General features: G+C 52.5%; 53 protein-coding genes and 4 pseudogenes. 38 read left to right on the plus strand and 19 right to left on the minus strand.

The features are described 5' to 3' along the window. Positions 1 to 516: 516 nt before the first annotated feature. From E308F_RS16950 to E308F_RS16295, 3 genes and pseudogenes are all read left to right on the plus strand, one after another. Positions 517 to 1371, plus strand: a pseudogene (locus E308F_RS16950) (amidohydrolase family protein); the annotation flags it as partial. Between the two features lie 86 nt (positions 1372 to 1457). Further along, entirely contained in the window at positions 1458 to 1724 is a 267-nt protein-coding gene (locus tag E308F_RS12655; RefSeq protein WP_253260475.1) for an AbrB/MazE/SpoVT family DNA-binding domain-containing protein, read from the plus strand. Further along, positions 1699 to 1860: a hypothetical protein gene (locus E308F_RS16295; protein WP_216363828.1), complete on the plus strand. Its 162-nt coding sequence runs from the start codon at positions 1699 to 1701 to the stop codon at positions 1858 to 1860. The genes E308F_RS12655 and E308F_RS16295 overlap by 26 nt, the downstream gene beginning before the upstream one ends. An 870-nt stretch (positions 1861 to 2730) precedes the next feature. Here the strand turns inward: E308F_RS16295 and E308F_RS12665 are convergent. Beyond that, positions 2731 to 5241 (minus strand): PAS domain S-box protein, encoded by a 2511-nt coding sequence (locus E308F_RS12665; protein WP_141265311.1) that lies wholly within the window; start codon positions 5239 to 5241, stop codon positions 2731 to 2733. A 3-nt stretch (positions 5242 to 5244) separates the two neighbouring features. Continuing rightward, positions 5245 to 6393, minus strand: coding sequence for an FIST signal transduction protein (locus E308F_RS12670; protein WP_141265312.1), 1149 nt, complete (start codon positions 6391 to 6393; stop codon positions 5245 to 5247). Between the two features lie 941 nt (positions 6394 to 7334). Between E308F_RS12670 and E308F_RS12680 the strand changes: the two genes are divergently transcribed. From E308F_RS12680 to E308F_RS12700, 5 genes are all read left to right on the plus strand, one after another. Beyond that, complete coding sequence (locus E308F_RS12680) at positions 7335 to 8945, plus strand: sensor domain-containing diguanylate cyclase/phosphohydrolase (RefSeq protein ID WP_141265314.1); 1611 nt, start codon at positions 7335 to 7337, stop codon at positions 8943 to 8945. 164 nt (positions 8946 to 9109) lie between these two features. Next, positions 9110 to 9400, plus strand: a complete 291-nt coding sequence (locus E308F_RS15935) for a hypothetical protein (protein ID WP_172613425.1) — start codon at positions 9110 to 9112, stop codon at positions 9398 to 9400. Positions 9401 to 9799: 399 nt separating this feature from the next. Continuing rightward, a complete protein-coding gene (locus E308F_RS12690; protein WP_141265315.1) occupies positions 9800 to 11050 on the plus strand; it encodes an adenosylhomocysteinase in 1251 nt (416 codons plus the stop codon). A 164-nt stretch (positions 11051 to 11214) separates the two neighbouring features. Further along, positions 11215 to 12690 carry a long-chain-fatty-acid--CoA ligase gene (locus E308F_RS12695; protein ID WP_141265316.1) on the plus strand — a complete coding sequence of 492 codons (1476 nt, stop codon included), beginning with the start codon at positions 11215 to 11217 and terminating at the stop codon, positions 12688 to 12690. A 67-nt stretch (positions 12691 to 12757) separates the two neighbouring features. Further along, positions 12758 to 13339: an HD-GYP domain-containing protein gene (locus tag E308F_RS12700; protein WP_172613424.1), complete on the plus strand. Its 582-nt coding sequence runs from the start codon at positions 12758 to 12760 to the stop codon at positions 13337 to 13339. A gap of 54 nt (positions 13340 to 13393) precedes the next feature. Here E308F_RS12700 and E308F_RS12705 read toward each other — a convergent pair whose 3' ends face one another. Together E308F_RS12705 and E308F_RS12710 are read right to left on the minus strand one after the other, a co-directional pair. After that, a complete protein-coding gene (locus E308F_RS12705; RefSeq protein ID WP_172613423.1) occupies positions 13394 to 13840 on the minus strand; it encodes a hypothetical protein in 447 nt (148 codons plus the stop codon). Positions 13841 to 13855: 15 nt separating this feature from the next. Further along, positions 13856 to 14566 (minus strand): nitrite reductase, encoded by a 711-nt coding sequence (locus E308F_RS12710; protein WP_141265318.1) that lies wholly within the window; start codon positions 14564 to 14566, stop codon positions 13856 to 13858. A gap of 119 nt (positions 14567 to 14685) precedes the next feature. Here E308F_RS12710 and E308F_RS12715 point away from each other — a divergent pair, with 119 nt between their 5' ends. Then, a complete protein-coding gene (locus E308F_RS12715; protein ID WP_141265319.1) occupies positions 14686 to 14841 on the plus strand; it encodes a hydrogenase maturation nickel metallochaperone HypA in 156 nt (51 codons plus the stop codon). A 34-nt stretch (positions 14842 to 14875) separates the two neighbouring features. Then, positions 14876 to 15973 carry a tRNA epoxyqueuosine(34) reductase QueG gene (queG, locus tag E308F_RS12720; protein WP_141265320.1) on the plus strand — a complete coding sequence of 366 codons (1098 nt, stop codon included), beginning with the start codon at positions 14876 to 14878 and terminating at the stop codon, positions 15971 to 15973. 122 nt (positions 15974 to 16095) lie between these two features. On the opposite strand, the gene E308F_RS12725 is transcribed toward queG, so the two are convergent. Together E308F_RS12725 and E308F_RS12730 are read right to left on the minus strand one after the other, a co-directional pair. Then, positions 16096 to 16830: a glucose-6-phosphate isomerase family protein gene (locus tag E308F_RS12725; RefSeq protein ID WP_141265321.1), complete on the minus strand. Its 735-nt coding sequence runs from the start codon at positions 16828 to 16830 to the stop codon at positions 16096 to 16098. A gap of 94 nt (positions 16831 to 16924) precedes the next feature. Beyond that, complete coding sequence (locus E308F_RS12730; RefSeq protein ID WP_216363827.1) at positions 16925 to 17326, minus strand: hypothetical protein; 402 nt, start codon at positions 17324 to 17326, stop codon at positions 16925 to 16927. A gap of 148 nt (positions 17327 to 17474) precedes the next feature. Here E308F_RS12730 and E308F_RS12735 point away from each other — a divergent pair. After that, positions 17475 to 18248 (plus strand): annotated as a pseudogene (locus E308F_RS12735) (protein prkA); the annotation flags it as partial. A gap of 190 nt (positions 18249 to 18438) precedes the next feature. On the opposite strand, the gene E308F_RS12740 reads toward E308F_RS12735, so the two are convergent. The 10 genes and pseudogenes from E308F_RS12740 to E308F_RS12780 all read right to left on the minus strand — a co-directional run bounded on the left by E308F_RS12740 (position 18439) and on the right by E308F_RS12780 (position 24251). Next, a complete protein-coding gene (locus E308F_RS12740; RefSeq protein WP_141265322.1) occupies positions 18439 to 19404 on the minus strand; it encodes an IS3 family transposase in 966 nt (321 codons plus the stop codon). Continuing rightward, positions 19368 to 19709, minus strand: a complete 342-nt coding sequence (locus E308F_RS12745; RefSeq protein WP_011391837.1) for a transposase — start codon at positions 19707 to 19709, stop codon at positions 19368 to 19370. The genes E308F_RS12740 and E308F_RS12745 overlap by 37 nt, the downstream gene beginning before the upstream one ends. A 144-nt stretch (positions 19710 to 19853) precedes the next feature. Further along, a complete protein-coding gene (locus E308F_RS15940; RefSeq protein ID WP_172613942.1) occupies positions 19854 to 19997 on the minus strand; it encodes a hypothetical protein in 144 nt (47 codons plus the stop codon). A 52-nt stretch (positions 19998 to 20049) separates the two neighbouring features. Further along, positions 20050 to 20154: pseudogene (locus tag E308F_RS17005) on the minus strand (4-fold beta flower protein); the annotation flags it as partial. Between the two features lie 168 nt (positions 20155 to 20322). Further along, the gene (locus E308F_RS12755; protein WP_141265324.1) at positions 20323 to 20946 is read right to left on the minus strand and encodes a hypothetical protein; all 624 of its coding nucleotides are present in this window, start codon (positions 20944 to 20946) and stop codon (positions 20323 to 20325) included. A gap of 295 nt (positions 20947 to 21241) precedes the next feature. Next, on the minus strand, positions 21242 to 21520 hold the full coding sequence (locus tag E308F_RS12760; RefSeq protein ID WP_172613943.1) for an ImmA/IrrE family metallo-endopeptidase: 279 nt from the start codon (positions 21518 to 21520) through the stop codon (positions 21242 to 21244). A 154-nt stretch (positions 21521 to 21674) separates the two neighbouring features. Then, positions 21675 to 21989 carry a type II toxin-antitoxin system RelE family toxin gene (locus E308F_RS16955; RefSeq protein ID WP_373995962.1) on the minus strand — a complete coding sequence of 105 codons (315 nt, stop codon included), beginning with the start codon at positions 21987 to 21989 and terminating at the stop codon, positions 21675 to 21677. Next, entirely contained in the window at positions 21928 to 22302 is a 375-nt protein-coding gene (locus tag E308F_RS12770; RefSeq protein ID WP_141265326.1) for a hypothetical protein, read from the minus strand. The genes E308F_RS16955 and E308F_RS12770 overlap by 62 nt, the downstream gene beginning before the upstream one ends. Before the next feature lie 108 nt (positions 22303 to 22410). Continuing rightward, positions 22411 to 23406: a DUF4236 domain-containing protein gene (locus tag E308F_RS12775; protein WP_141265327.1), complete on the minus strand. Its 996-nt coding sequence runs from the start codon at positions 23404 to 23406 to the stop codon at positions 22411 to 22413. A 77-nt stretch (positions 23407 to 23483) separates the two neighbouring features. Beyond that, positions 23484 to 24251 carry a LexA family protein gene (locus E308F_RS12780; protein ID WP_141265328.1) on the minus strand — a complete coding sequence of 256 codons (768 nt, stop codon included), beginning with the start codon at positions 24249 to 24251 and terminating at the stop codon, positions 23484 to 23486. 95 nt (positions 24252 to 24346) lie between these two features. Between E308F_RS12780 and E308F_RS16300 the strand changes: the two genes are divergently transcribed. From E308F_RS16300 to E308F_RS12805, 5 genes and pseudogenes are all read left to right on the plus strand, one after another. Continuing rightward, on the plus strand, positions 24347 to 24505 hold the full coding sequence (locus E308F_RS16300; protein WP_216364552.1) for a hypothetical protein: 159 nt from the start codon (positions 24347 to 24349) through the stop codon (positions 24503 to 24505). Positions 24506 to 25251: 746 nt separating this feature from the next. Next, positions 25252 to 25788: an HTH domain-containing protein gene (locus E308F_RS12785; RefSeq protein ID WP_141265329.1), complete on the plus strand. Its 537-nt coding sequence runs from the start codon at positions 25252 to 25254 to the stop codon at positions 25786 to 25788. 455 nt (positions 25789 to 26243) lie between these two features. Then, positions 26244 to 26495 (plus strand): pyrimidine dimer DNA glycosylase/endonuclease V, encoded by a 252-nt coding sequence (locus tag E308F_RS16960; protein ID WP_216364553.1) that lies wholly within the window; start codon positions 26244 to 26246, stop codon positions 26493 to 26495. Between the two features lie 581 nt (positions 26496 to 27076). Next, a complete protein-coding gene (locus E308F_RS16595) occupies positions 27077 to 28645 on the plus strand; it encodes a recombinase family protein (RefSeq protein ID WP_253260476.1) in 1569 nt (522 codons plus the stop codon). Next, positions 28633 to 28737, plus strand: a pseudogene (locus tag E308F_RS12805) (hypothetical protein); the annotation flags it as partial. The gene E308F_RS16595 and the pseudogene E308F_RS12805, both read left to right, overlap by 13 nt. Positions 28738 to 28781: 44 nt before the next feature. Here E308F_RS12805 and E308F_RS12810 read toward each other — a convergent pair. Further along, on the minus strand, positions 28782 to 30344 hold the full coding sequence (locus E308F_RS12810) for a recombinase family protein (protein WP_141265330.1): 1563 nt from the start codon (positions 30342 to 30344) through the stop codon (positions 28782 to 28784). 95 nt (positions 30345 to 30439) lie between these two features. Here E308F_RS12810 and E308F_RS12815 point away from each other — a divergent pair, with 95 nt between their 5' ends. The 9 genes from E308F_RS12815 (at position 30440) to E308F_RS12855 (ending at position 36855) form a co-directional block, all read left to right on the plus strand. Continuing rightward, complete coding sequence (locus tag E308F_RS12815) at positions 30440 to 30691, plus strand: hypothetical protein (protein ID WP_141265331.1); 252 nt, start codon at positions 30440 to 30442, stop codon at positions 30689 to 30691. Continuing rightward, the gene (gene cpaB, locus E308F_RS12820) at positions 30684 to 31274 is read left to right on the plus strand and encodes a Flp pilus assembly protein CpaB (RefSeq protein ID WP_172613944.1); all 591 of its coding nucleotides are present in this window, start codon (positions 30684 to 30686) and stop codon (positions 31272 to 31274) included. The genes E308F_RS12815 and cpaB overlap by 8 nt, the downstream gene beginning before the upstream one ends. A gap of 33 nt (positions 31275 to 31307) precedes the next feature. Continuing rightward, on the plus strand, positions 31308 to 32564 hold the full coding sequence (locus E308F_RS12825) for an AAA family ATPase (RefSeq protein WP_141265333.1): 1257 nt from the start codon (positions 31308 to 31310) through the stop codon (positions 32562 to 32564). After that, positions 32564 to 33817 (plus strand): CpaF family protein, encoded by a 1254-nt coding sequence (locus tag E308F_RS12830; RefSeq protein WP_141265334.1) that lies wholly within the window; start codon positions 32564 to 32566, stop codon positions 33815 to 33817. Before E308F_RS12825 ends, E308F_RS12830 begins: the two co-directional genes overlap by 1 nt. Then, positions 33804 to 34676 carry a type II secretion system F family protein gene (locus tag E308F_RS12835; protein ID WP_141265335.1) on the plus strand — a complete coding sequence of 291 codons (873 nt, stop codon included), beginning with the start codon at positions 33804 to 33806 and terminating at the stop codon, positions 34674 to 34676. The genes E308F_RS12830 and E308F_RS12835 overlap by 14 nt, the downstream gene beginning before the upstream one ends. A gap of 19 nt (positions 34677 to 34695) precedes the next feature. Beyond that, the gene (locus tag E308F_RS12840) at positions 34696 to 35577 is read left to right on the plus strand and encodes a type II secretion system F family protein (RefSeq protein ID WP_141265336.1); all 882 of its coding nucleotides are present in this window, start codon (positions 34696 to 34698) and stop codon (positions 35575 to 35577) included. A 57-nt stretch (positions 35578 to 35634) separates the two neighbouring features. Continuing rightward, positions 35635 to 35853 (plus strand): hypothetical protein, encoded by a 219-nt coding sequence (locus E308F_RS12845; RefSeq protein WP_141265337.1) that lies wholly within the window; start codon positions 35635 to 35637, stop codon positions 35851 to 35853. Positions 35854 to 35923: 70 nt separating this feature from the next. Further along, the gene (locus E308F_RS12850) at positions 35924 to 36397 is read left to right on the plus strand and encodes a prepilin peptidase (RefSeq protein ID WP_216364554.1); all 474 of its coding nucleotides are present in this window, start codon (positions 35924 to 35926) and stop codon (positions 36395 to 36397) included. Continuing rightward, on the plus strand, positions 36385 to 36855 hold the full coding sequence (locus E308F_RS12855) for a TadE/TadG family type IV pilus assembly protein (protein WP_172613945.1): 471 nt from the start codon (positions 36385 to 36387) through the stop codon (positions 36853 to 36855). The genes E308F_RS12850 and E308F_RS12855 overlap by 13 nt, the downstream gene beginning before the upstream one ends. Here E308F_RS12855 and E308F_RS12860 read toward each other — a convergent pair. Continuing rightward, positions 36836 to 37627 carry a hypothetical protein gene (locus E308F_RS12860; protein WP_141265340.1) on the minus strand — a complete coding sequence of 264 codons (792 nt, stop codon included), beginning with the start codon at positions 37625 to 37627 and terminating at the stop codon, positions 36836 to 36838. The two genes, E308F_RS12855 and E308F_RS12860, sit on opposite strands and share 20 nt — an antisense overlap. A 269-nt stretch (positions 37628 to 37896) precedes the next feature. Between E308F_RS12860 and E308F_RS12865 the strand changes: the two genes are divergently transcribed. The 9 genes from E308F_RS12865 to E308F_RS12905 all read left to right on the plus strand — a co-directional run bounded on the left by E308F_RS12865 (position 37897) and on the right by E308F_RS12905 (position 45958). Continuing rightward, positions 37897 to 38436, plus strand: coding sequence for a pilus assembly protein TadG-related protein (locus E308F_RS12865; RefSeq protein ID WP_141265341.1), 540 nt, complete (start codon positions 37897 to 37899; stop codon positions 38434 to 38436). A 26-nt stretch (positions 38437 to 38462) separates the two neighbouring features. After that, positions 38463 to 38945 carry a hypothetical protein gene (locus E308F_RS12870; RefSeq protein WP_141265342.1) on the plus strand — a complete coding sequence of 161 codons (483 nt, stop codon included), beginning with the start codon at positions 38463 to 38465 and terminating at the stop codon, positions 38943 to 38945. Positions 38946 to 39006: 61 nt separating this feature from the next. Then, positions 39007 to 39387, plus strand: a complete 381-nt coding sequence (locus E308F_RS15945) for a hypothetical protein (RefSeq protein ID WP_172613946.1) — start codon at positions 39007 to 39009, stop codon at positions 39385 to 39387. A gap of 422 nt (positions 39388 to 39809) precedes the next feature. Then, the gene (locus E308F_RS12880) at positions 39810 to 40169 is read left to right on the plus strand and encodes a nucleotidyltransferase domain-containing protein (protein ID WP_253260491.1); all 360 of its coding nucleotides are present in this window, start codon (positions 39810 to 39812) and stop codon (positions 40167 to 40169) included. Then, complete coding sequence (locus E308F_RS12885) at positions 40156 to 40554, plus strand: HEPN domain-containing protein (protein WP_141265343.1); 399 nt, start codon at positions 40156 to 40158, stop codon at positions 40552 to 40554. Before E308F_RS12880 ends, E308F_RS12885 begins: the two co-directional genes overlap by 14 nt. A 47-nt stretch (positions 40555 to 40601) precedes the next feature. Beyond that, positions 40602 to 41147: a copper amine oxidase N-terminal domain-containing protein gene (locus E308F_RS12890; RefSeq protein WP_141265344.1), complete on the plus strand. Its 546-nt coding sequence runs from the start codon at positions 40602 to 40604 to the stop codon at positions 41145 to 41147. A gap of 53 nt (positions 41148 to 41200) precedes the next feature. Further along, the gene (locus E308F_RS15950; RefSeq protein ID WP_172613947.1) at positions 41201 to 43120 is read left to right on the plus strand and encodes a hypothetical protein; all 1920 of its coding nucleotides are present in this window, start codon (positions 41201 to 41203) and stop codon (positions 43118 to 43120) included. A 17-nt stretch (positions 43121 to 43137) separates the two neighbouring features. Beyond that, entirely contained in the window at positions 43138 to 44796 is a 1659-nt protein-coding gene (locus E308F_RS12900) for a hypothetical protein (protein WP_141265345.1), read from the plus strand. Between the two features lie 136 nt (positions 44797 to 44932). Beyond that, positions 44933 to 45958, plus strand: a complete 1026-nt coding sequence (locus tag E308F_RS12905; RefSeq protein ID WP_141265346.1) for a sce7726 family protein — start codon at positions 44933 to 44935, stop codon at positions 45956 to 45958. Here the strand turns inward: E308F_RS12905 and E308F_RS12910 are convergent. Further along, positions 45903 to 47036, minus strand: a complete 1134-nt coding sequence (locus tag E308F_RS12910) for a beta family protein (protein ID WP_141265347.1) — start codon at positions 47034 to 47036, stop codon at positions 45903 to 45905. The genes E308F_RS12905 and E308F_RS12910 overlap by 56 nt on opposite strands. Before the next feature lie 83 nt (positions 47037 to 47119). Between E308F_RS12910 and E308F_RS12915 the strand changes: the two genes are divergently transcribed. The 4 genes from E308F_RS12915 to E308F_RS12930 all read left to right on the plus strand — a co-directional run. Continuing rightward, positions 47120 to 48166, plus strand: a complete 1047-nt coding sequence (locus tag E308F_RS12915; RefSeq protein ID WP_141265348.1) for a ParM/StbA family protein — start codon at positions 47120 to 47122, stop codon at positions 48164 to 48166. 106 nt (positions 48167 to 48272) lie between these two features. Beyond that, complete coding sequence (locus E308F_RS12920) at positions 48273 to 48530, plus strand: hypothetical protein (RefSeq protein WP_141265349.1); 258 nt, start codon at positions 48273 to 48275, stop codon at positions 48528 to 48530. 20 nt (positions 48531 to 48550) lie between these two features. Next, positions 48551 to 48865, plus strand: coding sequence for a hypothetical protein (locus tag E308F_RS12925; RefSeq protein ID WP_141265350.1), 315 nt, complete (start codon positions 48551 to 48553; stop codon positions 48863 to 48865). After that, on the plus strand, positions 48831 to 49316 hold a 486-nt coding region (locus E308F_RS12930; protein ID WP_216364453.1), incomplete at its 3' end, for an EAL domain-containing protein. The genes E308F_RS12925 and E308F_RS12930, both read left to right, overlap by 35 nt.

Genomic DNA, 49316 nt, shown 5'->3' on the forward strand with positions numbered 1-49316 from the left:
AATAACAGGTAAAAGCCATAGATAAATGGCAATTATCAACAAATATGGCAACTTGCAATAAAGAAGAAGGGAGGATAGTATAGCTTAATTTTTTCAAAAAAATGTCTTGACAACGGGGAGCACTACACTTTTTATTCTATCGGCAGGGACTATTAAACCTTTTTAATCAAAGCAAGGGTGCTTTAAAGGAGAAGGTTGTCATATCCATTGGTAACTAATATAATTTTGCTATCAATATGATAGCAAGGGGGGCTAATTTTGAATTGTTAGGAGCCGTCCTTTGCTCCCCGCCGCATTTGAGATTGCTTATGGTTGCAGGCGGACGCTATATGATAGCTTATATATTGTCCTGGCCATGGCCAAAAAAGGGGTCTTCATTACAGCAGATGAACGATTGGTCAACGCGTTACAGCATTTTGATAAGGTATAAATGCAGTCCCGAACAGCATCTTAATGCCAGGGAGGTTTTAGCGTGCAGCAAAGCAAATTCTCATTAAAAACGGCTATGTAGTATCCATGAATTCCCTCCGGCAGGTCTTCGCCGGCGGCGATGTCCTGGTGGAAGGGGATAAGATCGTCGCTATCGGGCAGGTACCGGCGGAACTAATCAAACAGGATGCCGAAATCGTCGATGCCAGTGGCAAGATCGTCATGCCGGGACTGGTCAATACCCACGTACACTTGTCCCAGCAACTGGGGCGCGGCCTGGGCGACGATGTCGACTTGCCAACCTGGCTTCACGAACGCATCTGGCCCTATGAAAGCAGTATGGACCTGGAGGATTCCTATATCTCCTCCCTGGCTTGCTGATTGGAATTAATCTACTCCGGGGTGACGACCTTTGCCGAGCCTGGCGGCCAGGAGGTCGATGGTATGGGTCGCGCCGTTGAGGAAATAGGCCTCCGTGGCATTTTGGCTCGTTCAACCATGGACTGCGGCGAAGGGCTGCCGCCCAAGTGGCGGGAGAGTACCAACTATGCCCTCCGGAAACAGGAAGAGCATATCAAGCGCTGGCACGGCCAGGCTAACGGCCGCATCAAGGTTTGGTTCGGCCTGCGGACTATCTTCAACAATTCCGATGAGCTAATCAAACGCACCAAGGACCTGGCCGATAAATACGGGGTAGGCATCCATATGCACGTGGCCTAGATTGATGAAGAAGTACGCTTTGCTAAAGCCACCCGCGGCCATACCACCGTCGAGCACCTGGCCCACCTGGGAGTCCTGGATGCCAATTTCCTGGCCGTCCATACCGTCTGGCTGACGGAAAAGGAGATTGACCTTTTCCTGCTGCATGATGTTAAGGTATCCCACAACCCGGCTGCGGTCATGCGCGTCCTGGGCTTTGCCCGGGTGCCGGAAATGATAGATGCCAGGTTCTTTATGTCAAAGATGTCGCTTTCCTTTACATCCAGGGTCATTTCCTTTACATTAGATTAAAAGTAGGGGAAAATGAGGTGAGAACTGTGCCTATCGCCAAGATATCAGCTAAAGGCCAGGTAACTATCCCGGCAGAAATACGCAAATTTTTAGGTGTCACACCGGGTACGCATCTTCGCTTTGTGATCCGTGGCGACACTGTACAGATTGAAAAGGGTGGGCAGGGGATAGTCGCTCTGAAGGGTAGCGTGCCGGTTGCTGAGGAACAAGATTTTAAGGCAGTACGTCAGCATGCCATGGGGGAGGCTGCCAGCGAAATTGCCGGGGAAGGCAAAGACAATTGACGCCAATATCATATTTCGTTTTCTCTTAAATGATAACCCGGAGAAGGCTGAGCGGTGTTCAGCCCTTTTACAAAGGGTTGAATGCGGGGCAGAGCAAGTATTTTTACCCGACCTGGTCATTGCTGACGTAGTATGAACATTGGAAAAGTTTTATCGTCAACCCAAAGCGAGGATAAAAGAAATATTACTTCCCCTATTATCTCTCCGGGGTATGCGGCTTTCCAGCAAGTCGGTGGCTAGGAAAGCGTTGGAGTGGTATGTAGAAAAAACGTTGATTGGACGGATGCCTTTGTTGCCATCAGTATGGCAGCCGGAAACCGGATGGAGATATATTCTTACGATCGTCATTTTGATAAGTTTCCGAAAATTAAGAGGATTGAGCGCTCGACATGATAGAGGGCCTCCCATTCGGTGTCATCTCTGTTGGTTTCGAAGTCTGTCATAGTAGGAACTGCCTTTTTTGGAATTATTCATAATTTATGTTATATTTTGCTTCTAACCTTTTGATCTGTTCCTCCGCCTCTTTGATTTGATGTTTTAACTGGATTTCTGTTGGCTGGGCTGATAGCGCATGCTTTGCCACTGTTGTTATTCGTTCCGTCCCGGGATAACTATCTGCGCCTGATGAGGAACTTCAAAAGGGATGTCTTCCACCAGTTGCGACGTCTGCCCCCAACCCCCCGAGGTTTATCGCTTTAGTTCTCCCAGGGATAATTGGTATCTGGAAGAAGTGAGGGGGAGCGTCATCTTGATTCCCCATTATCCCCGGCAGAATTTCGGGAGGCGCTCGGGTTGCTCCTCAGCATTTCCTTATCCTCTTGCCGGCTAAAAGCCAGCTTAGTGTCACCATAGGTGATCGGCCATTTACACAAAATGATTTACACTCCCTCTCCCGGCGGCCATTTTGCTTTTTCCGAATCCGGCTGACCAGTTCACTTTCCCCCGGCGAAAAAAAGGGGGCCGACGCAGCAACTGCGCCGTTCAGAGTATGGCTTTCGCAAACCAATTAATTTGCCACCTTTTGCCCTTCGGAAAATTCCTCTGGGGTAAGGATCACCTGAAAAAATATCTCCACAAGCTTCGGGTCAAATTGCGTGCCTGCACACCGGCGTATCTCCGCCAGGGCTTCTTCGACCGTTTTAGCTCTTCTATACGGCCTATCGGAGGTCATGGCGTCAAAGGCATCGGCAATGGCTAAAATACGGCACTCGATGGGTATTTCATCCCCTTTGAGGCCCAAGGGGTATCCGGTGCCGTCCCATTTTTCGTGGTGTTTTAAGATCAGGTCGGCGATCCCCGCTAAATCCGGTGAGGCCAGGGCGATCCGGTAGCCTTTCTCCGGATGCTGGCGCATAATCTCCCATTCTTCATCTGTGAGGGGGCCTTTTTTGAAGAGTATTCTGTCGGGTATACCCACTTTACCTATGTCGTGGACCTGAGCCAGAAGAGAAAGGTTGGCCAGCTGTTGCGGCGAAAGCCCCATCTTTTCTCCCAGGATCCGGCATAAGTGCTGCAGGCGCCGGCCGTGCCCTTCAGTCAAATGGTCGCGCTCCGACAGTGCGGCAAGCAAGGCATTGACGATCTTGCTCCGAGCGCTGGTGCCGAGGTATAGTTTTTCCCGGTACATAAGATCGTCTGCCCTTTTATAGGTTTGCTTTAAAAGTTCCTCCGAATTGTACGCTGTAGCTATGCCGAAGGAGACGCTCAAAGGAAGCCGGGGATGTTTTCGATTGTATTGCTCAATGGATAAACGCAGGTGGTGCAGTATATTCGATCCCGTAGCCTCATCGGTGCGGGGCAGAAGGGCCACAAATTCATCTCCACCCACCCGTGCCACAATATCCGAGGGGCGCAGGGCTTTCTTAAGGATCTGAGCGCAAGCAATCAAGAGTTTATCGCCCTTATGGTGGCCCATGGTATCGTTGACAAGCTTCAGGCCGTTCACATCGGCTACTATTATGCTGATGGGATATTTGTTGCTCTTACCCAAGCGCTTGAGCTGTTCTTCAAAAAATGTGCGGTTGTAAAGACCTGTCAGCTGGTCATGGAGGCTAACATATTCCAGCTTCTGGGCAACCCTCTTTTTCTCAGTGATATCCATTATGTTCCCTAGTGTCACCCTCTGGCCCTCGTGCTGCAGGGAAGCCACCGTCTCCTCGACCCACTTAATTTCACCACATTTGGTAATAATCCTGAACTCGTAGGGCTGGGCAACCATGCCTTTTAACATCTTTACGGCGTTGCGTCGCACGGCCTCCCTGTCTTCCGGGTGTACGAGGCTCAAGGCTTCTCTGCCGATTAGTTCTTCCTGAGAGTAACCCGAGAGCTTTTCAAACCGGGCGTTTACCAGCCGAAACCTTCCTCCGTCGACTATGTACATCCCTATAGGGGAAAGACTAAAAATACTTCTCAATAGCTCCTCTTCGCGTTTGCGTTCGGTGATGTCCCTCACGGTGGCTAGTATTGCATCTTTGCCCGCAAAAGTAATTTTCTTCAAACATATCTCCGCATCAAAAACTGTGCCGTCCACCGGCCGCCTGGCTTTCCATTCAAACCGCGGACTTTCTCCTTCTACCGCTTTTTGCCACCATTCGCGGAGCTGTTCCAGGGGATTGTCCGGGCTGGAGTAATCTTGGGCGATGGACAGCTTTACGGCCTCTCCTTTTGAGGTTATACCGTACATGCGCAACATGGTTTCGTTAACATCCAGTATTTCCCCTTCAGGTTCATGTATAAAAATAGCATCGTGGACGCTGTTGAAAATCGTCCGAAACGCTTCCTCCGCCTGGATCCGTTCGGTGACCTCGAAACATACTTCTACTATACCCTCAATTATTCCTTTCTGGCTTTTTACAGGGTAACCCCTTACAAAAAATTGCTTGCCTTCGTGGGGCGTCACTATGCCCTCCTGAGGCACGCCGGTCTTAAATGCGCTGATAACGGGACATCCGGCGCACGGTTCCTTCCTGCGGTGTAATATCTCATAGCAAAGACCGCCTGTCAGCTCCTCACCCCTTTTTTCCGCGTACTTCGCTGCTGAGGTGTTGGCCCACAAAATGCGGTGCTCTGCATCCTGGTAGATCAACAGCTCCACTATACTGTCCAAAATGGTCTTCTTTTCCCAGTCTGATTCTTTTATTTTATTTTCCATTTGTTTGAGCGCAACCATATCTTCGATGCGGCGGGCAAAAATGTTGAATAGCCTTTTTTCCCGACCGGAAATCCGTGCTGAAGCTTCCAGAAATATTAAGCCCCGCACACCATGGGACATCAAATAGACAAACCCGCTCTCGCCGGGGTTCTTGATCCTCTCCGTGAATTCCTCGCCTTTTCTAAAACCCCATTTCCCCAGACATATAAGCCTGCCGCCCTCATCAAGCATTATGGCAAGGCGGCGTATTCCGAGAAGCCGGCTTCCTTTCTCCACAATTTCTTGTATCAGATCTTCGTATCGCTCCGGGAAGGAAAAATTTACTATCTCGTATAAGGTCAAAAGCTCAGCAACATCAAAGGACACTATCTACCACCCCGCGGCCGCAACGATCGTCTTGTTATAAAACAGCGGAGTCCCTGAGACACTGCTTATTTCTCCGAAAGAAAGCATCCCTAAAACCGGGATCTCGGGTTTAAGCCTCCGGGATATTGCCTCCATTTCCCTGGAAAAATCTTTACCCAGCAATAAATAGCGGGATACACAATCAAACAAGATAAGAACTTTGGGAGTGACCGGGGTATTTAAGGCACCTTCCGCTACCCTCCCGGCGGCAGCAATTAGACTTTCAGCATCACCTTCCATGATAGTAGCAATGGTGTTTTCGGGAATTTCTGTAACAAATAAGATGCTTCCGTCTTCCTCTGCTTTCAGCGGATCCCGAATGATAAATTTTCCCCCGGCAGCGGGCAAGCCCAGGGGGTATTGCATTCCGTAGTAAGGAAATCCGTTTCTGGTACAGCTGCGGACCAGAGCCGTATACCTCTCAAATGCCGGAATTCCGTCAATTTCATAAACTCGCCTGCCCTCCGCCCTGGTTATAGTAAAAGGCTCGCCTGCGGGGATCCACCCATGGTCCAGCTCCACTTTAAAGTTTATCCCCCTCAACACTGCCGCGGCTACAGCATCACTGCCCACCCCTTCTTCGGTAAATTGGTAGGTGCTGTTGAACCGCAAATTGTCCCCGCTGCCTCCCCCTATATACTGGAAGTCCGGTCCCATGGCGTTATATAGTCCCCTTAATAGTTCAGAAATGTTGGCGTTAGATCCATCCGGAAAAAGCAAAACAGTTCCGGGGCTGTCTCCGCCTTTTTTTAATAAAGCCTCGCCCGCTTTTTCACCTTTGACAAAGGGACCTGCCGATATAATTCTTTCCAGGTGAGTTGCCGCCTCTATTCCTTCTCCGCCGATAGCGCAGACACTTACGCCTCTGGCGTATATTTCAAAGCCAAAGATAATACCCGGTACCCAAGCGCCTATCAGGGGGGAATTACCTACCACCCTTACGGCGCCTACAATCACCTCTTCGGGGTCGTAGCCCTCAGTGGTCAAAACCAGCGTCAGGGCTGGTCGTCCGGTCCGGCCCAAAGCCTGCTCCAGAGCGCATTGTACGGCGGCCCTGGCATCATATTCGTTGCTGAAGCCTAACCCCACACGCAAATCAGGTATTCGGGTCACCGGCCAATATGCCCCTCCTGTCTTCTCACTATAATTCGCAGAGCCGTTTCCGGGCGACGTCAACTTGACTATAAAGACTTTAACGCCAAAGACAGCATACCCACAGTTTCCCTGTCAAACAATGACCGTTTCTGCCCCGCGGCAAGCGGACGGGAACCAGGAAGCCCCTGTGCTCCCGGCTACACAAGGTGTGGACAGTGACCCGGAAGATGCCGCTACCTCGCACGGCAGCAAGAGTTTCTTCTGTCCTGTGGGCACGATCCATTCCTTCTCTAGCACATTTATTCTACAGGTTTCTGCCTTTTTCCTTTGTGGAGAGGAAAATTTTGAGCATAAAAGCCAAGGGCAGCACTTTATACAATATGCTTTGCCTTGACGTAAAGGGGTGTCCAGGGGGAGGGGAAGGGATACTAAAGCTTGAAAACAGCTCAAGCCAAAAATCAATTTTTGGATGTCACGAATAAGGATAAAAATGGTCGAAGACGGGATGAGCTTGGAGGAAAATATTAGTTTGCATCGAATTTCTAACTTACTTAATTAGTTCACTGAAAAAGTCCACTTTTTTACATCGCATAAGAAATGTTAATTCTGGACTGTAGTCCGAGTGAGCTTTCTAACTGCTTCACTTATCTTGTTATACAATTGTTGCCAACCTGTAAATGGTTCAAACGTCTCCAACGCTGGCGCGCTGGAGGGGAGGCTACTATTATTCTTCTGAAGTGTAAATATGGATTACGCCGCAGGATAGTACAGACGACCAGGACTTCCGGGAGCCAGCCGGCTGTGGAAGGGGTGAAACGGTCTTTTACTGCCGTGGGGCGGAGCTTATCCTGGAAAAGACCGACAGCTGCGATAAGGGGATAACCGCAGGGATAGGAACTGTTTCTACGAAAAAGAAAAAATAATCCCAAAAAAGATGCACAAAGGAGACGGCAGAGCGCATGAACCCAAGCCAGCAAAAAGATGAACTTCACCAACTGGTGGATGCTCTCCCGGAGGAGAAAACCGGGACGGCCAGGAAACTTCTAGAACCCCTGCTTAATGACAGCAGAGGGATTCCGCCAGAAGGCTTAGTGGAGAGGCTACATCTTCTCGAAAGAATCATCGATTGCCTTCCGGATGCCACCCTTGCTGTGGACCGCCAGGGGAGGGTGCTGGTGTGGAACCGGGCTATGGAAGAAATGACAGGGGTCAAGAAAGAAGAAATCCTAGGCAAAAGCGAATACGCTTACGCGGTACCATTTTTTGGGAAACAGAGACCCATCTTCGTAAACATTTTGCTCGGCAATGGTAAGGATTGGGAGCAAGAGTACGAGAAAATAGAGAGGAAGGGCCATATTCTTGTCGGCGAAGGTTTTGCACCTTTCGCCTGCGGTGGCAGAGGGCTTCACTTCTGGACCCTAGTGGCCCCGATCTACGACGATAAAGGGAACCTGCTCGGGGCAGTTCAATGTATCCGCGACATTGGCGAGCGCAAGAGGATGGAAGAGGAATTGAAGCGCTGGAGCACCCGTGATGCCCTCACCGGGCTTTACAACCGCACGTTCTTCGAGGAAGAACTGCGGCGGATGGAAAAGAGCCGCTCTTATCCCATTAGCCTCGTTCTCTGTGACCTCGACGGCTTAAAAATAGTCAACGACATGCTGGGGCACGAGCAGGGTGACGAGCTTTTACGCCGCGCAGCAAAGGTGATCGCGAGTTGTCTCCGGGAGTCTGAGGTGGTAGCCCGAGTTGGCGGAGACGAGTTTGCCATAATCCTGCCGCAAACAGGACGGAAAACAGCTGAGGAAGTGGCCAGGCGTATAATTGAAGCAGCGGAAAGGGACTCTGCCCGGCACCCGGACCTTCCTTTAAGCATCTCCGTGGGGGCGGCGACGGCGGAAGATGCTTCGCGCCCGCTGCGGGAGGTGTACAAAGAAGCAGATGATGCGATGTATATGAATAAGCTGGCCAGCGGGAAAGACCCACGGGCGGCGGTGATCCGCGCCCTCAAGACAGCCTTAGAGGAGAAAGACTTTCACAATACGGAGCGCATGAAAGAGATTGCCTGCTTGCTGGGAGAAGCGGCGGGTTTATCGCGCGAAGAAATTGATAATCTCCGCCTCCTGGTGGACGTGCACGACATTGGTAAGCTGGCAGTACCGGACAATATCCTTTTAAAGCCCGGTCCTCTTACAGAAGAAGAATGGGAAGAAGTCCGGCGGCACCCTGAGGTGGGGTACCGTATTGCCCTCTCTTCGGGAGAGTTATCCACAGTAGCTCCTTATATTCTTCAACATCATGAACGGTGGGACGGGCGGGGTTATCCTCAGAGCTTGCGGGGAGAACAAATTCATCTTTTAAGCCGCATCCTGGCTATAGTTGACGCCTACGATGCCATGACGTCGGAGAGGCCCTACCGCCGTGCGCTGGCGCACGAGGAGGCCTTGGAAGAGCTCAAGAGATGTGCGGAAAAGCAGTTTGACCCGCATCTTGTGGAGATTTTTGTAGAATTGCTGTCAGGGAAAAAGAACGCCGGGGCAAAAGTGGCACCGGGCCTGCATGGGATGTAAAGTATGCCCGTTTTCTTTCCAGGGCCTTGCTGGACAAACAGAAAGCAGAAAGCAATGATAGTATCAATGTCTATATTTAGCAGGAGCAGGTTCCGGGCTACTTCCCGTTTGCCTTTTAGTTCGCCCTCCAGTTTACCTTCTAATTTTCCTTGCGATAAAATCTCTTGCTTCATTTCATCCAGAGCTATTTCCAGGTTGCTAATCATCTGTTCCACCTCCAGAGGATTGTTGGCATCCAGGATGCAGTCCACTTTTGCCTGTATGCTGGCAGGCAGGACATAGGATTTGTTCACCAGGATGAGGTCGTCGGCCTCGATAGCCTCCACCCATTCTTCCCGAACGATGGTTTTCAGCAGTTCCAGAGAAACTCTTTTGTCGGAAAGGAGTTGCCCGTAACCTTTGTCGTGGGGGTGGTGGGGAGGCTGGAGCTGCCCGTGCAGGAGGAAGACACTTAAGCTCACCGCCGGAACAAATGTTTGAGCATATTATAACTCCGGCGGCGGGAAGAAAGCAAGAGGGAAGAGAACAGATGTAAGGAGGATTTTTACTAGCAGGGAGATATGTTAAAGTCTCTACAGGTTAAGAAAAGCGCCTTAATCTAACAATAACAGGAAGATGACACTTAGGAAAATTACCCTACAAACCAAGTGATGAGACAGGTGGGTACAGTTTGACGCTTACGGCTACTTTTTAACGATTTGGGCAGCCTATTTCCAAAAAGGCAGGATTCTACCTCTCGGTGAAGAATAAAGCATTGTTTAAAGAAGGCAAATCTTTGCAGATTGGGAGCGAAACTGTCGCTGCATCCTGGCCGCCGGTAAGATTGAGGTGTAAAGGTTAAGGAGGAAACGTTGATGCAAGCATCAATCATTCGCGATCCCAACCTGGCCCCCGAAGGCCGGTTGAAGATCGACTGGGTCCGCAACAACATGCCTATCTTAAATGAAATTCGCCGCGATTTCGAAGAACGCCGCCCCTTTGCCGGCAAGCGGGTGGCCATCTGCCTGCACCTGGAGGCCAAGACCGCTTACCTGGCCCTGGTCATCAAGGCCGGAGGAGCAGAAGTAGCCATCTGCGGTTCCAACCCCCTTTCCACCCAGGATGACGTTTGTGCCGGGCTGGCCAGCCAGGGGGTTGCCGTTTACGCCCGCCACGGCTGTACGGCGGAGGAGTACAACACCTTCCTGAACAAAGTCCTGGACACCAGGCCTAATCTCATCATCGATGACGGCGGCGACCTGGTTCATCTCCTCCATACCGGTCGGCGAGAAGTCCTGCCGGAGATTATCGGCGGCGCCGAGGAAACGACTACCGGGATTTTACGCCTGAAGGCCATGGAAGCCGAGGGGGTGCTGGCTTTCCCCATGGTCGCCGTTAACAACGGTGACTGCAAGCACCTTTTTGACAACCGCTACGGCACCGGCCAGTCCACCTGGGACGGGATCATGCGCAACACCAACCTGACGGTCTGCGGCAAAACTGTGGTCGTGGCCGGCTACGGCTGGTGCGGCAAGGGTGTGGCCATGCGGGCCAAAGGCCTGGGCGCCCGGGTGATTGTCACCGAGGTCAACCCCATTGCCGCCAACGAAGCCCTTATGGACGGTTTTCAGGTCATGCCCATGCGGGAAGCGGCCAGGTATGGGGATTTCTTTGTTACCGCTACCGGCTGCAAGGACGTCATCCGCGGCGAGCACTACGCCGTGATGAAGGACGGGGCAATCCTCGCCAATGCCGGTCATTTTGATGTGGAAATAAATAAACCGGAACTTATGGCCATGGCCAGGAGCCACCGGGTGGCCCGCCGCAATATCGAGGAGTTTGTCCTGGAAGACGGCCGGCGCATCTATCTCCTGGCCGAGGGGCGCCTGGTGAATATCGCTGCAGCCGACGGTCACCCGGCGGAGATCATGGATCTCACCTTTGCCCTCCAGGCCCTCTCCCTGGACTACCTGCTGAAAAATGCCGGCAAACTGCCCGCCAGGGTTCTTCCCGTGACTGAGGAAATCGACCGCCGGGTGGCGTCCTTACGCCTGCGCTCCCTGGGGGTGGAGATCGATACCCTGACCGAAGAACAGGAACGCTACCTGGCCAGCTGGCGCCACTAGTAGGTGGCATTCTGGACCCTGCCAGGGAAGACCATAAAGTAGCAATGGAGGCTAGAAACTAGAGCGTGATAAGTTTTAAAGAAAGTAAAATTCCCTGCCCGGCAGGAAAACTCAAAATGGCAGGGAATTTTTTTATGTATGCTTTTAGTAAGGAGGTTCCCGGGATGTTACTCTGGCAACTGCCCCGGCGACATCGAGAAAGAATTGGGCAACCGGCTCTAGTTTATCAGGGTCAACAGATCACTTATGGCGAGCTGGTCGAATGGATCGATGCCTACGCCAGGCTCTTCCAGGAACTGGGTGTCAGGCCCGGCGAAAGGGTGGCCATCTGTTCTCCCAACTGCCCGGAATTCATCTACAGCTACCTGGGAGCCCTGCAGGCGGGGGCTATTGTTGTACCCTTGAACCTGATGCTGACCCGGGAGGAAATCGCCTTTATCATCCGGGATGCCGGCTGCAGCACTATGGTCATTCACAGGATGATTGTGGAGCGTACGGGCCTGGCGCCGCAGCAGGCGGCTGCTCTGGGCTTGAAACACCTGCTGGTCCTTGACGAGAAAACCGCGGCCAGGGCCCAGGCTGCGCCACCGGCACCGCCGGTGACGGCATCAGAGGAAGATATCTGCGTTTTCCTCTACACCTCCGGCACTACCGGTCGGCCCAAGGGAGCCATGCTGAGCCATAGAAACTTCCTGGCAGACATTGAAGCCATGGACGCCGTATCCAATCTGGGCCCGGAAAACAACTTCCTCTGCGTGCTGCCCATGTTCCACAGCTTTGCCTGGACGACCAGCGTCCTCCTGCCCCTGTACCTGGGCAGTACCATCACCATTAAAGAAAGCTTCCAGCCCAAGGATACGTTGAAAACCCTCACCGAAGAAAATATCACCGTCTTCTGCGGCGTACCATCCATGTATGCCGTTCTCCTGCGTATGGGCGAGAAGGGCCAGTTTAAGACCCTGAAGTTTGCTATTTCCGGCGGGGCTCCCCTGGCGGCAGAGGTCCAGCGCGGCTTTGAGGAAAAATATTCCTTTCCCCTGGTGGAAGGCTACGGCCTTTCCGAAGCGGCGCCGGTGGTCTGCCTGAATCCGCTGTACGGCGTCCGCAAGCCGGGGTCCATCGGCCTTCCCCTGCCGGGGGTGGAGGTTAAAGTGGTGGACGATAATGACCAGGAAGTACCGGTGAATGAAGTGGGAGAGTTGGTAGTCAGGGGTCCCAACGTCATGGCCGGCTATTATAACCAGCCGGAAGAGACGGCCGCCGCCTTAAGGGGTGGCTGGCTCCATACCGGTGACCTGGCGCGGCGGGACGAGGACGGTTATTTCTACATTATCGACCGCAAGAAAGACATGATCATCCTGGGCGGCTTTAATGTCTATCCCCGGGAGGTAGAGGAGGTCCTCTTAACCCACCCGGCCGTACAGGAAGCGGCAGTGGTCGGCGTCGGTGACCCGCTCAAGGGTGAGACGGTAAAGGCTTATATTGTTTTGAAGGAAGGGGCCTCTGCCGACAGGCGGCAGTTACAGGAATTCTTAAAAGAATACCTTGCCGCCTACAAGATCCCCCGCTTATTTGAATTTGTGGCAGAGCTGCCCAAAAGCCCTACAGGCAAGGTGCTGAAAAAGCTATTGAAGGGCTAGGGAATCACCTTGAGTCCTGTCATTTTTTCGGTTAAAATGGTAACAGGCGGGAAGAGGAGTGGTCCCGGTGTCGGTGGCACCAGAGGTGGCAGGTTTGCTGGATCGCCTGCGTAAACACAGTATGACGACATACCAGCATTCCTGTAATGTCGGCAATCTGGCCTGCGCCCTGGCTGAGGGACTGGGGCTCCAGCAGGAAGAAGTGAACATCATTACCCTTGGAGGCCTGTTGCACGATATAGGTAAAACGCGGGTGCGGGCGGCCATTCTCCACAAGGCGGCGCGTTTGACGGCAACGGAGTGGGAGATCATGCGCCGCCACCCGGAATTCGGCGTCCAGATCCTGGCCGGTAATGAGAAATTTGAGGTCATTGAGCCCCTGGTGGCCTATCACCATGAACGCTGGGACGGGCAGGGTTATTGCGGCCTGGGGGGCAGCGATATTCCTCTGGGAGCCCGGATTATTGCCCTGGCCGATGCCTTTGACGCTATGACCTCCTGCCGGGCCTACCAGTATTCCAAGAATTTGCTGGACGGTATCCAGGAGCTGGCGGCAGGGGCCGGTAAGCAGTTTGATCCCCGCCTGGTGCAGCTTTTTTTCGATGTCATGCCGGATATTCTCAAACGCAATAGCCGCCGGGCCGGTTGAAGAAGGTACAGACAGCAAAGCCACCGGGTATAAAAAACCGGTGGCTTTTTAAATTTACCTTTTCTTGCGTTCCTTGTAGGCCTGCAACAACCTGCCGCCGGTGCCGGGGCTGTGGCGGCCGACCTGCATCAAGTAGGCAGAAACACTCCCCTCATAATCGAAATTTTCTCCGAGGAGGGCCAGCTCCAGGGCGCGGCGGGTGACGTTGATCACGCATTCTTCTTCGTGGTTGTCGCGGCAGTCCTGGCACTGCATTAAAACTTCAACCAGGGCAGCAATTAGATCCTGCTGGTAGTAGACGCGCAGGTCGTCCTGGGGGATCAGCTCATGTCCCCGGGGGATGCGGACGGTATTTTTCTGCCGGGCATAGGCCAGGGCCGTCTGGGCGAAACCAATCAGGCAATGGGCTTTATTACAGGTGCCGCATTCGGCCACCGTCTTGCAGCAGCGGTCGATGGCTCCCTGAATCTTTTCCAGGTCGACATTACGGGCAGTCATCATGCTAGACCTCCAATCTTAAAACCCGGCGAAGGCGAGAAAGTCATTTTCTTCCGGCGGGCGGTACCGGGTCAGAAAATCCTCAGGCGGCAGGAACGGTTCCAGCCCCACTCGGGCAATGGTGTTGCAGAGGCGCTCCCGGGGTTCGGCCAGGGCATCGTAACGTTCCAGGATAAAAGTGAGGAGATTTATGACCCCTTCCCCGGTAATGCAGGTGGCAATGGGACGGGCATGGATGGGTTTACGGCTGCCGCCCCGGCCGCCAAGGTAGACGTTATAGGTGTCGCTGCCGGTGGCAATAATGCCGTAATCGGCGCAGAGGGGATCGGTGCAGCCGCGGTGACAGCCGGCTAAGGCGATTTTAAAATCACAGGGAGTGGGACGGTTCATGAACCGGTCCTGGAGTTCCCCGCCCAGTTCGAAAACGTCGCTTAAAGACCGCTGGCAGAGGTCCTTGTTGCCGGCGCAGGCCTTGACATTGCGCACGATTTCGCCGAAAACGCCGACCCTTAAGCCAAGAGCAGCAACGCCGGCCCGTAAATCCTCCAGCTTTGTTTCCGGAATGACAAATATCAAAGTCTGGCGAGTGGTCAATTTACAGTACTGGCAATCAACGTTCCGGGCCAGTTCCCCCAGTCCGGCCAGCTGGGCAGAGGTAAGCACGCCGCACTTGGCGACGATGCCTACTCCCAGGTAACCGGAGCGTTGTTTAAAAATAGCGTCCCCCATTCTATCACCTCCAGTAGTAATAACTATTATTTCTTCACGGAAGGGAAAATTCCTGCTTATAAGGGAAACTCTGCCGGGCTATACTAAGGAGGAAAATGTGAGGAGGGATTAAGATCGAGATGGGTGCCGACAACGCTCCGCTGAGTTACCGCTGCAGCCGCTGTGGCAATACCTTTAAGGTCAACCCGGGCGGCGCCAGTATCTGTCCTGTCTGCGGTTTTAACTGTGGCCCGGATAAGTGCCGGCAGATGGAAACCTCTGATGAAGGTTATTAAAGTTAAATTAAGTTAGGTAGAGGAGAACCGGATTATGCTGGCAAGCGAACTAAAGGAATGGGCGGCACGCCGGGGCCTGGTCCTGGGAATAGCCCCGGCCCGGCCCTTTGAATTTGGAGAGGAAGCTTTAAAATGGCGGGCGGAAAGAGGCCTAAAAACCCCTTTTGCCAACGGTAGCCTGGAAGAACGTTGCCGGCCCCGGCTCCTTTACCCTGCGGCTCGTTCCCTGGTAGTGGTAGCCAGCCCCCACCCGGAACCGGCCGTTCCTCCGGGACCGGGGGAGGGACTGATTGCCCGTTACGCCCTGGGACCGGATTACCACGCTGTACTGCAGGGCCATCTCCGGGACCTGGCCGGCCTTTTACAGCAGGCCGGTGCCAGTTTGACCGCCATCCAGGTGGATAGCGGCCCCCTGCTGGAAAGGGAGGCCGCTTACCTAGCCGGACTGGGATATTACGGCGCCAGCTGCAACCTGATTATACCGGGACTGGGATCGGGTGCCTCCCTGGGACTCCTGATAACCGACCTGGATCTGGAACCCGGTGTACCCCTGGAACCAGCTGCCTGCGAGGGCTGCGGTCGGTGCCTGGCAGCCTGCCCGTCGGGAGCTTTAGTAGCCCCTGGCCGCCTGAACCCGGAACGCTGCCTGTCCTACCTGACCCAGAAGCGGGGTGTGATCCCGGCGGAACTGCGCCCCTTTTTTAAGCAATATATCTGGGGTTGTGATGTCTGTCAGGAAGCCTGCCCGGCCAACCGGCGGGAAAAGGGGGGATTACGCGCAGAAATAACATCCGGTTCAGAGCAAAGGCTAACATGGCCGGACCTGGCTGCCATCGTTACTATGGATAAGGATCAATTTAAGCAAACCTTTGGTCCCACGGCTCTGGGCTGGCGGGGAAAAACAGTGCTTCAGCGCAATGCTGTCCTTCTCCTGGGCAACCGGGGTGACCCTCAGGCCCTGGCACCTTTAGCGCAGGCCCTGCGGGCCCCGGCCGCTGTGTTACGTGGGCATGCCGCCTGGGCCCTGGGGCACCTGGGTGCGGCGGCCCGCCCGGCCCTGGAAAAGGCCCGCCGGGAAGAAACCGACCCCTGGGTGCGCCGGGAGATTGAGGAGGCCCTGGCCTTCCAGTAGACGGCTGGCGGGCGTTGGAGTAATATAAAACCCCGGTTTCGAGTTTACCGGGGTTTTATATTGTCCATCTGGAAAACAGCCATTTTCATGCGTTGCAGGTGGCCGGCGTACTGCTAACGGCACTACTTTAAAATTTTAAAGGCCTCCGGTTCGGCCACAAAGGCCTCATACAATGTTTTATTTTTAACAATACTAACGGGCTGGTTGAGATTGGGGGCGGCAACCATCTTCAGGGCTACCGAATTTTGGTAGTGGGTATTTTTAACAAAGTCACCTTTACCGTCTTCGCCCTCCAGGTAGTAATAGGCGGCACCACGCTTCTCCCGGAAGGGACCGTAAAGGGAGGAAAAGTGGCTCTCAATGAGATTGGCCATGACCAGGGGTTGGCTGCCGGGGTTGATGGTTACATGGCCGTAGGCCGGAGGGATGAAGACTTTGTCGCCTTTTTTGGCTTCGACGGCCATAATTTCTTCTACTTCACCGCTGCGGTTATTTTTCTGCAGCAGGTAAATGGCTTCCCCCTCAAGTACTTCGTAGTACTCGGGATAGGTTTCGGAAGAGTGGGGTTTCAGCGGGTGGAAGTGCCCTACGGTTTTAATATACTCTTTACCAATGGTACCCGGCAGGACAACGGTTATATCGTAGCGGATGTCGTGCTGCTGGTACAATTGCCGGTCTTTTTCCAGGCAGACGCCCCGGTACATGTAATAAAGGGGCCGGTCGCTGGGTGGGACATCGGCATAGAGGACTGGTAGGGCATCAGCGAGACGCCGGATATCAGGTTCCGGGGCTAATACCCCGCTGGTAAAAGTTAAAAGACCACTGGGTTCCAGGGTAAAATGCTTCCCTAAAATCATGGAGGATGACCTCCCCGGATTATTTTCTTTACCATTATAACCTAATGGCGCTGAAAAACAACCCTTTTTGGGGCCAGGGACGCTTTGCTGCCATTTAGTTAGACTGCCTTTGCCCGTACATCTCCCGGAAAATGCGGGTAATAACCCTTTTTTCTTCTTCATCAAACAGTCGAGTCACGGAAAATTCCACCACGGTCGTCAGGGTACCATCGGGCAGCTCGTAAATCTCTGACTTGACAATGTGTCCGTAGCCCAGGACCTCCTCGCTTTTAGTCACAATCAGGGCCTCCATACCTACCGGGTGGGCCAGCTTATGGCCCTGGCGAAAGAATCCCAGGATAATATTACCACTGGTACGCTTCCATAGGAGCAGGTTTTCACCGTCGCCTTTTTGCTCGTTGGGTTTTTGCGGCAGTTCATCCACCGGTAGGCGGATCAGCCAGGTAAACTCGTACTTGTACCCCACACCCATCACCTCGGCGATATTTTTTGCCAATCCTTATATAATCATTCGGCTTCGCTCCTTAGTTTTCCTGCTTCTGTCAGCGATCTTCTTTTTCCGGTTCATGATACATATTTATATAATACTCCTACCTTATATTCGCTGCTATTTTTCCTTTTCCCTGGAAAGGAGGAAGGGCCCGGTGAAAATCCTGCAACGCCTGGAGGAATACCGCCAGGAAGCCAAAAAGTTATACTGGGAAGGCACATTTGCCGATTACCTGGCCATGGTGATTAAGAATCCCCAGCTGGCTCGTCTGGCCCATGCCCGGATATATGACATGATTGCTGCCGCCGGGGTAGAAGAAGTCGACGGCGTCAAGCGCTACCGCTTTTTTAGCGAAGAAATCTTTGGGCTGGAGCGTACCCTGGAAAAGCTGGTGGAAGAGTATTTTCATTCGGCCGCCCGCCGCCTGGATGTGCGTAAGCGCATCCTGCTCCTCATGGGGCCCGTCAGCGGTGGCAAGTCGACCATTGTAACTATGCTCAAACGGGGCCTGGAAAGGTACAGCCAGACCGATGCCGGCGCCGTCTACGCCATTAAAGGATGTCCCATGCACGAAGAACCCTTACATCTCATCCCACGGGAACTCAGGCCGGAGCTCCAGAAGGAATACGGTATCTATATCGAAGGCAGCCTCTGTCCCGTCTGCCAGCTGATGGTCGAAGAGAAGTATAACGGCCGGGTGGAGGAGGTACCGGTGGAACGCATCATACTTTCGGAAGAGAAACGGGTCGGAATCGGCACCTTCAGCCCTTCTGATCCCAAATCCCAGGATATTGCCGAACTCACCGGCAGTATCGATTTTTCCACCATTGCCGAATACGGTTCCGAGTCGGACCCCCGGGCCTACCGCTTTGACGGTGAACTCAATATTGCCAACCGGGGGATCATGGAGTTCCAGCTTACTCTTAGAACCATACAACGACTTGACAATAGAAACCGCCTGGGTGTTCCAGGCGTTTAGCAGGCGGGGAGGGGAGAGAGTAGGGAGTAGGGCGGATTAACCCCCGCAGATTGGACATATGCACCCGACATTAAGCTCTCTCGCAATTTTTCTTCAAGTTTTAAAGGGGCAAAGGCTTTCGAATACGCACCAATTTACGTCACACCCTCACGGGATGTCTGGGCTGCAATCCTGTCTCGATATGACGACGGTAAAACTTGGCCGGCGACAGGTAGTGCAAACTGGAGTGCAACCGGCGGTTGTTGTAACGGCTAACGAATTCTACGACCGCCTGATATGCCTCCGCATAGGTCCCAAACTCGCCCATCGACAAGCATTCATCCTCAAGAAGCCGATGGTACGATTCGATATATGCGTTCATATTCGGTGTCTTGGGCGGTATTCTCTCGTGTAGGACATTCCATCGCTCACACTCCGATTCAAACAGATGACTTACAAACTGGGGTCCATTATCTGAACGGATGATGGGTAATGGTAAATTCCTTTGAAGAATCTGACGTTTCCATAATGCTGCTCGAAAAGTTTCAACGGCATGTCTGGCTTCACAGGTTAGACCAATATGATAGCCCACAATCTGCCTGTCATAGACGTCAATGTACGACAGCACAAAGAAAAACCGGTCTTCTCCTGCAATGTACCCGTACTTCACATCGACCTCCCAGAGCTGGTTTGGCGCTGTGATAGTGCGGTTCTGGGCCAAATTCCGCGGGTGTTTCCGACGGAGGTTCCGTTGTGGCCGCAGAATATCCAGTTCCTTACACAGGCGGTATACCTTTTTCTCGTTCACCACCAGCTCATGATCTTGTCGAAGCATATGAGTGAGCTTACGGTACCCGTAGGCGTAACCATCACCGGAAATAGACTCCATAATCCATTCCTTAATCTGTTCATCACTGACCTTGCGGCCGCCCATAGTCAGTGAATGACCAGGAAACGGACGTCCACCTGAAGTGGTATGCGGCTTTGGTTCATGTGTTAATTGATAATAATAGGTGGATCGGGAAACCCCCACTATGCGCAGCACGAGAGTAGCGTTGTACCCGGCTGTGATCCACTTGTGCGCAATGGCTACTTTATCTGCAAGTGAGGGTTGGCTTTTTTTAATAGGTCACGCAATATAGCAATTTCAAGGTCTTTTTCGCCCAGAAGTTGCTTTAGATGGGTATTCTGTTTGTCTAACTCACGGTTCTCTGCAACGAGTCGGGCGTGTTCCTGCTGAGTAACGTGGGTGGCGTTTCCCTTTGGGCTACTGCCTTGCATGGGTTGGCCGGCTTTGTACTGACGAACCCATCGGCTGACAATATTCGGCCGGATATCATACTTCCGAGCAACGACGGAATTATTTCCGGCAGCGATGGCCTGTTCGACGACCTGGCGCTTGAACTCTAGGGTAAATTTCCGACGTTCCACTTGAACAACCTCCTGACCTTATAGTCTCATTAATTTGGAAGATTGTCCAATCTAATTTCGGGGCTTAAGAGTAGGGATGCAGTAATTCTTAGCTACTTTTGATTTTTTTATCCTTGTAGGGCAGTTTCTATTTGCCCTTTGGTATTACAACATCTCGTGCACCAGCGGGTAGGGAATGGTACCCTGCATATCCAGGATAGCCTGGATATCCGGGATAACCTGGGTAGCCAGGATACCCTGGATGACCTCTATATGGTCTATTTTCAAAATAGAAAAAGCGATTGCCATTATATATTGTACCCAGATAGCTACCCTCTGGCGTTACCACATTAAAATCATCCCAGGGGAGCCATCCTATCCAATTTCCTTCTTTGTCGTAAACATATTTGTCAGTTCGAAATGCAATCCATTCGCCTCTTGAGTTAAAAAGATGTTGTACTGACATCTCTTTCGCCTCCTTAATCCTATCTTGGTTGTTTCTTATTTTGCAATTTTCAAAAATACCCCCTCCCCACACCTACAGCCCAGATAGCTTTTCAATACAACGACGGCTTATTTAAGCTATAATCAATCTGGTTCCACCCGCAGTTCGTACACCAAAACGTTAAATCTTTTAAAAGTAATTAGGAAATTTTCTTTGGAGTGTTTTTATAACCTCGTAAGCAATTTGACGAATAGCTGCTAGTTCGGGATTTAAAATCGGTCCTCGTTCAACACCATTTTCTACATACATCCACCCCAACAAATTATTCCTGCTAAGTTTTGCATAAGCTTCATGTAAGGTTGGGTCTACATGCGCTCCTCCATCTTTGTTTGCAACGGCCAAAATTACATCCTTTCTACTAAATTCGTAGCTATCATTTTTAAACACAATTTTATTCCACCATAGATCAAAAGGAACCCAAACTCGAGGTCGCCCAGGAGGGCCATCATCCAAGGGAGCCCAATATTCTACTCCTTTAGGCCCCATTTTAATTCCGATTAAACCCATATGACTTATTAGGTTTTTGGGGTTGTAATCATAAGCAGTATCATAAAAAATAGTATTTTTACAGTTGAGCTGGGTTAATAATGACTTTGATCTATTGGTATCGTGAACCAAAACACGGATTACTACTGCTAATCTTTTGGCCTCACCTTTAAAACCTTCATCATATGATTTACACGAGTTTTGTAGAAAAATAATTTGGTCTTTTAAATGGGCATATAAGTCATCTAGTGTTTGGCTTACTCCCATATATATCTCTCTCCTTTAGTCTTAAAATCTTATTTTATGCTATATCAATCTGGTTCCACTCGCAGTTTGATTTCGGGTTGATTTCGGGTATTGCCCCGGGGCGGCTTCATGGTGATCTTGGGTTTCTTTTTGAAAAGGGGAAGCATTTGCATTTCTCCTCTCTTGACTTGTCACCTTTTGTCGAAAACTGTATATACATCAAAACCGCCGAGTTTGGCGGTTTTTTTACTTTATGATCTTATATCGCATCATTTCCACCGGCAACCCAACCCTGGCCGCAAATTGCTCCAAGGTTTCATTTAGTTGCGGCTCTTCGCCCCAGGTAATCAATTCTACGGTAAATCAATCTGTTGGCTTCATACTCTACCCTAGATTCCATCAGGGTATGTTCTGCAAGGAAGAAATATCCCGCCCCCCGCGGAGACAATTGCCTGTGTCCCAATTCGTGGGCTAAAATGACACGTTTTAGCCATGCCGGGAGGTTGGAGTTAAGGACAATGGTAACCTTACCGGCTATTTCGAGGATCAGGCCCTTAATCCGGCGAAAGGGGAATTCGTCAACGTCAATACCCATCTCCTGCGCTAGGCGATATGGGTCACTGGTTTTATATTTTTCTATTAGCTGCTAACAGATTGCTTGATATATTCCACAGGGTTCACCCGCTTGACCATGCAAAACGGTGTCGTTTCAATCCTCACCCGCAAGGAAGCCGAGTGCAAATGAAAATTTATTTTTTATAAACATCTCCGCGTGGCCCAATGACCTCAATAATTATTAGTCGTTCTTCGATTTTTACGTTGTAAATAATCCGCATGTCACCAACGCGATATCTGTACTTTTGGCTAAAGCCCCGTAACGGCTTGATATTTGGCCCGCTTACGGGGTTCGCGGAAATTGCCTCAATTGCAGTCGCAATGCGTTTTTGGGTGGCCCGATCAACGCGTTTAAGATAGCTGCGAGGCTGGGTTAATAGCTGGACTTTAAAGGTCGAGTTCTCGCTTGAGTTCATCCCAGCTAACGCCGCCTTCCTCTTGCCCCTCATTCAAGGCTGCTCTTTCGCTTTCCGGCCAGTCCAGGTAAATATAGTCGCGACATACGGGGCAAATGAATTCGTCATGCCAGACGTTTTCCCATGGCGTGTTGGGGTCATCTAAAAAGTCTGCAAGCACAAGGGTGGTGCCGCATTTAGGACAGTTAGGATCGATATAAAAAGGCTTGTTATGCGGTCGCGACATGGCCGCGCTTTCTGGTTGTACGATTTTTACCAGCCTTTCCAGGTACCTTTTGGCTCTTGCTACGTTTTGCTCCGGAAGCATGTCAACCAGGCGGTGAAGCTCTTCTTTGGGCAAGCTCATTAAAAATCACCCCTTTTTTCTTTTACCGTTTTTTCTTCTCAAGTTCCCACTTTACCTTCAGGTAGGTGAGAATATCATCATTGTCTTCTTCGTCTCCTAATATCGGTTTCATCCTCCAAATGAAGGATCCAATTCTTTCAACAGAGCCTTGACATCTTCATATTCTGTATCCTCGACATATATCTTATAAAATTGCTTTATAGCTTTATTGTTCTCTCCTAATTCCTTATAAGTTATTCCTAACAAATAGCGGAATAACTTCATTTGTTCATCCATGCTTTTTCGACTACGAACAGGTCCTTTTTCAAGGACCTCTAGCGCTAACTCAGGTTTATTTAAACCGAGAAAAGCGGAAGCTAGCGCATTTATTACTACTAATTCTTGTTTCATTTCAGGTGGTAGGCTTTGTAAGATCTCTATGGCCTTATGGTATTGTTTGGTAATCCCCAATGTACTAGCATAATTTAACTTAATTACAGCATCATCTGGATAACTTGCAAGATATTTTTCAAAGTACTTAGCTGCTTCTTCAGGATTATCTAAGCGCCTATACAAAAAGGCTATTTCGCGGTATAATAAGATAATTTCTGGTTTAATCTCCAAGACTTTCAAAAATTCTTCTAAAGCCTTTTGCCATTCACCTTTTTGCAGAGCTATTTTCCCTTGCAGGAAATGATTCTTGGCTTTTCCAGTGGGGGAATTCGCGGATTTAGATGCCCACGCTATTTGGATTATAATTCCTAGAACACCAAGGGGCCACCAAATAAAGAGAAATATTACGGATATCAAAAACCATAAGCAGCCAAGAGATGTATAAGTTGTACTAGTGGCCAACTCTGGAGGTATGTCAAGATTATAACCTTCAATTTTGGGCTGGCTAGAAACATTCTGCTCAGCTTTAGAGAAGTCTCTGCTTTTATTTTTTCCAAAATAGTTAATGGAATAAAGTCCTGTTCCCGGAATGCTTGTTGAGGTATAAGCACCACGAGGACCAATGCCTACTCGAAAGCCTTTTCCTCCGACACTTAGTCCAACGCCGCGTTTGCTTAAGTTTAGGCGAACTCCTTTTGCGATCCTAATACTTTTTCGGAACCTCCAGCCCAATTAAACCACCTCAAACTTGTCATTTTTTGTCGAATTATGCTCATACACTAAAACCGCCATTCGGCGGTTTCTATTATCTACTTTCGCATAAATTTTTGCATCATATTCCACTGTATATCAATAATTTCTTTTAGTTGGGCTGGTGTAATTCCGTACTGGATGGCTTTTTGAATAACGGAGTCCCATTCTTTTAATGTTATATCCCTGGTAGATAAATAATTCGTAAAATGCCAGTAAGGGGGAGGCTCTTTTTTAAGTAAAGCTACCATAATTCCACCTATACGATAGCTTTCATCCATCACAATATCTTCAAAATCGGGGTTAGCTGCTCTTAATATATCGCCCTTTTTACTATCCCTAAAAAAATACTTTAGGGTTGCCTCTGAGAAACCCGAAGCATTATCATGTAATGCTACTACAATATCACCTGAATGCACTATTTGGGATTCACGACATAATGCATAATCGCCTTCGTGGATCCCTACTCCTATCATGCTTTCGCCTTTTACCTGCAAGGCAAAATCAGCTTTAATATCGGCGGGAATATCTAATTCCCCTTCATAATTCTCTTCGGTTAATAAAGGTATGCCAGCGCGAATGTTGCCTAATATAGGTATTTGAGAGGTCATATCAGGCGGTAAAGGTTTATCGGTACGTCCGAAAAGATAATCGGTGCTTACCCTAAAAAAATTGGCTATTCGTTGTAACGTATAATAATCGGGTTCTCTTTTGTCTGCTTCATAAAAAGAAATCGTAGATTCTCCTAATGAAAGCATTTTTGCCAACTCTGATTGAGTAAGCCCTTTATCAAGACGTAACTCTCTTAATCTCGAGCCGAAAGTCATATGTCTCCCCTCGATATAATTATAACTTGCAATATGTAAAGAGATAGATCTCTTTGCGAAAAGTAAAGGCGGGAAATTTATCAATTGGAATAATCTTGACAAATTGCAGAGATAGCAATAAGATAGATATGAACGGCCTGACTGACTTGATCCAGGAGCTCCGCGAATGGAAGGCGGCCGAGGAAGAATGGAGAAAAGTCTGGATGCCAAGCTCGACCAGGCTATCACCTGCTCCAGGGGTCGGCGCCATATGATTTATGCGCAGCCAGGGAGTGCAGCAGCCTTATGGTGGATATTTCAACAGGAATAGCGCCAGCGGCCATCTCCGCTGGCGTGGCCGAACCGGCTCTGTGTTCGGAGTGCGGCAGCCAGCTGGAGGACGCGGGGTGCAGGGTGTATTGTTCAGACCGTGGGTATAAACATAATAAGGAGTGATAAGAGAAACCCCTTGGGTCTAACCGGATCCGGGGGCTTTTTTGCTTGTCACACAAAAACAGCCCCCCGAAATAGAGGTGCTAACGGATTAGGAAATTTGAACAGATTTTAGTCATCCCCAAAGAACAGCAGGATGAGGATTAGGAGCAGTATAAAAGCAAATCTGTGACGAAAAAACCCAAAGCCATCCATAAAGACCCTCTTTTCCGTTTCTTACTATATCGTATGAAACGGGCGGAGATGTGTGAGTGTTAACGCCTAAATTTAGATCTCGTTGAGAATGGTGTAACGGAGGTGGTGCCTACGGGCACTGCTTATCTTAAATGAGAGAAAGCCCCCAGGCCTACGGGATTAGTCCCGCGGATCCGGAAGCTTTTTGTTTTTCGAGTTCAGCCGATAAGTTTATTTTGTATGTATAAACATCGTGTTTTTATCTTACATCATATTTTTAACAGCCAGATGCAAAATGAAAAAATCATGATTGACATCAGGGGTTTAACTTGGTATTATTTTTGATGTAGAGGAAAATTAATCCATAAAAGCCAAACAAGGAGGTGTTGGTGACGTGGGAGCCGTGGAACAAATAGCTTCTATTGCTGAACAGGCTCTTAAGGAGTTACAAGAGGAAATAGCTTCGTTAGAATTCCAAATTGAACAGCTAATAAATAAAAAGAAATTAGCCGAGACTAAAATGAAAAGTCTTCGCATGTTCATTGAAACTAACTCGGGAAAAACTTCCGCAATTAGTCTTCCCGAAAACCAAGTTGAAGAGTTACTGGACGATCCTGAAGAAGTTTTTGCTGATATGAAGCCGCTATCTGGAAAAGAGCTTTCTAATGCAATCGAAGAAGTGTTGCGGGAAGCATTGCCTAATCCCTTGCATTATGAAGAAATTATAAAGAGGCTAAACAGTAAGGGTATAAGAGTACCTGGTAATCAAGCTAGAAATATTATGAATTACCTGGTGCGGGATCAGCGTTTTATAAGAGTTAAAAAAGGCACATATACTATAAAACCTGAGAACGATGTTACAGATGTAAATAACGAAAGCCCTTATTTACCGGAAGGGGTAGATGAAAAAAGTGAAGTAATACAACAATAAAGGCCAAGCCAACCTGCGACTTGGACCTTGCCCCTGGTGTCCGACGGCGAGCCGATGGACAGCCTGTTATGGGGCCAGCTTATAATAAATAAAATCCCCAACAATTATTATAACCCATACTGGCGTCCAGGGCAAGGGTATCCCCGTCGGAGAAAGGATGGTAGCAAGCCATGCTTATTTTCCGAGCGTGGATCACCCTGCGAAATGGTCGCAGGATTTACGCTAGGGATTATGGCAAAAGGGCATTCCCGATTTGGGTAGAAACTAAAACGGGAACTAAGAAGCCCTAAGCTAAGTCCCTAAAGGAAAGCAGGATTATGCTGGCTAATCCTGCTTTTATTATACCCAACAAAATACGAAAATAAACGTTACTAATATTAGTCTATCCATGATAGACTAATATTGAGACTAATCAGCAGGATTAACCCCTTATCCTTGGTCCCTGGTGCTATCTTTTGGGGAAGCACAGAGAGCTACATGCCTTATGGACAATACTAACCCAAGGCAAGAAAGGTTATTCCAGGCACCCCGAAACCTTGAGATGGCGGGGGAAGCTGAAAGCCCTTTATTTGCGCCATGAAAAACTGGCAAAAGAAATGAAAAGTAGGAGCTATAGCCATTGCAGCCCCTTGATATTCGTTTGGCAACGGGTAGCGCCCTGCAAAATCAGTATGTTAATACACCTGAAGAACAAAAGGCAATTCTAAGGTCCAAACAATGTGATTGCGATGTGTAGGGAAGGGCCTACCGCGGAATACTACCACTGGTGATAAGAAAAATAGGCCGAATAATTAGAACCTGCCGCTGTGGAAACACCTACGTTCACGAAGAACTAGAATCCCCTGAATGCCCAAACTGTGGCCGGATCGGCGAAGTGGAGGACAGAAGAATCCATCGTTGCGAAAACTGCCCTATAGTTGAAAAGTGCCCTCCGGAACGTAAAGAAGGTGGGACAAAGTATGGAGTCTGCATGCACTATAGGCACCCGGATCCGGTGAGATATTGAGGTATATCTACACCGTGGATTCGGGTCCATTCCTTTTTAGTCAAGATGGTCCTAACGCCATGGAAAAGAACTAGCCGGGGTTTATGCCCCGGCTTTCAATAATTGCCTAATAAACCTTATAATAAATTCTGCTACAATTTCCCAATCAGCCGGATCGTCAGAATAAATCCTCTCTATTTCCATCTCCATGGGGCCACCCTCCCCGGTGCCGGATTGGTATAATATATTCAAGGCATGAGTTGTCCAAAAACAGGCATAAAATGGTAACGGGTGGGCACCAGGATGGCTAAAGCAGCGATTTATTGCCGGGTATCTTCGGAGGAACAGGCCGAGAGAGGGACAATTGAAGGCCAGGTCCAATATGCAAAAAAATACTTGGACCTCCATGGGCCAGAGGCTGGAATAACGGAATGGGAATTCTACCTTGATGAAGGGGTTTCCGGGACTGTAGCCCTCCCTGACCGACCGGCAGGAGCTCGCCTGGTGGCCGATGCCCGGGCAGGAAAGTTTCAGGTGCTCTACGTTTACCGGCTGGACCGCCTGGCCCGGAGTGTAAAGCATGTATTGGATACATATGATCTTCTTGAGAAGCAGGGTATCGCCCTCAAAAGTATGACCGAGGCCTTCGATACAGGCACCCCGACCGGGAAGTTCTTCATGACCCTTCTCGCCAGCATAGCAGCCCTGGAGCGGGATACTATCCTGGAACGCACCCAGATGGGCAAAGACCGAAAGGCGCGCCAGGGAAAATGGGTTACGGGGATGCCTCCCTTCGGGTACCGGATCGGGGCCGACGGGTCCCTGGAGGTCTATGAAGATGAGGCCGAGACGATCCGGTTGATTTTCCGCCTCTACCTTGATGGCATGAGCACCATTGACATCGCCAAATATCTCAATGCCCGCGGCATCCCTACCCCGGCCAAATCTAAGCGAACGAAGAATAAGAGCACCGGGAAGTGGCACGCCGGCCATATTTCTATTATCCTCCGGACCGAGGCCTACACGGGAACCTATACCTACCTTAAACGGTCTAAGCGGAGGAAGGATACCATAGAGATACCGGTACCGGTCATAGTTTCTAGCCATGATTTTGTTGCCGCCCAGGCCAAGCTCATAGAAAACGCCGACGCCGCCCGGGGAAGCCGGGGGCGTAATTACCTGCTCCGGGGGCTTATCTTCTGCGGCAACTGCGGCCGGCGGATGGTCGGCAGTTCGGGTATGAGTAAAGAGGGGCGGGTTTACTATCGATGCACCGGCGCCATAAACACAGGTGCTGGCCGGCTATGCAACGCGAAGATGATCCGGGCCAGGGACATTGAACAAGCCGTTTGGCAGGATATTGAGGAGTTTGCTAAGGATCCGGGAAAAGTCCGTGAAATTATGGAGGCTAAAATTAAAGAGAACAAGCAGAAATTGGACCCGGTAAAAGATGAGCTGGCGGGGCTAGAGAAGGCAATCCTCGAGAAGCAGGCGGCCAGGGGCAAGGTGCTATCATTCTGTGCCCGGGGTATAATTTCGGACCAAGAAGCCGAGGAGGAGTTAAAAAACCTGGGCCGGGAGATTGAGACCCTGGTAGCCAGGCGAGATTTTCTTTTTGGCAAACAGCAATCGGCCCAGCAGTTTGAAACGGAAGCCCTCACCGCCCAGGTTCTTATGGAGGACCTGGCGAAACGTCTGCAGGACGTAACTGATGAGCAAAAAGGCGAAATCATACAGGCCCTGGTTAAGCGGATTGACGTTTATACTATCGAGGAAGATGGAAAGCGTCGGTCCAAGGTAGTCATCCAGTACAGGTTTGGGCCAGGTTCGGAAATGGCGTTGTATGGTTCTAAGACTAACAGGAAATGCTAAAATGTGATGAGAAATTTCTGTATAATCTCCTCAGCCTCTCCCAGGAGGGCAACTTTAAAGCCGGCCGTTTTGCTTTGATCTCAGCGGATGAGTAGTCAGTTACCTCATACCACCAATAGCCGATCCCTTAGAGAAGCTACTTCCTGAATGAGAATAAAGGGTATATTTCCAGGTTAAACTTGCCCTTGCCTGTCTTAGTGAGATATACTGCCGAGATAAGGCCGCGTAGCAAATTGTTTTTTGCCGTCTTGTCTTTTGCTGCATGATAAGCTGCCAGGAAGGTTTTGATGTTTTCTTTCAGGGTTACCATTTCCCGCTCGGCATTGTCCGGGGCTTTATTATTTTGCGGGATATTTTCTAAAAGGGCCATCTCCCTTTTTATTTCCTGCTGGCGTTCTAAAAAAGTCTCGTCGTCGTAGACGCCTGCTTCATATTTCTCGCAGATAAAGTTCAACCTGCGCCTGAGTTCAGCTTTTTTTTGTTCTATGGCTTCGGCAACGTCCAGGGTGGCCGCCGCTTCTTTCTGGGCGTTATAGGTCTCATTAAACATTTCTACTAGCTTTTGCGTATCAAATTCGCCTAGCTGTTCCAGGTAATTTAAAATACTTGCCTCTACATCCCGGTATTTTACAAAGCCACACCCATTAGGGCAGAATAAGAATTCTTTGTGATAGACGCTGGTTCCTCCTGTTTTTTTGCGGTAATGCTGGATATTTAACTGCCTTATCATGTGTTTGCCGCATTTGGCGCAGATGACCAGGCCAGCCAGTTCGCAGGGCGAAAAATCCATTTTTACATGGGGCCGGCTGGCGTTTTTGAGGTTAATTTTTGCCTGGGCTATTTCCCAGGTTTCTTTATCTATTATGGGCGGGTGGGCATTATGCACAACTATCCATTCTGATTCGGGCCGCTCATAATACTTGTTTTCAACTCTCCTGCTGGTGCGGAATTTCACGGTACCGATATAAACCTCATTTTCTATTATTCGCTTTACAGAAAGGTAATTCCAACGTGCAGCCCGGCCGGGGCTGGTAATGCCAAGGCGGGTAAGGTAAGTGGCTATTGCTTTGTGGGATACCTCTTTCCCCTCCAACCCGTTATTGAAAAGATCAAATATAAGTCTTACTACTTTGGCTTCCTCTTCGTAAGGTTCAAGGCGCATGGTATTCTGGTTTAAACGGTAACCATAGGGCACCGAGCCGGCAACCCATTTTCCTTCTTTGGCGTATGTATACCTGGCCCCGATTAAGCGTTCGCGGGTCATTTCAAATTCTTCCCTGGCCAGGAACAACTCGAACCGAATCTGGCGGAGGTCGGCGCTGTTTTGCGGGTCATACGTCTTAAAGGGGGTGAGGATAAAAATACGTTTATTTACAATGAGATCATAAATCTGGCCCATGTCGGTATAAGTGCCCCTGCCGAGACGGGGTATCTCCTTGACGGCTATGGCGTCGTATTTACCCTCTTTTAGTTCTTTAATTACCTGTTGGAATACGGGGCGGGTTTCTATTTTATCCCCGGAGCCGATTTCCTCGGCTATATCATACGGGACTTTAAGCCTCTCCAGTTCGTCAACCATTAATTTCCTTTGGGCTGCCAGGGTATCCTCACCGGTTCGCCTTTCCCGGGCTATGTCCTGCCGGGAACGGCGGAGGTAGCAAACGATATTGTTTATAGTTGCATCTTCAGGGAGGTACATGTAGAAACCTTCCTTTTGTTTTTTGGTATGAGTTATATTTCGTTATGTAACCAAATATTCCTGCTTTTTGCAAATACCTCGAAAGGAGCGGTTATATGGCTTCTGACTTAATCCTTCCTGATCCAGATCCCGCTATTCAGCCAGGGAAAGCAGTTATCGGTAAGAACTACCGGGTAAGATACGTGAACCGGGAAAAAAGTCACCCGCTGTATGGCCAGGCCGGGACCGTACAGGCGAGAGCCAGGGGGCCGGGACCAAGGAATTTGCTTGTAAAGCTGGATGACGGAGAACTGGTGGTGGCACCCTGGGGCAATTGGAGAATGGCAAGGGGGGATAGCGATGTTTAAGAACTACCGGCTGATGCTGCTGATAGGCCTAATCTGCGGCGGGTTGGCGGCGTTCGGCGCCGTGACTGCCGTCAACCAGAAAGTCGGCGCGGTCCCGGCGGTGGTGGCGGCAAAAGACATAGAAGGCCGCCGGGCGCTGGCGGCCGGGGACCTGACGGTTTCATTGCTGCCCCGGTCGGCGCTGTACAAAGACGCCCTGGCTTCGGTAAGCCAGGCGGTGGGGCAGGTGGCCAGGGGGTTTATCCCGGCAGGGACGGTCATGCGGGCATCGATGCTCCTGCCGCCCGATAAGGCGGGGATAAGCGGGATTTTGAGCGAATACCCCGGCCTGGTGGCCGTCGCGGTAAAGGTCGATATAGAGACGAATTTGGCCGGCGCTTTGCAGGCCGGGGACAAGGTGCAGGTCATAGCCCGGCATAAAGATGCGGGAGGCGGCAGGCATGAGGTGGTTGCCAGCGCGGCCCCGGTCCTGGCGGTGAACGACAAAGGCGTCATTTTAGGGCTTACGCCGGAAGAAAACGGCAGGTACCAGCAGGCCCTGGCCGGGGGCGCTGCAATATCCTTCGCCCTCCTGGGCGAGTAGGGAGGAGGGGTAGTTCTGGAAAAAGCGATTGTTTTGGGAGACGAAAAATTCGTAGAAACCTTTCTGTCCGGGTGGGCCGGGCCTTTGCCGGTGGCCGGTGCGGCTACGGGTTTGGAAGCGGCGCAGAACCTGGTTTTGGAAGACAATACGGTGGCCGTGGTGGGGTTTCCAGGTGGTGGCGGGGTAGAACTGGCCAAAGAGATAGCGGCCAGGTACCCCCGTTGCCGGGTATTCCTGGCCGTGGACGATAAAGACCTGGCCGATATGGCCCTGTGGCGGCGGATGGCCGCCCGGGGCATCGTGCTGGTATCCGTTAATAATGCTGCCGCGGAGGTGGCGGCGGCGTTAAAGGATGCCGGTTTCAGGGAAGGGCCCGCGCCTTTGCCTTCGGCCCGGGCCGGGGAGAAGCCGGGGAGCTGCCGGGATGAAAGGGGAAAAGTATCTATTGCTTTGTGGAGCACCAGGGGCGGTGTGGGCAAGACGGCCCTGGCCGTCTCCCTGGCAGCCCTCCTGGCCGTCCGGGGCCGGGAGATCAGGAAGGATTACCGGGTGGCGCTGGTGGACGCCGACGCCGACGGCGGGAACTTGAGCTACTGGCTGGGTTGCCCGAATCCCCGGGTGACCCTGCCGGCCTGGCTTGATGCGCCGGAAGACAGCGTTGGCTGGGATACGGTGCGGGAATACCTGCTCGTTCATGAGAGAAGCGGCCTGTACTTCCTGCCGCGCTCCAACCGGGCCACCGACGAGGAATACGTCACCGCCGGGCTGATGGCAAAGGTCCATGCCGGGCTGTCAACGTACTTTGACACGGTGATTTACGACATGGGCACGGCTGTCCGCAAGGAGAACAACTATACTCCTTACCTGCTTTCTACGGTTGACACTATCCTGGTGGTGGCGCGGCCGGACCTGCCCACCATCCAGAGCATCAAGAACGACCTGGACGAACTGGCGCCCAAATGGGGCCTGGACCCGGGCAAGCTGCGGCTGGTCCTGAACCGGCGGGGGAGGGGAGCAGGGTACAAGTTAGGAGATATTGCCAGGCATATGGGTATCCCCCTCCTGCTGCCGGGCCTGCCGGAGGACGTCCATGTAGACCGGGCCGCCGGCCGGGGCGAACCCGTGGTGCTGGCGTACCCGGGCTGCGACTTCAGCCGGGCGGCCGGGCTGATGCTTGCCAACCTCATGGGGCGGGAGTTTGCCGGCGCGGGCGACAAAAAAAGGCCCTGGGAGCATGTGGCCGGGCTTTTCCGCCGCCGGGCGGCTGCGGCGCGGGGAGGTGAGGCTTGATGGCGGGCAGGGACGCTGCTTTGGAGCCTGGCCTGCTGGAAAAGGCGCGCTACCGGGCTATCATGCGCATCCGGCGGGAGAACCGGGAGGTCCTGCGCCGGCCGGAAAGCCACCGGGACTACTTGCAGCGGGTTTTCCGGGAAGAACTGGAACGCATAAGGCCGGACATGTCCATGGGCCAGTTGAGGGAACTGGCCCGGGAACTGGCCCTGGACGTCATGGGCTACGGGCCGCTGTATGACCTGCTCCGCGACCCCAAGGTCACGGAGATCCAGGTCTTCGCGCCGGACAAGGCGCTGGTGGAAAGGGAAGGGGAGATTATGGAAGCCGGGGTCCGCTTCCGGGATATGGACCACCTGTTGAACATCACAAAAAGCCTGGTGGGCCTGGCCGGGGCCAGGCTGGACGAGAACAGCCCCCTGGTGACCTGCCAGCTGCCGGACGGGTCCCGGCTGACGGCTGGCATCGCCCCGGTGGAGTTAAACGGCGTTTTTTTAGGCATCAGGAAGTTCCCGGAGTTTTTGGACCTGGAGGAACTGGCGCGGCGGGGGACTTTGACCCGGGAAGCCGCGGCGTTTTTGCGGCTGGCGGTAGAGGTAGGGCTGAATATCGCCGTCACCGGTCCGGTGGGGGTGGGGAAGACGACCATGATGAACGCTTTAGCCTGCCTGATCCCCCTGGACAAGACCTTGGCTACCACCGAGGAAGTGGCGGAGCTGCAGTTCCCGCGGCGGCGGGACGTGCGGCGGCTGGTGGCTAAATTCCCGAACGTGGAAGGCGGCGGGGAGATCTCCTTGCCTGCGCTGCTCAAAGCCCAGCTGCGCCACCAGCACGACTGGGACATCATCGGCGAGTGCCGGGCGGCGGAGGCCTACTACGTGCTCACGGCAACCACCGCCGGCCACAGCGTCATGACCACCTTCCATGCCGAAACCCCGTCAGAAGCCATTACCCTGCGCTTCCCGGACATGGTCCTGCAGTCGGAAGAAGGGCGCTCTTACGGGGACGCCAGGGCTATCGAGCGCAAAACGGCCTTGAGCTTCGACGTGGTAGTGCAGATGGCCCGGTCCGGGCGGGAGCGCAAAGTGGCGGAGATAGCCGCCGTAGGGTGGGACGGGAAGACGGTGATCGAGCCTTTGTTCCGCCTGGAGGGTGATAAGCTGGTAAGTGCCGGCGGCAGGGGGCTGGAACTGCTTAGAGTCAAGCGGCCCTATCGCAACTGGAAGGCGGTGGGATGCAATGCTGCTGTTTAGCGGCGTCATGGCTTTCCTGGCCGCCGTTGCGCTAACGGCAGGGCTTTTCGCCCGGCGGCGGCGCGACCCCATAGCGGAACGGCTGGAACAGATGCGCCGCAAGCCCTGGCGGGCCAGTTTCAAAGCCCGGATGCGGGCGGGCAGGCGCCGTGAAGACGGCGCGGCGGCCGGGGCCGCGGCCCTGGGGGCCCTGCTTGCCGGGGCTTTGAGCTTTATGGTTGCCGGTTCGTTTTTCGCCCTGTTCCTCGGCGGCGCCGCCGGGTTTTTTTGTTTTCCACGGCTTTTAGAGGAGCTGCGCCGCAAAAAACTGCGGGAGGACTTTGCCAACGAATTAGGATCGGGGGTGCGGGCCCTGGCCCGGGGCTTGCGGGGCGGGGCGTCTTTAGTCCAGGCCTTCGCCTACGCCGCCGGGGAAACGAAAGGGGTTGTGGGCGGCGAGTTCCGCCGGGTGGTGGAAGAGAGCCGGGGCGGCAGCGTCGTCGAGGCGGTAGGGCGCCTGGCGGCCAGGGTGGACATGCCGGAGGCCTGGATGCTGGCCGACGCCGTGCGGATGCTGGGGCGGACAGGCGGGCAGGACAGCCTTTCCCTGCTGGAGGCCTGCGCCGGCGAGATCGCGGCGCGGCGGGCGAGAATACGCCGCGCCCACGCCCAGACGGCCGGCATCCGGTTTGAGGGATTTTTGGCCAGTGTTATCCCTGTGGCCATGTTCCTGTGGTTTTACTTTAGTTTTGGCGACGATTACCGGGTTATGGTGGAGACGGCCCGGGGCCGGACGATGCTGGCCGTTGCCGTGGGGAGCCTGGCCGTGTGCTGGGCGCTGGTACTGGCGATCTTAAGGCGGGCGGGTATGGAAGACTGAGAGGAAAGAGGTGGCCGGAATGTTCTACTCCTTGCTGGCGGGGGCCTGCGTTTTCTGCCTGGTCACGGCTTTCTTTTCCTGGCGGCAGCGCAACCCTTTGGCTGAATGGGTGGAGAGGAGGAGCAGGGCGGCGCTGCCTTTAAAGGCGCGCATCAGCCTTTTTTTGCGGGAGGCCGGGCGGCAGGCGCAAGGTTACGTGCCCCGGGCGCTGGCGGACCTTTTCAGCAGCCGGCGCCTGGCCCTGATGTTGAGGCTGGCGGGGACGCCCTTCGGCCTTGCCGCCGGGGAGTTCCAGGGGCTGCTTTTCCTGGCGGGCCTGGCCGGGATTGCCGCCCTGGTCCTGGGGCGCGCCCTGGGGGCCGGGGCCTTGCCCGGCCTTATGGTGTTGGGCGCCGGCGTGGGCCTGCCCCTCTTGTGGGTGCGGGTTTCGGCCGGCAGGACCCAGGCCCGGATGCGGCGCAGCCTGGGGTATTTCATCCGTCAATTGGCGGTGGGGGCCGCCGGGCGGGTGTCGATCCTTGATATGTTCAAGGACATGGCCGCCAACGCCGGGCATGACCCCCTGGCGCGGGAGATCGAAGCAGTAGTCGAAGAAGTCGAAAGGGGCGGCCGGAAGTTGAGCGAGGCCCTGCACGACATGGCCGCCAACATCGACATCCCCGAGGCTTACGAACTGGCCGCCGAGCTGGCGGCGGCGGAGAGGTACGGCGGCGAGGGCCTTGCCGCCGGCCTTAAAACCCTGGCCCGGTCCCTGGACGCCCGGCGGGAGGCGGAGAGCATAAGCGCCGTCCAGAAGGCGGAAACATGGATCACCATGGTCATCGCCGTCACGGTGGTCCTCTCCGGCTCAATCTTCATGGTGGGGGCCATGGTCCTCAATTTTTTGGAGGTATGGCATTGAGGGAAAGGGGGTGAGACAATCCCGGCCAATCACCTGTGAAAGGAGGTGACATAAATAATGGTGAAGTTCAAGCAGGGTTTTAAAAATGCAGCCGGAAGCTTAAAAAACACCTTAAAGATCCTGGCTGATGACAGCGGGGTCCTCCAGTGGGTGGCTATCACGGCGGTTATGGTTGGGCTGTTTATCTGGGGCTACAACAGGTACGTCAAAGACCCGGCTTATGACACGTTTTCCCAGACGGGCGATTACTTGAGCGCCGGGATCAACGGCGAATAGCCGGCGGGGGGCGGGTTTTAATCCCGCCCTTTTTTCTTTCTAGCAGGAGGGGGTGGGAAAAATAACAAGTTTGGTTAAGCACGTTGTTTTGCTAGTCCTCCTGGCGGCGGCCGGGGTTAAAGATGTGAAGACTTCTAAAATCCCAAACGTGTATACCTTGCCGGCCATCGCCCTGGGGGTATTGCTGGCGGGGCCGGGGTGGAAAGCGGCCCTGCTGGATGCCGCGGCAGGCTTTCTTTTGTTTTTACCGGTTGTGCTGCTGGGCCTGGCGGGCATGGGGGACGCCAAGCTCTGCGCGGCGGCCGCCTCCCTGATTGGGTTCCAGCAGGCGGGGCTGGGGGCCTGGCTGGGGACGGTTTATTGCGCTTTATGGGTTGCCTGGCGGGAGGCCCGGAAAGGAAACTTTTTGCGCTGGGCGAAATCGCAAGTTTACGCCGCGCCGCAGGCCCTGGCAGGCCGGGCGCCGGGAGGGGAAAAATATCCCTTCGCGCCTTTTTTCGCCGCCGGGGTGGCGGCGGCGGTGCTTTGGGGGTGGCTGTCCTGAAGAAAGGCGAGGAAGGGCACGTCCTGGAGTTCACCCTTTTTGTGGGGGTCATTTTCTTCTTCATCTTCGGGATGCTGGTCTACAGCATGAGGGCCAACGCCACGAGCGTCTGCATCAGCGCCGCCCGCGAGGCGGCCCGCACCCTGGCCGTTACCCATTCCGAGGAGCAGGCCAGGGCCAGGGCGGCGGAGGTGGTCCAGTCCAGCCTGTACACCGGCGCCAGGGCCGGTACGACCAGGGCGGGAGAACCCCACAAGGCATTTGACCCGGACCAGCCTAACCCTGAACGGCCGGACGTAATACTTGAGGACGACGGGACCTGGTGCCGCGCCTGGGTGTATTACCACCTGCCCAACGCGGTGCCGGGACTGCCCAGACTCCTGAACCGCAGGGCTTCTCTCCTGGACCGGTACATCACGGTGGGCGGGTACGCGGTGTTTAAACGGGAGGTGGAGTGATGTTTGGCAGGGCAGGCGTTTCCTTTCTTTTGTAAATTATGGTGTAAAAGTTAAATTGTTTTTTTGTGCCGCGTATTGTCACGGCTTTTCCGGGGTCGATCAATGTGGGAATTGAAGTGCATTTTACGCCTGCGCCGGCAAGCTTTAATAAGCCGCCAACCGCCAAAGGAGTATAGCCGTAGATTATAGCTCCTTTTATTAATTTTGTTTTTGAAAGGAAGAGCAGCAGCAGCCTGGCGTCTTCAACAAGCGCATCTTTCAGGTAAGGGTTCCTTTTATATTTACAGGCTAGTGGCAAGTGGACTTCCAGGTAAAGACTATTCAGGGGGAGGTGTAAGTTCACATTTCCTGCGGTTAGAAATTTGAGGGCGAAGTAATAACATAATGGCGATGATAAGTAGAGGCGAAAATATTTTGTTCCGCTTGCCATGCGAATCAAAAAGTTAATGATTTCTGTAAGGATTAAATACCCGAATATAAAAAGCCAGGGCGCAATTAAACAGAAATGCAAAGGCGGTTGTAAGGAAAAGTTGTTTTTAAAAAAGATAAAGATAAGGGGATGAAAGAAATGGATAAAAATAAAATGGAAGGCTACCCAGAAAAAAATACCTGTTATTCCGAAGAGGTTTGCAATGACCCCAATGGCCGAAAAGGGCAAATGTATGATGGTAAAGATAATATGGAGGATTGCCATCAATGCTTGCTTATATGCCTGTTTATAAAGGGATTGCGGATTGCCTGCTATATGGCCATTGCAGCGATGGTGTGCCATTTTATGATACCTCCGGGCCGGGGAATTTGGCTGTTTTCCCGGCTATTTATCATATTGGTGGCGATCAGGACTTCCTACGCTGTTATTGTTGAGGATTTATATAATGAATATTGGTATGGCGGCGGCTTTATAGTTTTATTCTTTTACACGCTCCTATCATTATGGATACAAAAACATGCGGACTATTCTTACCTGGACAGGTTGCTTGAATAATATGCTTTTAATTCTGCATTTTTATGGAAATTCCTCTTTAAACGGGAGGTGGAGTGATGTTTGGCAGGCTGCGCGGCGAGGAGGGTTTTTTGCCCCTCTTTATGGCTCTGATGATGCCCTTGATAATCTTCGCCTGGGGCCTGGCTGTCGACTTCAGCCGGGCCCATTTCGTCAAGGCGGGGCTGCAGACGGCGGTCGACGCGGCGGCGCTGGCCGGGGCCATGACGGCTGTGCCGGTGGTGGAGGTGGAATACCATCCGGTGACGGATGCGGGCGGCAACGTTACTGGAGTGGAGGAGACGGTCACGAAATGGCAGGCGGTTATCCAGGATGAAGCCCTGGCCGCCAGCGAGGCGCGGGACGCCTTCCGGGCCAACAGCGGCTTGCTGGACACAAGCGCCGGGGTGGAGTTCGACGAGGGCAGCGGTTACACGGGGGCGAAGCAGGGCGAAGACGCGTACGTGGCAGAAGCAAGGGCGAAGGTCAGGACGCCCTGGGCGGGCGCGGCGGCGGCCCTGATGGCCGGCGACAGGTCTTTCTATGAGGCGCCGGTCAGCGCCAGGGGCGCGGGACAGGCGGTAGTGAAATCGGATTAAAAAAAGAAAGGACAGGTGGTCTTTTTATGCGGAAGGGTATCGTGGCGTTGATGGTATCGGCGGCTTTTGTCGCGGGGGCAGCCGCCGGTTTCGGCGGCGGGTATTACAAATACGTCGTCGAGCCTCAAAAGCAAGCCGTTGAGATGGCCAAAAAACAACAAGAAGAGATGAACAGGATGGTGCGGCGGGGGACTTTGACCGCGGTAGAGCCGGGCAAAATTACCCTTAAAGTTGAAGACGGCGGCGGGGATATAGGGCAGGAGTTGACCCTATCTTTGAGTGAGGACGCCACCTTGCAGGTGGGGATGAATTTCATAGACGAAGACGGGAAGGCTGGCGTCACGAAATGGTTTAAACCGGGCGATGCCGTAAGCGTCCTGGCCAAAGACGGGGAGGCCCTGGCCCTGTACAGGCCGGCGCGGCCGGGAGAGGAAATACAGGAAGGCGGGGAGGGCGGCGATGCCTTACCTTCCCCTGAAGCCGGCCAGGCGCAGGGGCAGAAAAAGTGATGCAGGCAAAACCTCAATGCGGGGCATTGAGAGCATTTTATGAATTGGGAGGCGGGATTTTGTGTGGAAGGTTTATTTCCAGGAGAAAATTCCTTTTTTATGGAATGACGCTTTGGAATTCCCGGCATGGCTTTTGCCTTTGTTTTACTGCTGGAAATCAGCCCCCTTCGTTTTTGGCCTGGGCGCGGCAGGGTTTGTAGCTGCGGCCGTCTACTCCCGGCATAGCGGCGATGTGTATTATAACGCTCTTATCCTCAAAATGGGCTTCTGGTTTATTTCCCTGGTGTGGGTTCCTTTAAAGGACGCCGCGAAGGTTGAGTTCCGGAATTTGGCGGCGGTGCGGGAAAAAGCGGACGGGTTGGCGGAAGTGAGAAAAAACAGGAAGATCCTAAACAGCATAGCGGACGGCTATGGGGATGAAGTTTACGGCAAGGCCAGGTAGGGCCCTGCTACGTGTCAACGGCCCGGCATCGCGGCGGTTTGGATAGATAAGGCGGCAGGCGGCAGGAGCGCTTTTTAAGCGCCCCTGCCGCTTTGATTTAAGGCCTTCCGGCTGCCTTTGCATTGTACCGCCGCCCCGGCCGTAACGGCAAGGGTGCGGCCTGCGGCATATGCTCCTTCGCTTCGCTCAGTCCGCTATTCCTCGGCCCGGCCCAGCACTCAAAAAAATTGAGTGCTGGGCTGCCCTTGCCTCCCGGCCGGGCGGCAAGTTTTACAGTTAAGGCCGGAAGGCTTGAGGCTGGAGGCCTGGATAAGAGATAAGGGGTGGCAAAAGATGGGGAGATATGAGGTCGGGGCGAGCTGCCGGTTATATTGATAAATTGGCAGGCCTGGGGTAAAATGGAGGTGAGGAAGGTGGCTGAAATGGTAACACCTTCAATACTTCTGGCCCGGGAGGGACCATTCATGAATGAAAAAATAGTTTATTCTATGGCTAAACGTATACAGGAGAAGTTTAATCCCGAAAAAATAATAGTTTTTGGCTCCTGGGCGAGGGGTGAAGCCGGGCCGGACAGCGATGTTGACATCCTGGTTATCATGGACTGCACGCGGGAACAAAAGCGGGAGATACAAGCAGCCATCAGGAAGGAACTACGGGAGTTTAATGTCCCTAAAGATATTGTAATTGCTAGCACGGAGGACATAAACAAGTATAAAGATGCCTGGTGGACTGTTTACCATCCTGCCCTTGCGGAAGGGAAGGTGCTTTATGAACAGCAGTGAGAGGAAAGAAGAAGCCTTGAAATGGCAGGATAGGGCGAGAAGGGACCTGCGGGTGGCGAAGATGCTTTTTTATGATAAAGAACCGGAATTTGATCTGGCTTGTTATTTATCGCAGCAATGCGCCGAAAAAAGTTTAAAAGCCCTTTTAATCCACCGGGGGATAAGGTTCGCTTACAGGCATGATCTTGACTACCTTGTAGGGTTATTGCCGCCGGGGGAACAAGAAACATATTACAACATAAGATTGGAATGGTTGAGCGGATGGGTTACTGAAGGGCGTTATCCTGGAGACACCGCAGGTGCGACAAAAGAAGATGCTCAAAGAGCAATCGAGATAGCGGAAGTTATATATAATAACGTTTCCAGGTCTTTGCAAAACGGGTAGGTGGCGTTTTCTGATTTCCGTTAAATGTAACGAAGGAGGAAGGTAACATGCTTCCCAGGTCCAAATTCAAAATAAAGGAGGCCGATACCGTGACCCGCAACCTCAACATTGTTGCCGCTTTCCTCCTGGCCGCGGCCGTATTCCTGGCGGCCGGGGGAATTGCGGAGGCGAAGAATTCGAATGTAACGTTTGTGATAGATTACAATCTTTTCGCATATTTGACACCAAATAAAGAAGTCAACCACGGGATAGTGAACCGCGAGATGGACGTGGCCCCCTTCGTCGAAAACGGTCGCATCTACATCCCCGTGCGCTACCTGGCCGAGGGGATGGGCGCCTCGGAAAAGGACGTAGTGTGGGACGAAGCCACCAAGACCGTCACCATCAGCCTGGAAGGCACCACGGTGAAGCTCCAGATGGGGAGCAATATCCTCTACGTCAACGGCGAGCCTCAAGAGATGGACGTCACCCCGGTCATCAGGGACGGCAGGGTGTTCCTGCCCGCCCGGTTCGTGGCCGAGGCGTTCGGGTACGAGGTTACTTATAGGGGCGGGGCCGACAAAGGGGTATATTTTCACTATAAAAAAGAATAACATTAAACCCAAGGAGGTGAACGGCCCCGGCGCATTGCGACGGGGCCTAAACTATGCGCCTGGAAAAGAAGGCGGCGGGGAGAGTTTTTCTCTCCTTTTTTGTTTCTCTCGCATTGATAACGGTTGCGGCTTTTACGGCGCCGCGGGAAGCCGGGGCGTGGGCCACCACCACGGCCGGCCCGTACGGGCTAAAATACGCCTACACCGAAGGGGCGTTCTTCCAGTTTTACTCGGTGCACCCCTTGCTCGTGGGGAAATACGGCGGGGACGAGTGGCCTAACAGCTCGCAGATGGTCGACTTGCCGGAAGAAGACCGCTTCGCGCCGGACATGCTGTTCGCGCCTATCGACTATTCCACGGGCGGGCTGGACATAGGGGCGGGGTACGGCTTCATGCATCCCGCGGCTGTCCCGGAGGACCTGAAGACCTGGCTGGAAGCCCTGGAATGGCCCGAGACAGGCGGCTATTACAACGTCACGGACGCCGGGGAAAACCAGGGGAGCATTGCTGTCCGGGACATATTCTACCACAACTACTACGGCACGTATTTTAAAGCCGCGTCCAACCCCACAAGCGCCTCGGCTACCAGCCCCCTCGACATGGGCGACAGCGGCAGCGGCACCCAATGGGTGGCAGCGATCAACGACGGGGAGTATGATTTCACGCCGGTGTATTACCATGAGAGCCTGCCGGAGATAGGAGAGAATCCTCAATTTATCTACCTTTACAGCTTCACCAAAGAGGGGGCGATAGGCTTCCTCCACCGCATGTACCAGTCGTTTTCCGGCGGCCTTCAATTCCTGATGCCCGACGGCGGGTGCGAGTTCAAGATGGTGGCCTTCACCGCGGACCTTTCGGTGGCGTCCGTCGCCGCGGGGACGCCGGGGAGCGACGGCATGGCCGCCTACGGCGTGGTTATTGAAAACCTCTCGCCTTTCGAGGCCCACAACGCCCTGTTCGAGCTGTACGCCTGGCCGGACGGCGCCTCGTTCCCCACCCTGGTGGCGAGCAAAACGGTGAGCGTGCCCCGCGCCAGCGTGGCCAAAGGCACGCCGGGCGCGGTCACCCTGACGGGATTTTTCGCAGCGCCTGTCGGCGAGGATTTCCGCCTGATCGCGACCATCAACGCCCCGTACAGCGCTTCCGGCAGCGTCCTGGGCAGCAACCCCGGCAGGTGGTCGGGCCAGCCGTACAAGCCCTTGTACGAGGACAGCGTGCCGCCGGGCATGACCGCGTTTATGGAGTATTACTACGACAACAACGTCAAGGCCACCAGCCTCATAAGCGGTTCCCCGGAGGACGATTCTTCCGGCGGCGGCGGTTCTTCCAGCGGCGGCTCTTCCGGTTCAAGCGGCAGCGGCGATGAAGAAGAGGAGGAAGAAGGCGAAGGCGACCTCATAGCCCGCAGCGTGATTTTGTACAGCAGCAGCGGCAGCCAGATGGCCGGCGCCTTGACCGCCAGCACGGAATACACGGTAAAGGCGTCTTTCCGGTCCACCTTCGACGTAGGCGGGTACGCCCAGCTGCGGTTATATCGCAAGGACACAGGATGTTCCTTGAGCGATTCCAAGTATGCCTACTTCGAGCCGGGAGGCAGTTTGACATGGACCACAAAAGTCACTTCAGGCACGGTCGGCACAAAAACCTTTATAGCGACTGTCAACCTCTTCTACGACGACGGGGAGTGGAACCCGGGAAAATTCAGGGTCGCGGCAGACCAGGGACTGGTGGAAGAGACCACTTATGACAACAACAAAGTGGAAGAAACGTATGCCGTAAACGAAAACACGGAGCCGAGCACGGAAAGCAACTACGCCGAATATTACCCTTACGTGAAAAAACTGGTGCCGCGTTACCGGACAGAGACCCGGTGGATATGGGTGCCGGAAGTGAAAAAGGTGCCGGTGTATTTTAACAAGAGCCAGCCGAAAATCCGGGTGCGGCTGATACCGTTCACGGGAGAAGGAGAATGAAAGGAGGATAAACGCGATTGCAGCTAAAAAAACTGCTGGCGCTGTCTTTTTTGCTGCTCGCCGCGGCGTTTTTTCCGGGCCGCGCCGGGGCCGAAGAGGCGGGGTGGGAGACCCTGGCCGACGGCACGAAGGCTTACGGCTTCTGGGCGGCATACGGCGGGACCGAGTTTCTAATCGAGTGCGACCCGGACACGGGCGAAAAGACGGGATACGCCTACGTCAACAGCGGCAAGTACGTGGCGGAAGAGGCCACGGTGCTGGACGGCTATGACGAGACGTACTATATAGACTACAGCCAGCCCAAGCGCTACCTCTACCCGCCTTATTTCTTCCCCCTCATATACAGGGACACGACTTTGTCGATAAGGCGGGGCACGGAAGACCCGGAAATGGTGTATTACCCTTACGGCACGACGCTTTCTGAAGACTGGCGGCAGGTGATAGTGCCGGTCTACAACCCCAACGAGTGGCCGATCACGGCGCAGGTCAACCTGACTATGGCCAACGGGGACAAGTGGTCGGGCGAGATATACCTGGACGCGGGCGAGACCAAATACGTGCTGCTCAAAATACCGGAAGGGGCCAAGGCCAATTCAGGATCTAGCAGTTTCAAGACGACGTACATCACCGCTTACGGCAGGGTTGAGGAAAACCACGACCCTTACGCCCCACCGAAATACCAGGAAGACCCCCGCGCGTCCGACGGCAATGTGGTGGCCAGGCATGCCGACTTCAGGGGATTAAGTTTTGGCAGCCCGGAATGGTATGACGAGCGTGATTCTCAAAAGGTTTTTATACTGCAACCGGCTTTCAAAGAGGTGATGCGGTGGGTGCCGGATGACCCGGGCAACTGGCGCGTAGGGCATCCGGAGTATGATACGGTGCCTGGTTACCGGTGGACGAGGGTGGATGTAAGCGTGCCCGGCACAATTGAGGGTGAGCCGTTGCCGATCCCGGCCACCCAGGAGGATATCGACAATCTGCGGGCTGTAGGGCCAGTGGAAGGTAAATATTATAAAACCGAAGGGGCTACGGTTAGCGTTTGCAATAAAGATAAAATCGCCAGCGGGCGGGACGAAGACGGCGATAAGATTGACGTATACCGCTATTATTACAAGGCTAGAATCCCGGTGATTAACAATACCGGCTTTATTGCCAGGTTTGATAACCTGAAACTGGTCACCCGGCAACGTATTAACGGCGACTGGGAAAAAGTGATCATGCCGGGAAGCGCGTCGGGCGGCCCCGTCCCACCCGGGGAAACAGGAGAGTTATATGCCGAGTTCACCCAGGACAACTACGAGCTTGTGAATAAAAAGAAAAATATCTGGGAAAGGCAAAGAATATTCAGCCCAAGAGTGATTGCTGGGAGCGTGTTTAACGGTATCGGTGGCATATACTATCCCCAAATACTAGAGACGGATGTCACCATCAACGCCGTGGCCGGTTGCGAGGATTACAATAAAGAGCGGCACTGGTCGAGGGAATTCATGCCTTCTCTGAGGGTAACCATGTTTGATTTCGAGGAGGTAATGACACCCGAAGAACTGGCAACCTTTGCCCAATACGTAGATCCTGGTATCAGGGACAATATCATCCATTTCCTGGCTGGACGGCTGGAGTTGATGGAAGTAAGCGCAGAATACAACAGGTATGACGCTATTTTTGACGATTAGGCTGATGCCGGGGCGAAAGACCCCGGCTTTTTTGTGTAGTGAGGCTTTAAGAAGAAAAGGAGCGAGGTTTTATTTTGGCACTCCAAGTTAACAATCAACCGGACCTGGCCCCGGTCAGGGCCGTAGGGGTAGACGCATGAAAGTTTCAAAACCAGCCATGGTAGATCGAAAAGATACCTGGCGTTTTATTACTAAAGCTTTATGCCGCATACTCTGGTATTCTTCTTGGGTGTTACTCTTTTTGGATGTATTCACGTTTTTCCTCGTGCTAATAGCTGCAGTCCTGCTGTTTACACAGGGTTTTAAAATTGAAGCCATCCGCTTAATTAAGCTGAGAGGCTTTTTCTCTTTGCCAGGACTTCTTATAGCTTTTTGGGGGATGTTAATTTGTTGCCTCGCAGATCCTGGTAAGAGGCTAAATTCATTGCGTCATATGATCTTTCGATTGGGTCGTCGGGGGGCAGATTCACTGTGGCTTTCCAAAAAAAGGGGGCACTTTAGCATAGAAATGAGTTATAATACTACTGAGAAGGAGCATTTTGCCGGAACGGAGAAAGCCATTATGGTAACAAACGACAGGGAAATTAGGCAGGAGATTAGCGATAGCCTCATAAAAAAATATGGTAAAGAACCGGGCACTATGATAGTCCACGAGTTAAAGGTGTGCCAAGGGGAAGCCCGAATTGATATAGCCTTGGTTAATGGTGCTATGCATGGCTATGAGATAAAAAGTGATCGAGATACCCTGGAGAGACTACCAGGGCAAATTAAGATATATAATCGAGTGTTTGATACTATTACTATTATTACTGGTATTAGTCATTTAAAAGAAGTTGCTACCCTAATACCCCCTTGGTGGGGAATTAAGGTAGCAAGCTGCGAGGCTTCAGGTAAGATTACCATAACAGAAATACGTCAACCAGAAAGCAATGCTAATATTGACGCCTTTTCCTTGGCCCAGTTTCTTTGGAAAGATGAGCTTGTGGATTTAGTTATGCGCTATAATGTGGGCAAAGAAATAAAGAGACTAACACGTGCTCAACTTTGGGCTTATGTGTCGGAAAATATTCCGCTGGAAGAACTTAAGGCATATGTTAGAGAATGCCTTAAGAAGAGACAAGCATGGCGACCTGATGCCCAACGTACGTTAAATGATGATTAGTGTTAATCGGTACCCAACTTCTCATATTTCCATGGTTACAATTATTAGAGCCGGTGCATTTTTGATTAGCACATTCATAAATTTTCATATCTCCCCAACTAAAATCTTTACCACAGAAGATGTCTGATATATTAATAAGTTTTTGTGATAGGCTGTGAAATTGTGTATAATCATAAGGGTTTCTTGGATCGCGAATTCCACGGACAATATACCATGTATTTTCTGAGGTATATCTAATGGTTGGTATTATAGTAATGCTGTGATCGTATTCCTGATCATGTGGATCGTCCGGTCCATAGTCTCCAAACTTAACATATGAATGTTTGTTGTGGACTTCCTTCCATAATATCCATTCCTTTCTTTCCAATAACGATATTTTGTTTTGAGGAACATTCAAACTTTCAGGGAATGAGGACCCAGCCACAATTACATTTCTAAAATCCGAAGCTTTTATTTGAGTAAGCATAAAGCATATAACAGTAGCTAATGATTTTATAACGTCTTGAGGCAATTGTACTATTTCTCCCAAATCAACAATTAAATCAATAGATTGTTTATCAGCTCCAGCGTCTTTATATAATCGCTCCTCAAAGTTATTTACGTCCTCAAGTTCCTGAATGCCCACCCTCAAGGCAATACCGTTAGAGAATATGTTAGCTTTTTCGCGTATTAATTGAGAATACTCTATAGGTTTGCTTGCTGAAATAACCGGTATTATAGCTAGCTTAGAGCTTTCGGGCTCGGTCAATACTGCTTCCATAAAATCATTTAAGTCGTCTCTAAAGGTAGGGTGAAAATCAAGGTAAAACCGCCGCCCTTCACCCCAATTTTTTATAATTTCACTTGCGAAACTATCTGGTTTGGTCTCCTTCATAATATTTAGTACAGGGCATAAGTTATTTTTGGCTTCATCCGACAACCTACGCAACGCCAGTCGTTCTCCTTCTTTCCATTTAAGAATGGGTACATAAAACTCTGGCATAGATGGCAATCCCCCTAATTGCAGCATAAAATTTTTATAAACAATAATACCACATATATTTAAAGAAAATGGTCGATTGTTGTCGTGTAATCTCATATTTATGGTGGCTAGGGCATATTGCTGCCCTGGCTTTTTTTATGAAGGACTTTATTCAACCAAAGAAAAAGGAGCGTGGTTTTATGCTGGCACTTCAAGTTAATAACCAACCTGGCCTGGCCCCGGTCAAGGCCGTGGGGGTAGACGTGGGGTACGGTTTCGTCAAGGCGGTTTCGCCGGTGGCCAGGGTTTCCTTTCCCTCGGTAGTGGCGCCTTATATTGAGGACCCCCTAAGTGGCTTGTTTTACGATGGGACGGGCCACAGGGTACGGGTGCGGAAGGCTAACGGGGAGGTAGAGGAAAAACTTGTCGGCGAGGCGGCCCTGCGATCCCTGGCGGCCACTGCCACCTTAAGCCGGGAGAAACCTGCATCCCTCCATGATCTGATGCTGTTGGCGGCCGCCTACCTGGCGGGCGCCGGGGATAAAGGACCATTTCCCAAACAGGTTGACCTGGCGGTGGGGTTGCCCCTGGCCTATTTCCGCGCCCAGAAGGACGCTTTGAAGAAGCGCCTGGAGGGCCTGGCGGCCTGGGTGAGCGTGGACGGTGGGGAAGAGAGGTATATTAGCTTCGGCAAGGTGCTGGTATTCCCCCAGGGGGCGGGGGTGGTGCTGGCGGGGGATGTAGTCCTGCCCGGGAATGGTTATCTGGGAGTGGTCGATGTGGGAACATACACCACCGACTACCTGCTCTTTGAAGACCGGGGTGATGGTGTCCCCCGTCCCCTGCCGGAGGTCTGCGGCAGCCTGGAGGCTGGCGTGAACCTCCTGCACCGCGCCCTGGCGGCCGAGTTCCAGCGTCAGACGGGCGCCCCTCTGGCCCCGTCCATGTACCAGGAGGTTGTTGAAGACGCACTAGCCGGGCGGCCCATTCACTATGCAGGCAAGGATATCCATCTTGAGGAAAAGTTACTAAAGGCCAGGCGCGATATCGCCCAGGCTATCGCCCAGGGGGTGTTGGCCGCCTGGGGCGGTCGGTCCGGGTTTGTGGCTCTGACGCTCCTCGCCGGCGGCGGGGCCTGCCTGTTTGGAGAAGAACTTCTGCGAGCCTTGCCGGGGGCGCGGGTGGCTAAGGAACCGCTATTCGCCAATGCTATGGGTTATCTTAAGATGGTTTGTAACAATGATTAAGCCTTGCAATTGCTAATACAACAGGGGTTTTAAAAGAGATTTTGTAACAATAGTGAGTATGTAAGGACATAGCATTCTTTGTTTGTAACAAACGAGGTGAAATATATTGTCCGGTGCCTTGAAACGCCTTAATTTGCAGTTACCACAAAACCATCCCGTATTCCGTTACCCGCCCCGCATCAGGGCAAAAGTGGCCCGGGAATGGCTGGACCTGGGGATGCGCCTGGCGGCCATAGAAGAAAGGTTGGCCAAGCTGGAAGAGCGGGGGGCTGTTCCTTCTGCTTCAGGCGCTGACAATGGGGAAGGGAAGAAAATTGACCCTATCAAATTCCGGGAAACCCTGGCGGGAGTTTTTGATTTTTAAAAGAGAGGTGGTGGCCAGAGGTGGGGGAGAAGAACCCGTTTGTACCGGTGCACGTGCAGGTGTCAGAACTGGTCCTTATACCTGAGAGCGAAATTATCGTTTTAAAGCCGCCCGGGCAGACGCCCGTGACGGTTTACTATATCGGTCCCGACCAGATGGAAAAGGTAGAAGAATACTTCGCCAGCAAGTGGAAACTCTACAGCCCCTGGCGGAAAGAAGGTGATTCCCTTGCTCAAAAAAAGCGACGTCGAAGCGGTAATAAGGCACCCCGAAAGGATACGGGTCTACTACCATCCGATAGTGGAACTTACGTCCGGGCGGTTATGGGGGTATGAGGCTTTGGTCCGGGGTGAGGGAATTCTTGCCAAACCGGGGCGGCTCTTTAAAAGCGCCGCGGCCTGGGGGCTTTTGGGCGAGCTGGATACGGTCTGCTTTCTGGCCGCCCTGGCCGGCGGCTACCCGCCGGAGGGGTACTTAAGCGTTAACGTGACGGCGGCAGGGCTGGTTGCTATTGACGCCGGCGCCTATGCGAATCCACGGCTAGTCATCGAGTTAACCGAGTATGGCTTAAGGGATATACAGCAATTAACGGGTACTTTAAGTGCCTGGCGCGGGAATGGCGCCAGGATAGCTATAGACGACGTGGGGCCGGATATAGGCCAGCTTAGGGCGGCCCTGTACCTGCGGCCTGATTTTGTAAAAATAGATCGTTCCCTGGTGCGGGGCTGCGACTGCCATGTTTCTAGCCGCCTGCTGCTGGCCCAGGCCCTGGAGGTATGCCGTTAC

It is taken from the genome of Moorella sp. E308F (genome assembly GCF_006538365.1).
Taxonomy (GTDB): Bacteria; Bacillota; DSM-521; order Neomoorellales; family Neomoorellaceae; genus Neomoorella.

What these genes read in the sequence shown, in the direction of transcription:
- E308F_RS12770 (WP_141265326.1), bottom strand. Translation starts at nt 22,302, where the DNA reads ATGAGCTTGCCCAAAGAAGAGCTTCACCGCCTGGTTGACATGCTTCCG.
- cpaB (WP_172613944.1), top strand. Translation starts at nt 30,684, where the DNA reads ATGTTTAAGAACTACCGGCTGATGCTGCTGATAGGCCTAATCTGCGGC.
- E308F_RS12870 (WP_141265342.1), top strand. Translation starts at nt 38,463, where the DNA reads ATGCGGAAGGGTATCGTGGCGTTGATGGTATCGGCGGCTTTTGTCGCG.
- E308F_RS12865 (WP_141265341.1), top strand. Translation starts at nt 37,897, where the DNA reads ATGTTTGGCAGGCTGCGCGGCGAGGAGGGTTTTTTGCCCCTCTTTATG.
- E308F_RS12755 (WP_141265324.1), bottom strand. Translation starts at nt 20,946, where the DNA reads ATGGGAGTAAGCCAAACACTAGATGACTTATATGCCCATTTAAAAGAC.
- E308F_RS16595 (WP_253260476.1), top strand. Translation starts at nt 27,077, where the DNA reads ATGGCTAAAGCAGCGATTTATTGCCGGGTATCTTCGGAGGAACAGGCC.
- E308F_RS12780 (WP_141265328.1), bottom strand. Translation starts at nt 24,251, where the DNA reads ATGACTTTCGGCTCGAGATTAAGAGAGTTACGTCTTGATAAAGGGCTT.
- E308F_RS12815 (WP_141265331.1), top strand. Translation starts at nt 30,440, where the DNA reads ATGGCTTCTGACTTAATCCTTCCTGATCCAGATCCCGCTATTCAGCCA.
- E308F_RS16955 (WP_373995962.1), bottom strand. Translation starts at nt 21,989, where the DNA reads ATGAGGGGCAAGAGGAAGGCGGCGTTAGCTGGGATGAACTCAAGCGAG.
- E308F_RS12910 (WP_141265347.1), bottom strand. Translation starts at nt 47,036, where the DNA reads ATGAGATTACACGACAACAATCGACCATTTTCTTTAAATATATGTGGT.
- E308F_RS12690 (WP_141265315.1), top strand. Translation starts at nt 9,800, where the DNA reads ATGCAAGCATCAATCATTCGCGATCCCAACCTGGCCCCCGAAGGCCGG.
- E308F_RS12710 (WP_141265318.1), bottom strand. Translation starts at nt 14,566, where the DNA reads ATGGGGGACGCTATTTTTAAACAACGCTCCGGTTACCTGGGAGTAGGC.
- E308F_RS12705 (WP_172613423.1), bottom strand. Translation starts at nt 13,840, where the DNA reads ATGATGACTGCCCGTAATGTCGACCTGGAAAAGATTCAGGGAGCCATC.
- E308F_RS12715 (WP_141265319.1), top strand. Translation starts at nt 14,686, where the DNA reads ATGGGTGCCGACAACGCTCCGCTGAGTTACCGCTGCAGCCGCTGTGGC.
- E308F_RS12890 (WP_141265344.1), top strand. Translation starts at nt 40,602, where the DNA reads ATGCTTCCCAGGTCCAAATTCAAAATAAAGGAGGCCGATACCGTGACC.
- E308F_RS12860 (WP_141265340.1), bottom strand. Translation starts at nt 37,627, where the DNA reads ATGGCACACCATCGCTGCAATGGCCATATAGCAGGCAATCCGCAATCC.
- E308F_RS12905 (WP_141265346.1), top strand. Translation starts at nt 44,933, where the DNA reads ATGAAAGTTTCAAAACCAGCCATGGTAGATCGAAAAGATACCTGGCGT.
- queG (WP_141265320.1), top strand. Translation starts at nt 14,876, where the DNA reads ATGCTGGCAAGCGAACTAAAGGAATGGGCGGCACGCCGGGGCCTGGTC.
- E308F_RS15950 (WP_172613947.1), top strand. Translation starts at nt 41,201, where the DNA reads ATGCGCCTGGAAAAGAAGGCGGCGGGGAGAGTTTTTCTCTCCTTTTTT.
- E308F_RS15940 (WP_172613942.1), bottom strand. Translation starts at nt 19,997, where the DNA reads ATGGCAATCGCTTTTTCTATTTTGAAAATAGACCATATAGAGGTCATC.
- E308F_RS12885 (WP_141265343.1), top strand. Translation starts at nt 40,156, where the DNA reads ATGAACAGCAGTGAGAGGAAAGAAGAAGCCTTGAAATGGCAGGATAGG.
- E308F_RS12840 (WP_141265336.1), top strand. Translation starts at nt 34,696, where the DNA reads ATGTTCTACTCCTTGCTGGCGGGGGCCTGCGTTTTCTGCCTGGTCACG.
- E308F_RS12835 (WP_141265335.1), top strand. Translation starts at nt 33,804, where the DNA reads ATGCTGCTGTTTAGCGGCGTCATGGCTTTCCTGGCCGCCGTTGCGCTA.
- E308F_RS12680 (WP_141265314.1), top strand. Translation starts at nt 7,335, where the DNA reads ATGAACCCAAGCCAGCAAAAAGATGAACTTCACCAACTGGTGGATGCT.
- E308F_RS12810 (WP_141265330.1), bottom strand. Translation starts at nt 30,344, where the DNA reads ATGTACCTCCCTGAAGATGCAACTATAAACAATATCGTTTGCTACCTC.
- E308F_RS12845 (WP_141265337.1), top strand. Translation starts at nt 35,635, where the DNA reads ATGGTGAAGTTCAAGCAGGGTTTTAAAAATGCAGCCGGAAGCTTAAAA.
- E308F_RS12760 (WP_172613943.1), bottom strand. Translation starts at nt 21,520, where the DNA reads ATGGGTATTGACGTTGACGAATTCCCCTTTCGCCGGATTAAGGGCCTG.
- E308F_RS12830 (WP_141265334.1), top strand. Translation starts at nt 32,564, where the DNA reads ATGGCGGGCAGGGACGCTGCTTTGGAGCCTGGCCTGCTGGAAAAGGCG.
- E308F_RS12695 (WP_141265316.1), top strand. Translation starts at nt 11,215, where the DNA reads ATGTTACTCTGGCAACTGCCCCGGCGACATCGAGAAAGAATTGGGCAA.
- E308F_RS12880 (WP_253260491.1), top strand. Translation starts at nt 39,810, where the DNA reads ATGGTAACACCTTCAATACTTCTGGCCCGGGAGGGACCATTCATGAAT.
- E308F_RS12915 (WP_141265348.1), top strand. Translation starts at nt 47,120, where the DNA reads ATGCTGGCACTTCAAGTTAATAACCAACCTGGCCTGGCCCCGGTCAAG.
- E308F_RS12725 (WP_141265321.1), bottom strand. Translation starts at nt 16,830, where the DNA reads ATGATTTTAGGGAAGCATTTTACCCTGGAACCCAGTGGTCTTTTAACT.